The 57671-nt window shown below is 64.6% G+C and carries 42 protein-coding genes and 1 pseudogene (1 of these 43 running past the window's edge); 24 read left to right on the forward strand and 19 right to left on the reverse strand.

Annotation, left to right across the window (positions count from 1 at the left end):
- Nucleotides 1-216 precede the first annotated feature (216 nt).
- A complete protein-coding gene (locus tag VNH11_16505) occupies nt 217-663 on the forward strand; it encodes a ferredoxin (protein ID HVA47973.1) in 447 nt (148 codons plus the stop codon).
- Between the two features lie 233 nt (nt 664-896).
- Here VNH11_16505 and VNH11_16510 read toward each other — a convergent pair.
- Nucleotides 897-1784, reverse strand: a pseudogene (locus tag VNH11_16510) (glycosyltransferase family 87 protein).
- A gap of 104 nt (nt 1785-1888) precedes the next feature.
- Nucleotides 1889-2989: an SAM-dependent methyltransferase gene (locus VNH11_16515; protein HVA47974.1), complete on the reverse strand. Its 1101-nt coding sequence runs from the start codon at nt 2987-2989 to the stop codon at nt 1889-1891.
- Between the two features lie 61 nt (nt 2990-3050).
- Between VNH11_16515 and VNH11_16520 the strand changes: the two genes are divergently transcribed.
- Nucleotides 3051-3599: a DUF456 domain-containing protein gene (locus VNH11_16520; protein ID HVA47975.1), complete on the forward strand. Its 549-nt coding sequence runs from the start codon at nt 3051-3053 to the stop codon at nt 3597-3599.
- Nucleotides 3600-3614: 15 nt separating this feature from the next.
- Here VNH11_16520 and VNH11_16525 read toward each other — a convergent pair whose 3' ends face one another.
- Entirely contained in the window at nt 3615-4955 is a 1341-nt protein-coding gene (locus tag VNH11_16525) for a serine protease (protein HVA47976.1), read from the reverse strand.
- Complete coding sequence (locus VNH11_16530; GenBank protein HVA47977.1) at nt 4942-5367, reverse strand: hypothetical protein; 426 nt, start codon at nt 5365-5367, stop codon at nt 4942-4944. Before VNH11_16530 ends, VNH11_16525 begins: the two co-directional genes overlap by 14 nt.
- 87 nt (nt 5368-5454) lie before the next feature.
- Here VNH11_16530 and VNH11_16535 point away from each other — a divergent pair, with 87 nt between their 5' ends.
- The gene (locus VNH11_16535; protein ID HVA47978.1) at nt 5455-5601 is read left to right on the forward strand and encodes a hypothetical protein; all 147 of its coding nucleotides are present in this window, start codon (nt 5455-5457) and stop codon (nt 5599-5601) included.
- Between the two features lie 42 nt (nt 5602-5643).
- Here VNH11_16535 and VNH11_16540 read toward each other — a convergent pair whose 3' ends face one another.
- Nucleotides 5644-6045 (reverse strand): hypothetical protein, encoded by a 402-nt coding sequence (locus VNH11_16540; GenBank protein HVA47979.1) that lies wholly within the window; start codon nt 6043-6045, stop codon nt 5644-5646.
- Between the two features lie 321 nt (nt 6046-6366).
- On the opposite strand from VNH11_16540, the gene VNH11_16545 reads away from it, so the two are divergent.
- From VNH11_16545 to VNH11_16555, 3 genes are all read left to right on the forward strand, one after another.
- Nucleotides 6367-6810, forward strand: coding sequence for a hypothetical protein (locus tag VNH11_16545; GenBank protein ID HVA47980.1), 444 nt, complete (start codon nt 6367-6369; stop codon nt 6808-6810).
- Between the two features lie 152 nt (nt 6811-6962).
- Complete coding sequence (locus VNH11_16550) at nt 6963-7922, forward strand: DUF692 domain-containing protein (GenBank protein ID HVA47981.1); 960 nt, start codon at nt 6963-6965, stop codon at nt 7920-7922.
- Nucleotides 7919-8827, forward strand: coding sequence for a putative DNA-binding domain-containing protein (locus VNH11_16555; GenBank protein HVA47982.1), 909 nt, complete (start codon nt 7919-7921; stop codon nt 8825-8827). The genes VNH11_16550 and VNH11_16555 overlap by 4 nt, the downstream gene beginning before the upstream one ends.
- 49 nt (nt 8828-8876) lie before the next feature.
- Here VNH11_16555 and VNH11_16560 read toward each other — a convergent pair whose 3' ends face one another.
- Entirely contained in the window at nt 8877-9836 is a 960-nt protein-coding gene (locus VNH11_16560; GenBank protein HVA47983.1) for a Kdo hydroxylase family protein, read from the reverse strand.
- Between the two features lie 172 nt (nt 9837-10008).
- On the opposite strand from VNH11_16560, the gene VNH11_16565 reads away from it, so the two are divergent.
- The 3 genes from VNH11_16565 to VNH11_16575 all read left to right on the forward strand — a co-directional run bounded on the left by VNH11_16565 (nt 10009) and on the right by VNH11_16575 (nt 13437).
- Nucleotides 10009-10203, forward strand: a complete 195-nt coding sequence (locus VNH11_16565; protein HVA47984.1) for a DUF6800 family protein — start codon at nt 10009-10011, stop codon at nt 10201-10203.
- Between the two features lie 24 nt (nt 10204-10227).
- Nucleotides 10228-10578, forward strand: a complete 351-nt coding sequence (locus VNH11_16570) for a DUF962 domain-containing protein (protein HVA47985.1) — start codon at nt 10228-10230, stop codon at nt 10576-10578.
- Nucleotides 10579-10740: 162 nt separating this feature from the next.
- Nucleotides 10741-13437 carry a trypsin-like peptidase domain-containing protein gene (locus tag VNH11_16575; GenBank protein HVA47986.1) on the forward strand — a complete coding sequence of 899 codons (2697 nt, stop codon included), beginning with the start codon at nt 10741-10743 and terminating at the stop codon, nt 13435-13437.
- Nucleotides 13438-13465: 28 nt separating this feature from the next.
- Here VNH11_16575 and VNH11_16580 read toward each other — a convergent pair whose 3' ends face one another.
- Nucleotides 13466-15760, reverse strand: coding sequence for a redoxin domain-containing protein (locus tag VNH11_16580; GenBank protein HVA47987.1), 2295 nt, complete (start codon nt 15758-15760; stop codon nt 13466-13468).
- Nucleotides 15761-16588: 828 nt separating this feature from the next.
- Between VNH11_16580 and VNH11_16585 the strand changes: the two genes are divergently transcribed.
- From VNH11_16585 to VNH11_16605, 5 genes are all read left to right on the forward strand, one after another.
- The gene (locus VNH11_16585) at nt 16589-16936 is read left to right on the forward strand and encodes a hypothetical protein (protein HVA47988.1); all 348 of its coding nucleotides are present in this window, start codon (nt 16589-16591) and stop codon (nt 16934-16936) included.
- A 12-nt stretch (nt 16937-16948) separates the two neighbouring features.
- Nucleotides 16949-17503 carry a hypothetical protein gene (locus VNH11_16590; GenBank protein ID HVA47989.1) on the forward strand — a complete coding sequence of 185 codons (555 nt, stop codon included), beginning with the start codon at nt 16949-16951 and terminating at the stop codon, nt 17501-17503.
- A gap of 416 nt (nt 17504-17919) precedes the next feature.
- Complete coding sequence (locus VNH11_16595; protein ID HVA47990.1) at nt 17920-20946, forward strand: PVC-type heme-binding CxxCH protein; 3027 nt, start codon at nt 17920-17922, stop codon at nt 20944-20946.
- A 239-nt stretch (nt 20947-21185) separates the two neighbouring features.
- Nucleotides 21186-22538 (forward strand): hypothetical protein, encoded by a 1353-nt coding sequence (locus VNH11_16600; GenBank protein ID HVA47991.1) that lies wholly within the window; start codon nt 21186-21188, stop codon nt 22536-22538.
- Nucleotides 22539-22703: 165 nt separating this feature from the next.
- On the forward strand, nt 22704-22928 hold the full coding sequence (locus tag VNH11_16605; GenBank protein HVA47992.1) for a hypothetical protein: 225 nt from the start codon (nt 22704-22706) through the stop codon (nt 22926-22928).
- A 393-nt stretch (nt 22929-23321) separates the two neighbouring features.
- Here VNH11_16605 and VNH11_16610 read toward each other — a convergent pair whose 3' ends face one another.
- On the reverse strand, nt 23322-25079 hold the full coding sequence (locus VNH11_16610; GenBank protein HVA47993.1) for a vWA domain-containing protein: 1758 nt from the start codon (nt 25077-25079) through the stop codon (nt 23322-23324).
- 46 nt (nt 25080-25125) lie between these two features.
- Nucleotides 25126-25677: a hypothetical protein gene (locus tag VNH11_16615; protein ID HVA47994.1), complete on the reverse strand. Its 552-nt coding sequence runs from the start codon at nt 25675-25677 to the stop codon at nt 25126-25128.
- Nucleotides 25678-26064: 387 nt separating this feature from the next.
- Here VNH11_16615 and rpiA point away from each other — a divergent pair, with 387 nt between their 5' ends.
- The 3 genes from rpiA to VNH11_16630 all read left to right on the forward strand — a co-directional run bounded on the left by rpiA (nt 26065) and on the right by VNH11_16630 (nt 28971).
- Nucleotides 26065-26748 (forward strand): ribose-5-phosphate isomerase RpiA, encoded by a 684-nt coding sequence (gene rpiA, locus VNH11_16620; protein HVA47995.1) that lies wholly within the window; start codon nt 26065-26067, stop codon nt 26746-26748.
- Between the two features lie 155 nt (nt 26749-26903).
- Nucleotides 26904-27797 (forward strand): carbon-nitrogen hydrolase, encoded by an 894-nt coding sequence (locus VNH11_16625; GenBank protein HVA47996.1) that lies wholly within the window; start codon nt 26904-26906, stop codon nt 27795-27797.
- A gap of 19 nt (nt 27798-27816) precedes the next feature.
- On the forward strand, nt 27817-28971 hold the full coding sequence (locus VNH11_16630; protein HVA47997.1) for an agmatine deiminase family protein: 1155 nt from the start codon (nt 27817-27819) through the stop codon (nt 28969-28971).
- Between the two features lie 600 nt (nt 28972-29571).
- Here the strand turns inward: VNH11_16630 and VNH11_16635 are convergent.
- Entirely contained in the window at nt 29572-30507 is a 936-nt protein-coding gene (locus VNH11_16635; GenBank protein HVA47998.1) for a sugar nucleotide-binding protein, read from the reverse strand.
- A gap of 354 nt (nt 30508-30861) precedes the next feature.
- On the opposite strand from VNH11_16635, the gene VNH11_16640 reads away from it, so the two are divergent.
- From VNH11_16640 to VNH11_16665, 6 genes are all read left to right on the forward strand, one after another.
- Nucleotides 30862-31575 (forward strand): NTP transferase domain-containing protein, encoded by a 714-nt coding sequence (locus VNH11_16640; GenBank protein ID HVA47999.1) that lies wholly within the window; start codon nt 30862-30864, stop codon nt 31573-31575.
- A 20-nt stretch (nt 31576-31595) separates the two neighbouring features.
- The gene (locus VNH11_16645) at nt 31596-32645 is read left to right on the forward strand and encodes an N-acetylneuraminate synthase family protein (protein ID HVA48000.1); all 1050 of its coding nucleotides are present in this window, start codon (nt 31596-31598) and stop codon (nt 32643-32645) included.
- A gap of 50 nt (nt 32646-32695) precedes the next feature.
- Nucleotides 32696-33421: an HAD family hydrolase gene (locus tag VNH11_16650; protein ID HVA48001.1), complete on the forward strand. Its 726-nt coding sequence runs from the start codon at nt 32696-32698 to the stop codon at nt 33419-33421.
- A gap of 1 nt (nt 33422) precedes the next feature.
- Nucleotides 33423-35213 (forward strand): hypothetical protein, encoded by a 1791-nt coding sequence (locus VNH11_16655; protein HVA48002.1) that lies wholly within the window; start codon nt 33423-33425, stop codon nt 35211-35213.
- Nucleotides 35214-35343: 130 nt separating this feature from the next.
- Complete coding sequence (locus tag VNH11_16660; GenBank protein ID HVA48003.1) at nt 35344-36939, forward strand: oligosaccharide flippase family protein; 1596 nt, start codon at nt 35344-35346, stop codon at nt 36937-36939.
- Nucleotides 36927-37847, forward strand: coding sequence for a hypothetical protein (locus VNH11_16665; protein ID HVA48004.1), 921 nt, complete (start codon nt 36927-36929; stop codon nt 37845-37847). The genes VNH11_16660 and VNH11_16665 overlap by 13 nt, the downstream gene beginning before the upstream one ends.
- A gap of 247 nt (nt 37848-38094) precedes the next feature.
- Here the strand turns inward: VNH11_16665 and VNH11_16670 are convergent, their stop codons facing one another.
- From VNH11_16670 to VNH11_16680, 3 genes are all read right to left on the reverse strand, one after another.
- Entirely contained in the window at nt 38095-40116 is a 2022-nt protein-coding gene (locus VNH11_16670; GenBank protein HVA48005.1) for a sulfatase-like hydrolase/transferase, read from the reverse strand.
- 138 nt (nt 40117-40254) lie between these two features.
- Complete coding sequence (locus tag VNH11_16675) at nt 40255-42870, reverse strand: TonB-dependent receptor (GenBank protein ID HVA48006.1); 2616 nt, start codon at nt 42868-42870, stop codon at nt 40255-40257.
- A gap of 620 nt (nt 42871-43490) precedes the next feature.
- Nucleotides 43491-49334 carry a protein kinase gene (locus tag VNH11_16680; GenBank protein HVA48007.1) on the reverse strand — a complete coding sequence of 1948 codons (5844 nt, stop codon included), beginning with the start codon at nt 49332-49334 and terminating at the stop codon, nt 43491-43493.
- Between the two features lie 272 nt (nt 49335-49606).
- Between VNH11_16680 and VNH11_16685 the strand changes: the two genes are divergently transcribed.
- The gene (locus VNH11_16685) at nt 49607-50629 is read left to right on the forward strand and encodes a DUF4123 domain-containing protein (GenBank protein HVA48008.1); all 1023 of its coding nucleotides are present in this window, start codon (nt 49607-49609) and stop codon (nt 50627-50629) included.
- 22 nt (nt 50630-50651) lie between these two features.
- Here VNH11_16685 and VNH11_16690 read toward each other — a convergent pair whose 3' ends face one another.
- The 6 genes from VNH11_16690 to VNH11_16715 all read right to left on the reverse strand — a co-directional run.
- Nucleotides 50652-51503: a Ku protein gene (locus tag VNH11_16690; protein ID HVA48009.1), complete on the reverse strand. Its 852-nt coding sequence runs from the start codon at nt 51501-51503 to the stop codon at nt 50652-50654.
- Nucleotides 51504-51839: 336 nt separating this feature from the next.
- Entirely contained in the window at nt 51840-52328 is a 489-nt protein-coding gene (locus VNH11_16695; protein ID HVA48010.1) for a 6-pyruvoyl tetrahydropterin synthase family protein, read from the reverse strand.
- A 16-nt stretch (nt 52329-52344) separates the two neighbouring features.
- On the reverse strand, nt 52345-53799 hold the full coding sequence (locus VNH11_16700) for a DUF1501 domain-containing protein (GenBank protein ID HVA48011.1): 1455 nt from the start codon (nt 53797-53799) through the stop codon (nt 52345-52347).
- Nucleotides 53800-53831: 32 nt separating this feature from the next.
- Nucleotides 53832-54224, reverse strand: a complete 393-nt coding sequence (locus VNH11_16705; protein ID HVA48012.1) for a hypothetical protein — start codon at nt 54222-54224, stop codon at nt 53832-53834.
- Nucleotides 54203-54625, reverse strand: a complete 423-nt coding sequence (locus VNH11_16710; GenBank protein ID HVA48013.1) for a hypothetical protein — start codon at nt 54623-54625, stop codon at nt 54203-54205. Before VNH11_16710 ends, VNH11_16705 begins: the two co-directional genes overlap by 22 nt.
- A 2-nt stretch (nt 54626-54627) precedes the next feature.
- On the reverse strand, nt 54628-57671 hold the 3' portion of the coding sequence (locus tag VNH11_16715; GenBank protein ID HVA48014.1) for a DUF1553 domain-containing protein. Its footprint extends 121 nt past the window's final position; 3044 of the gene's 3165 nt are visible here — the last part of the coding sequence; its start codon lies off the right edge, out of view — the gene reads right to left on this strand; it ends in the stop codon at nt 54628-54630.

Genomic DNA, 57671 nt, shown 5'->3' on the forward strand with positions numbered 1-57671 from the left:
GAAACTGGGCGACGGCCTAGGAAGGCCGCCCCACATCCGCGCTGCGCGAGTAAACTCGCAAGTTCTGGAATCCTCGTCGCGTACAGTGGGCCAGCGCTCGCAAGCTCGCTTGCCCCACCTTACGACTGCGGCCAGCCCCGATCTTAGCATTCCCCCCACGGCGGCCAAGTACACGGTTGGCCCGGCCGCCCGCTGAGGTTATGCTCAATCCGTGCCATGAAACATCCCTCCGAAACGAGCCTGAGCGATGCCCGAAAGGCGGCCGAAAGTTTGGGCATCCCCGCGGTCGTCCGCCATATCTTTTTGTGCTGCGCCCCCGAACGCCCCGAGTGCGCCAGCCGCAAGAGAATGGACGCCGCTTGGGACTACCTCAAATCGCGGCTGAAAGAGCTGAAGCTCGTCGATCGCGGCGGCGTCTATCGCACCAAGGCGGCCTGCCTGCGCATCTGCACGGGCGGACCGATCGCCGTGGTGTATCCGGAAGGCGCCTGGTATGGCGAGTGCGATCCGCCGGTGCTGGAACGGATCATTCAAGAGCACCTGATTGGCGGCCGAGTGGTGGCGGAATACTTGATTGCCGAGGGGCCGTTGGGGGCGGGCGGCCCGGCGGTTGATTCGCCGGTCGTGTCGCAACCGCCCGACAGCGCATCGAACACGGCATAGCCCCAGACGGATAATGCCAGCAGGGGGCACAACCAAAAATTGTAACCCCGCGTGATCTCGTAGCTGCCGGCTATGCCCAGCGACGCGGCAACCATCAGCCAGCCGGCGGGGCGACGGCCGGGATTCAGAAACGCGCCGGCGGCCAAACCGGCCAGTGCCGGCGCGATCACCACGAAGCCGTTGTTTTCCATGCGCGGATTGAAAAGCGCCAAATAGCAGGTGGTGAGCGCGAGCACCGAGCGGGCGGCGCGGATGGTTTCCCGGCGGCGGACCACCAGCCAGGCGAGCACGACCGTCAACCCGCCCGCCAGCGCCCGCACCACCGTTTGCACCGGCAGCGGCGTCGTCCACCCGATTGCCGACAGGAGTCCGAACAGATCGCTGACTGGGTTTGCCTCGCCGGGATTTCCCGCCAACAACAGCTTTTGCAGGCAAACGTGGTACTGATCGCAAACATAGCCCGCTTGCTGCGTGAAGAACGGAAAGACCAGCAGCGCGGCGGCACCGAGCATCACCGGCCGACGCACGGGCCGATAAACCAAGAAGGCCACGGCGATGGGGACGATCGTCAGGGGCTTCATGGCCGCGCCCAGACAGAGCCAGCAGGCGGCCGCCCGCCATCGCTCGTGGGCCAGCTCGACGAAGGCCAGGGCGGTCAAAGCCGTGAGTACCAGATTCATCTGGCCGTTTCGAGCGCTGGCGACGGCGGGCGGAATGGTCAGCAGCGTCATTAAGAAGAAGACCCGATGCCCGACGACACCACTTAAACTGGCCCACCGCCAGATCGCCAACGCCAATCCGCCGATCGACACCATTCGCCACAGGACTTCGCCGGTCGGGCTGGGCAGGTAGGCGAAGGGCGAGAAAAGAATGGCCGCCTGCGGAAAGTAGAGGAAGCCGTGTTTGCCCTCGGTATAAATGGCACGTCCCGCGAACCAATGGAAGCTGGCGTCGCGATAGTTGGGAGTGACGGTGCGGTAGTCGGGCGCATCGACGACCACGGCGGCGATCGCGCAAACGAAGGCCAGCCAGACGTACCACGCCCGCCGGTCGTTTAACAACCAGCGGGGCCAGCCAGTCGCTGAGCCCGCTGCGGAAGTCGAAATGGAACCGTAGGCCATAAGCGGTTGGAAAAGTGCCCGTGTTTGGGGTTTCCCCCACACTGCTCCTTCGCTGTCGAGCCGCACGCTAACCCAAACCGGGCGGTCCGGGCAAGGTCGGTTTCCTACGTTCGCAGCTTCCGGGGCTTCGGCTTGCGCCGCAAGGCCACGACGCAAATCTCCTGGCGGTTGTGCTGCAACTGCCGGGCACGCACATAAGGAAAGCCCCACGAGCGGATGCGGGTCAGATAATCGGGCGTCTCGCCGGCCAGCTCCCAATCGAGCAGCTTGAGCGTCAGCAGCACGCCGCGGAGGCGGACGCGCCGCGAAGTGGCGATGGCCTCGACGGCATCGAGCGTGTAACGCGGGGCCACGTTCATGTCGGCGAAAAGCCATTTCACCTCGCGGAACTCGCCGCGGCGAACGTCGCCTCCGCGCTTGCGAATGTGGCGAAAGTTCGGGTGCTCCAACACCGCCGGATCGACAGTTGCCGGGTCGACGCCGATCACGGTCAGCCCGCGGTCGAGCAGCGCCTGGCACGAGCCGCCGGGCGAGCAACCCAGCTCCGCGGCCACATCCGACGGCGCGATCGGCAGCCGCGACCAGCGCAAGGCTTCTTCCATCTTCAGCCAGGCCCGTGAGACGGCGTAGTCCGGCAGCTTCAAGCGGCTCAAGCCGCCGGGCCGCCGCGACGCCCAGCCCGCCGCGCGATGATAGCCCACCCACCACTCGCTGGCTTCGACCAGCAGGCAATCGAGCACTAAGTCTTTGGGACGCGCCAGCGGCGGTGCGGGCGGCAAGGGCGGCGCGTCGGCAGGCCAGAGCGCGCGGAGGGCCGCTTCGGCCGACTCGGCGGCCGGCGTGATCCCCGGCTCGAAACCGTGTTCGCCCGGCGCGGCCGTGTCGCGCTCGAAGACGTGCAGCTTGTGGTAACGCCGGCCGCCTGCCAGCCGGGCCACGTCGCGCACGCGTTCGTCGTCGCCGGCCGCTTGCGTCTTACCCAGCGAGAACCCGCAACTGCGAGCAAAGACGCTGCGCGGGTTGAAGTCGTCGGCCAGTCCGTGATCGGGCGGCAGCTTGAACGTCAAGAAGCCCGGCCGGGAGTAGGCGAAGCGGAACGCCGGCCAAAGTCGGCCCATTTCGGCCTTCGCGGCCCGTTCCGCTCCGACCTGGCAGGTGATGAATAAGAACTGCGGCGAAGCGACAGGTGGTCGTTCTTGTTCCATCCATTACCCTTGCCGTGCCGGCGAACCCACAAACTGGGACAACTCGATTGTAGTCGCTACCATGAGCTTCATGATCTATTTCGGCGTGGTGTTGCTCATTTTAGTGCTGACGGCCGGCTGGTGCATGACCTTGCTGAGCCTGCCCGGCAACTGGGTGATGGTGGTTGCCATCGCGCTGTTCGCGTGGTTGGCGCCGTCCGGCGGCCCCGATATCAGTTGGCAGACGGTCGTGGCCGTGCTGGTCTTGGCGGTGTTGGCCGAACTGCTGGAACTGGCGGCCAGCGCTTTGGGAGCCAGCCGGGCCGGCGGCAGTCGTCGCGGCGCGGTACTGGCGATCGTCGGCTCGCTGGTCGGCGCACTCGTCGGCGCCGCGGTGGGAGTGCCCATTCCGTTCGTCGGCTCGCTGGTCGCGGCGATTCTGTTTGCCGGCATCGGCGCACTGGTGGGTGCCATGCTGGGCGAAACCTGGAAGGGACGCACGCTGGCCGAAAGCTGGAAGGTCGGTCAGTCGGCCTTCTGGGGACGCCTGCTCGGCGCCTTGGCGAAGACCGGCATCGCCACCGCCATCTTCATGATCGGCGTCCTGACCGCGCTGTTTTGGAACACGTAACACTGGTTCCGCAACCTATTCCTCCGGCCTCGGCGGCCCGTCGGCCGGCGAGCGCGGCACCTTGTCCAAGTCGATCACCGTAACGTCGCCGAGGTGCAATCGCGAAAGGTGGCCGCCGATCGAAAACGGCCGCCGCACCGAAAGCGGCGCGTCGTCCTGGCAACTGAACAGCACCTTGCCGTCCATGGCCACTTCGATCTCGCGGCCCATCTTCGTCACCGAGAGCGTAAACAGCGCGGCCTTCGGATTGCCCGTGGCCACGCCTTTGAGCAGCTTGGAACCGCGATACAGCGTGGTCGAGGCATGGCTGGAAAGCAGCAGGTATCCGCCTCCTTTTTCAATCGATACGTCGGTCGCCGCCGTGCCGAAACGCAGGTAGAGCCGCCGCAGGTTCTTCCGCTGCTCCGGGCCGATCTTTTGCCCGCCTTGCAGATGTTCCAGGGCGCAGGAGACAACGATCTGGAAGTTTTCGGGCAAGGCCGCGCGGCTCGTCAACCAGAACGGTGCGCCGAGGTTGTCGATCACGAGCTGCTTGCCTTCGTCGCGAACATGTCCCTGCACGAGGTGCCAGTTCGCGGCACGCGGCGCGATGGTGATGGGCAACTCCAGCCGCCGGGGGTCGATGGGTCCGGGCGGCGGCCGCACGTCGCCCGCCCCGCGCTCGGCGCGGTCCGCCGCCGAGCGGATTTCCGACAGATAAAGTGCGAAGCCGACGTTTTCGGCGTTCAGCTCCTTCAAAGTGATAATGCCCACCGCTTCGCCCCGGCCGTTCAACAGCGGCCCGCCCGAATTGCCCTGGTTCACGGCGGCATCGGTCTGGTAGTACGACTTTCCGCTGAAGCGGACCCGTGTCGACGAGATGCTGCCTTTGTTGAACGACAGCACGGCCTCGTTTTCGCGGATGTAGGGATAGCCGATGACGGCCACGCCGGCGCCCAATTCGAGCTTGTCGTAGGACAGCGGCAGGGCGGGAAAGGTGCCATACTCCGGCCGGGCCGCGATCTTCAAAATCGCGAAATCAAGGTTCTCGTCTTCCGGCGCAGAATAAACCACGCTCGCCTGGAACCAATCGAGATCGTCGGGGTCGCCTCGCGAGGGGACGCCCACGAGCATGATCGTGCCGCGGGCGGTCCGGTCTTTCGGCTCGATGACGTGGCGGCTGGTGTAGATCAGGCCGTCGGTCGAGGTCAGAAATCCGGAGCCGAGGGCCACCTCGTGCCCCGGCGTGATGCGCCGGATGAAGACGATGGCCTTCCGCGCCTCGGCCACGTTGAAGGTGTTGTCGCTCGACGCTGCGGCCGGCACCGCCAGCAGCAGGCAGAACCCTACGACCGCGTTCGTGCTACCGGTGCGCACTAAGGGTTGCCGCCAGCGTTTGGAGGGCCAGTTTTTGTACGGTGCGAAAATCTTCGTGGATGGCCTGGCGCAACAGCGCGGCGTCGGCTGGGGGCAACTGCGAGAACGACACGAGGTTGTTCAACGCCACCCTCAGTTGGTTTGACGATAATTCCTGTTTGCCGGCGCCGAGCAGTTCCAGCCAGCGCACGCGCTTCTTCTCCCAACATCGGCCGGTGCGCTGTTGCACGCGGCGCCAGCCACGAGTGAGGAGTTGCCCGATCTTGTCCTGAACGGCGGGTTCGAGTTCTTTCGTGCTTTGCATAAGCGGCATGATGCGGTCCTCGCAAATCCCATTTACTATAACCGGCGTTTCGCCTTCGCCAATGGGCTGGGTCGGGGTTTCAGAAAAAAATGCGGGGCCGGCCGGCACCGTTGCCGGTTTGGCTCGATTTGTTAAGATTCCGTTACTGGTTACTGGTTACTGGGAGGGCCGTTCTTTTGAACCTGGGGAAAAAGAATGCTCGCTGCCGCGGACAAGAAAGGGGCCGCCACCGCGCTGCGGATTTTGCTCGTCGAAGACCATCCGGAAGTGGCCCAGGCACAGGCCCTTCTGTTGCGGGCCATTCCGATTTGGAAGCGAAAGACTGGGCTATCCAGCCGATAAGCTCATGCCCTCCAGCCGATAAGCTCATGCCCTCGCGCCCCGCTATCGCCGCTCGGCGGTCTCGGCCTGTTTGACGGCGAGAGTCAGAAACTGGTGCAGCTCCACGGGCGAGAGGTGGCCCTGCTGCTTCGCGAGCAGGTGCCGTTGCGGCGTGACGACGAGCAGCGAAGGAAACGCGCTGACGCGCAGCCGCTGGATGAGCATAGGCTGCTCGTCGGCGTCGATTTTCAAGGCGACAAAAGTCTGGTTCATGCGGCGGACGACGCCCGCGTGGCGAAAGGTGCCCCGATCCATGCATTCGGCCACCGTCTTGACCAGCTCGGCCGGCACGGGCTCGCTGTTGCGCTCCAGGGCATAAGCGATATGCCGCTTGACGTCTCGGTTCCTTTCGTTTCCATCGAGCGCCTTGAGCTCCGCCTCCAGTTCCACCCCGTGGCCCAGCATCCCATGAGCCGCTTCATTTCCGCGGCGGGAATGAGCACGACGTTCGAGCTTTGAAGAAGGAACGGCTGCGCGACGAGCTCCCTACTGTGAGTGCGACCCACTCCTTGGCGGGAAAACCATCGGTGCTTGATTCTATCGGTTTGCCCTGCCAGCGGGAATGGTGCCGGCGCCGGCGAATTGTGAAGTGGCTTACAGTTTTCTCGACGGCGCAGTAGTATTCTCGTAGCAGCCTGGCACGCCGAGCGCAAAAGACGGCCCGGCTGAGCCCGCCGAGTTTGGCGGTCTTTCTGCAACATGTTTTTTACTATGAAAGGATGGCTCATGTCCGAACTCAATCGGCGGGATTTCCAGCGGCTTTCGATGGCCGCGTTTGGCGGCGTTTTGGCAGGCGCCACGCTTGGCCAATCGGCCGAGGAAAAAGAAGAGAGCAAAAAAGACTCGAAGAAGAACCCGTTGCTCGTCGAGCCGCACGTCTGCCGCGGCTTGAACACCTGCAAAGAGAAAGGAGCGGGCAAAAAGAACGCCTGCGCCGGGCAGGGAACCTGTGCCACCCTCAAGGCCCACGATTGCTCCGGCCAAAACGACTGCCGAGGCGAAGGCGGCTGCGGCGCGACGCCGGGCGAGAACAAGTGCAAAGGAATGGGCGGATGCGAGGTGCCGTTTAAGCATGACGCGGCATGGAAGAAGGCCCGCAAGCGTTTCGAGGAGTTGATGAAGAAAGAAGGGAAGAAAGTCGGGCCGGCGCCCGAGAAGAAAAAGAGCTGACGCCGATCGGTCTACGCCCAACGTTGCCAGCGATGCCCTCGGTGTTTGCAACCGGGGCATCGGCTGGCCGCGGCGTCGTTCATTGCTTTGGAGCGGGACCGGCCTCCGCCCCAGCCGCCGCCTACTTCACTCCGCGCATCTACACCGCGACCATGACACCAGCGAGACTCGGTTACCCGCAACTTGGGCTGGGCGTCGGCCTGCGCACCGCTCATTTCCCTTACCTGCTCGAGCATTGGCCCGCGGTCGACTGGTTCGAGATCATCTCCGAGAACTTCATCGACTCGCGGGGACGGCCGCGCTATGTGCTCGACAAGCTGGCCGAGCGCTATCCGATTGTGATGCACGGCGTGTCGCTCTCGATCGGCAGCACCGATTCTCTGAGCTTCGATTACCTCGCCCGTTTGAAACGGCTGGCCGACGCCATCAAGCCCAAGTGGATTTCCGACCACCTCTGTTGGACCGGCGTGCTCGGCCTCAACGCCCACGATCTGTTGCCTCTGCCGTTGAATGAAGAAACGCTTTGCCACGTCGTTGAACGCATCCGCGTCGTGCAGGATTTTTTGGAGCGGCCGCTGGTGCTGGAAAACCCCAGCAGCTACGTCACCTTCGCCAGCTCGACGATGAGCGAGTGGGAGTTCCTCTCACGCATGGCCGACGAGGCCGATTGCGGACTGCTGCTCGACGTGAACAACGTCTACGTGTCGAGCGTCAATCACGATTTCGACCCTTTGGAATACATCGACCACGTGCCGCACGGTCGCGTGGTGCAGTGCCATTTGGCCGGGCACACCAACTGCGTGACCCATCTGATCGACACCCACGACAATCACGTGATCGACCCCGTGTGGGAGCTTTATCGCCGGGCGCATCGGCTCACGGGCGGCATGTCGACGTTGCTGGAGTGGGACGCCAGCATTCCGCCGTTTCCCGTCGTGCATGCCGAGGTGCTCAAGGCGCGCGAGTACATGGTGGCCGGCGAGGCGTCGGGTGTCAGGCGTCAGGCGTCAGGAAAGCCCGATTTACCGCCGACGGCGGCCAAGGCTGGCCTGCCGGCCCGTGAGCCCTCGGTGCCGCACCCGTTGCACCTCGTGGGGAGGGAAGTGCAATGAGCTCTCATCCTTCGTCCCCTGATTCTTCACTGGCCTCGCTGCAGCGCTGGATGCAGGCGGTCATTATGCACCCGGACGGCGTCGTGGCAGGCGCTAAGTCGGATGACGCGCGGCAACACCTCGAAGCTGGGCCTGAGAGTTGCGAAACCGTCGTCAGCCGCTCGCGAAACCTGACGGGCGTCGAGCGGCTGACGATCTACCACCAGGCATATTTTGCACGTCTGCTCGAGTGTTTGCGCAATATCTTTCCCATCGTGGCCAAGACCGTCGGCGACGAAGCCTTCGACGCCCTGGCAATGGGCTATTTACAGGCACATCCCTCGCAGAGCTACACGCTCGACCGCCTGGGCGATGCGTTCGTTCGCTTTCTCGATGAAACGCGTCCTGATCGCGACGAAACCGGCCAGCCAACGGAAACCTGGCCCGATTTCCTGATGGAGCTGGCCAAGCTGGAATGGACGATCGGCGAGGTGTTCGACGGGCCGGGCAGCGAGGGCCGGCCCACGCTGAGCGCCGAGCAGCTTGCGGCGATCGGGCCGGAACATTGGCCCGAAGTGCGGCTGGTGCCCGCGCCTTGCTTGCGCATCATGAGCTTCGGATTTCCCGTCAACGATTACTTCACGGAGTTGCGTCAACGTGCGGCCGACGCCGTCCCGCCTCCTTTCCCGGCCGCCGAGACGACGTGGCTGGCCCTGTTTCGCCGCGATTACGTCGTGCGCCGGCAGGCCCTGGACCGCGAGCAATATGATCTGCTCACGGCACTTGCCGCCGGGCAGACGGTGGGGGCCGCCATCAAGCACTTGCTGGACACGACCGGCATCGACGTCGATCGGTTGGCGGCGTCGCTTCAAGAATGGTTCCGCACTTGGACGGCCGCCGGGTTCTTTGCGGCCGTTGACTCGTAGGGCGGAAAACGAACGTTTGGGTCCCACCCTACATGCACCGGCAGTGCCATTACGCCGCCTTCGCCAACCTTATCTCCTCCAACCGCTCCAGCACCGCCGCCGGGGCCTTTTCGGGCGAGACCATCGTGCTCCGCGGCACAATCACCGTTTGCTCCAAGGCATATTGCCCCGACACCACGGCGTGCGGCACCGAATCGGTGAACACCAGCCAAGCCGAGCCGGGCGGAAAATGGCTGTGAAACTTGTGGCACGTACGCTGGAACGATTCGTTTTCTTTCATCAATTGATGGATGTCGCGCATCGCCTGGTCGTAGGGCGAGAAGGGCCGCACCGGGAGCTTCATGCCGCTGGCCACGCGCCGCCAAAGGGTCGGCCGCCGCACGCGCACAAATTGGCGCACGAACTCGACGCCCATGTCGCGGGCCAGCACGTCGAACGGCTCGCCCGTGATCCAATACCGCTCGGCGTGCGGATTGACGTTCATGAAAATCCGCAAAATGCGGTCGCCATAGGTCGGCCGCTTGGGGAACGAATCGACGTGAATCAGATCGTTGCGGGCGTGCAGCCGCAACTGCCGGCCCTTCTCTTCCAGCGGCCGGAAGCTGGCATAATCGAGCCGCCACTCGCGGGCGTAGGTCGGCACCAGCCCGGCCACACAGTCGATCGTCTGCCGGCTGAACGTGCGCATCACCTGGTGCAAACGCTCGGCATCGACGTGCTTGGGGTCGAAGCCGGTCAGCCGATCGTGCAACGGGCGATAGGCGATGTTCTTGTGCCAGCGTCGATGCGACTGACGCTGGCGCAACAGCACGTCCACGTCGGCGTCGGGCAGCGGAAAGGGCGAACTGGGAAAGTACAGGATTTTGCCCTGTTCCAGCAGGCTGCACAGTTCGCGGTCGAGCGGGGCCGCCGCGGCCGCGCAGCCGCGCAACAGCCGAGGCATGTCGACAAGATGCGCGGTTTCCAAAGACGCAGCAACGGGCTCCTCGACGCGGCTTGCTGGGAGCATGGCAAGTCTCCAATGACCGGTTCGCGAAAAGACCGCCACGCTTTATCGACCAACCGCACTGGGAGCTTGAGCGAAACCGGAATCCCTCGATGGTTGACCGCTCCCCGGCTTCGTGCTAGAAAGCCGTTTGCCGAATCAAGCCAGTCGTCGCCAAATAGAAAGCGAGTTTGCCGTGGGTGGAATCAGCGAACGTGCCAAAGAGATCAAGCGACGCCGTCATCGCCGCAAGAAGCTGACGGTCTTCTCGCGAAAGCTGCAAAAGGCGACCGCCAGCGAAAAGCAGGTCATCGCCGAGAAGCTCCGCAGCATGACGCCCGGTGCGGAGACGATCATCAAGAACCTGAACCTGTCGGGTTCCGATCGTTGATCCCGCCCCCGTTAAACTGTCGGCATGCCCTCCGAGCGCATGAAGACCTTCGGCGAATTCTGGCCGTTCTATGTAGGTGAACACCGCCGGCGCTCGACGCGCGCCTGGCACTTTCTGGGCACGACGCTGGCGCTGCTGTTGCTGGCGGCGTCGGTCGCCGTGAGATGGTGGTGGGGCCTGCTGGCCGTGCCGGTGTGCGGCTACGCTTTCGCTTGGTTCAGCCACATCTTCGTCGAACACAATCGGCCGGCCACGTTTCGTTATCCACTCTGGTCGTTGGCGGCCGATTTCAAAATGTGGGGACTCATCGTCCGCGGCCGCATGGCCGAAGAAGTGCGGCGGGTGTTGGGCGAAAGCGACGGCCCGGCCAGTTGACGGTTACCGTCGGCCCAGGGAAGCACGCGGGCAAATTTTTTATTGTCTTGGATTTGCTGCTTTTCAAGCCCGCGGCGATCGCCTATCCTGATGACAGTTGCTGTCGGCGGCGGAAGTTTTGGCGGCCCGCTTAGGCCCGCAAAAAAGAAAAGGAGACAAGACGTGCCAGCGCGTGTGAATTGTCCGGCGTGCCAGACAACTTTGGCAGTCAATGCGGCCTGCGGCGAAGGCACGGTGCTGCGTTGCCCCAAGTGCCGGCACGAATTTGCGATTCGCCTGCGGCCGGCGGTCCCGCCCGTCACTGCTTGGCCGGCCAGCGACCCACTCTCCGCGCCGCTGCCGTCGCAGCCTTCGCGACAACTCCCGCGGCGCCAGACCAGCCTGCGTCCGCCGGCCCGAGCTGCCGCCCATGATTCGGGCTCGTCGATGCTGTGGATCGGCATCGGCGCCGGCGCCGCCGTTGCGGTGGCGTTGGTGGTGCTGATCTTGATTGTGACGCGCATCTCTTCACCGGCGGCAGACCAGCAACAGATCGCCGCGGCGCCAGCCCCGGACGCAACGCAGCCGGCGACTCCGGCCCCCGTCACCGCTTCGCCGGCCACCAATCCCCCAGCGGTCGCCTCACCTCCGGCCGCCTCGCCTCCGGCCGTCGCCACCGCAGCGAATCCGTCGCCCGCGGCGGCGACGCCCCAGTCGCCCGTCGGTCAACCGGTCTCGTCGCTGACTCCCGGCATGTCGCCGCCTTTGGCTGCCAGCCCCGTTCCGCCCGCCAGTTCCGCGCCCACTGGCCCGACGCTCGCCTATCGCTTCAACAGCGGTGAAGAATACGCCTACTCGTTTACCGTGAAGGCGGAGGTGGCAGGCGCGGCCGACCAGACAAGTGGCATGTGCTCGCTCGCGCTCAGCCGCGAGGCGGCGCCGCCGGAGTTCGCGGCGCGTCAGAAATCGGGCCAAGGAAGCGGCAGCGGCTTCGTCGTCACCAGCGACGGTTATGTGGTGACCTGCGCCCACGTGGTCGAAGGCTCGACCAAGATCGACGTGGCCGTGGCCGGGCAAAGCTATCCCGGTCAAGTCTTCGCCTTCGACAAGGCCCACGACCTGGCCGTGGTGCGCATCATCGGCAGCAATCTGCCCACGGTTCCGTTGGGCAATTCCGACACGGTCGAGCTGGCGCAGGAAGTGCGCGCCGTCGGTTATCCCTTGTCGACCGTCTTGGGCGATAGCGTCAAAATCACGCGCGGCACGCTGGCCGGCATCGTCAACACCGACGGCCGCAAGCTGTTCCAGGTGGATGCCAGCATCAACCCCGGCAACAGCGGCGGCCCGCTGGTGAACGAGATGGGCCACGTGGTCGGCGTCGCCAGCGCCAAGCTGGCGGGCGAAGACGTCGACGGCGTCGGCTTCGCCGTTCCGGCCAACGAAGTTCTGACCCTGCTGCGCAGCAAAGGCATCACGCCGGCCAGCGCGTCGGGCGGGGAAAAGCTCGACGGCCCAAACCTGGCGCGCCGTGTCACGCCCGCCGTGGCCATGCTCAAGGTCACCATCGGCCCCGGAGGCTACGGGCTGGCCAACCGCCTGCTGCTCGATTTTTCGGGCCACGTTTCCACGAGCCAGATGCGCACGGTTGGCCGGATGCGCGTGCCGGGCGCCCCTCGCCTCGAGAGCGAACGCGGCAAGCTCCTGCTGAGCGAGCGGGGCGAGCTGCTTGAAGCCACCGGCAACGTGCAAGTGCCCTACTTGTTCGGCCCGCTGGGCGCCCTGATTTTCGAACCTCTCGGTTCGGCCGACGAACGCACCTGGCAAACCCAACGGGTCACCGCGCTGACACAGATCATCGGCGAAGAATCGAATAGTCCCCTGCCGATGCGGTTCCGGCATCGGGGGCGCAGCCCCTTCGCTCAAAGCCAGACCAAGGTCGTCGTCACGCCGGCGATGGAGACGAGCAGCTACGAGCTGGCGGGCACGAACGGCGACCTGGTATCGATCAGAAAGCGCTATACGTTTCAGACGCTGCAACCCGCCGGCACGCCACCGGTGGCCCAGGTGACCGGCGAAGGGACCATCACCTTCAACCGCGCCAAGGGGTTCGCCGAGAAGCTGGAGTATAAGGCGACGCTGGTGCGGAGCGTGAGCAAGGTGAGCGTGACGGTTCCCTTGACACTCCAATGGCACCGGCTCGACCAACAGACGCTCGACAAGAACCGCGCAGAGGCGAAAGCCAACATGGAGGCTGCCAAGAAGGCCGCGGCCGAGCAAAAGGCGCGCGACGCCGCTCCGCCCACGCCGCAACGCGTGGACGAGGTGCTCGAAGACCTGAGCATCGCCAAAGAATGGCACGAGCGAATGAAGCCGCTCGACGCGCTCGCTCGCATGCAGCCCCTCGACCAGCGCCGCGCGCAGGTGACGAAGGCGGTCGAACCGCTGATGCGCGACGGCAACTTCGCCGTCCGCGACAAAGCGATTCAAATCATGGGCCGCTGGGGAACGAATGAAACCGTGCCGGTCTTGTTGAAAATGCTGGAGCAGCTCGATTCGGGCATTCGTCATAAGACGATCGAGGCCCTGGGCGCGATTGCCGACCCAACCGCCGCCAAGGAGGTCGCCGCCTTGGTGCCTGAACAGTCCGACCGTCAGGCCGCCGTGACCGCGCTGAAGAAGATGGGCAAGGTGGCTGAACCGGCGGTGATTGGGCTGTTGAAACACCACGACAGCCAGGTGCGGTATCAGGGCTGCCAGATTCTGGAAGCGATCGGCGGGCCGAAATCGGTCCCGGCGATCAGGCGTTTGCTGCAGGACGAAAAGGACGGGCTGGTGCGCCTCGCCGCCCGCGGCGCCCTCGACCGGCTGGCAAAGAAGTAGGCACCGAGCAACAGCACGTCAACCCACCCTACAAGCCCAACAGCCGCTTGGCCTCGTCGAGAAGAAACTTGGCGTTGGTGAACGGCTCGTAGCTGATGTCTTGCCAACGCACCAGCCCCGCGTTGTCGATCAAAACCGTGGCGTGCAAGGGGAGGTTTTCAAAATCGTCGAAGGCCCGATAACTTTTGAAAACGCCCAGACCCGCGTCGGACAACAGCTTGATCGGCAAGGGCGGCGCCCCGGTCGATGCGCGCGCCTCAAGGGAGCCTCGCAATTTGCCCACGTCGTCGGTGCTGATCGCCACCAGTTCTACGCCCAAGCGGGCAAACTCCGCTTGCATCGGACCGAAGGCGTTCAATTGCTCCACACAATGCAGGCAGCCGAAGCCGAGATAAAAAATCACCACCACCGGCCGGCCGCGATACTGGGACAACGAAACGGCGTCGCCGTGATCGTCGGGCAAAGTCCACTCCGAAGCCGGCGAGGGATGCCAGCGGAAGGGGCCGAGCGAAGCCAGGTCGGGCCGCTCGCCAATGTCGCCGGCGGGCTGATAAGGCAACCGCCACTCGCTCGGCAGCCCGAGCTTGGGCGCCAGCTCGTCGAGCCGCTTGAAGATCGGAACGTCACGGTCGATGAAGGCCGACATGCCTTGCAGCTTGCGGAACTCCTCCGTCGCCTCGGCCGGCTTGCCGCATTCGAACAGCACCTCCACGCAGTTGGCCAGCGGAAGCACGCGGTTCTTCCCTTGGCTGACGGCCTCACGGGCGAGCTGCTCGGCCTTCGCCTTGTTGCCCGTCTGCAACTCGATGCGCGACAAAAACTCCTTGCCCAGGTCTTTGACCTTCTCGAAGTGCGAAAGCGCCGCGGAGGCGTCGTTGCCGGCCAGCGCCCAGCGTCCGTGCAGCTCGTCCAGCGCGGCGGCGATCGTTTCCAAGCGGCCCTTGAAACGGTCGGCCGCGTCGGCGCGGGCCTTGGCAACCTGGTCGTCGGGCTTCTTGTCGGCCTTGGCCTTCGCTTCGGCGTCGACGGCCGCTTTCTCTTGCTCGGCATTGATCTTCGTCTGCAGGCCCTGCAAGGCGACGATGTGCGTCTTGCCGTCGGTGAGATTGCTCTTGGCGATCAGCGCGGCGCCCAACGCGCGGTGGCGGCGGACCTGGTCGTCTTCGACATCCGAAGGCTCCAGGCAGGGCGTTTGCGCCAGCCGCAGCAGGTCGTCCCACAGCTCGAATTGCGGCAGGATGGCCAGCAGGCGCCGGCGGCCCATCATGTTGCTGCCCGGTCCGCCCGGCCGGTTGTATTTCGGATGACGCGGCAACTCGGCCAGGTTGGCGGCCAGATCGACGGCGTCGCGCACGCGGCCGATGAAGGTCAGGTTATCGACCAGCCAGTCGTTGTTATGAGCATAGTTGTGAATCTGGTCGGGCATCACGCCGTCGTGGATCATGTGGGCATGATCGACGCGGGCCGAAGCCTCTTGCTGCCAGACCGCGTCGACGTAGCGTTGCAGCTTGGAAAAAGTGTGCCCCGGCATGTGCCACATGTGGGCGATGGCCGGCCCCGACTGGCCGCAACGGGCAGCCGACGGAACCGCCCGTGCCGGCTTTTCGTTGTCCCAGAGATGAATCACATAGTGATGGGCCGGATGCATGGGATTGGCCGCGTGGACTTCGCGCAGCAGCGACGCCACCGCTTCGTGGCTGGCGATCGGGATGCCGTGGCTGCTGTTCTCCCAAATCAGCACGGCCAAGAAGGCCCGCGCCTCGATCTCTTCGGGATGGTCGTGAACCATCATCTCCAGGTCGCGAACAAGTTGACGGCGGCGCTGCTGATCGTCTTGCGGCTTGTTGTCCGGTCCGGGAGCGAGATAGCGGTCCAAGGCGTCAATCCAGGCCAATTCATGCGGGCCGGCGCCGCCCTTGCGTTTGACGGCCTCGGCGATGAAACCGCGGCCGCGTTTGGCATTGTCTCGATTGGCCATCGCCATGCCCCAATAGGCCATGGCGCAATCAGGGTCGAGTGCGGCGGCCTGACGGAACGACCGCTCGGCCTCGAAATACCAGAACCCGTGGAGCTGCCCCAGCCCCTGATTGAAGAACTGCTGCGTTTCGGGCGATTTGGTGGTGATCTTCATGGAGACGTTGCCCGTGCCGCCCATCAGGTAAGCCCGCTGCCGCGGCCCTTCGTTGAACACTTCGCCGTGCAACGAGTGTCCGGCCTGGGTGCCGGCGTCATCGGGCTTTTTGGCTTCTTCGGCGGCGAGCGGCGCCAGGCAAAAAAGGAATGCGGCCGCGAGCAGCGGCAGAACGCGGATAGAACGGTACATGATGCTGTCTCAAAAAGGGGCCGATGGCGGGGAACCGACGACGCCTTCGTCGGGATTGGCAGGTACATTTTAGAGTAACGTCGCGGGCAGGCACGTACCAGAGGCGCTCGTAGCGGGGATGTCCGGGCTTACCGGTCACGTTTGGTCGTTCGATGAGATGTTCGCGGCGGTCTCGAGCTAGCCTGGCGGCGGGGATCGGCCGAATTCAAGGAGGGACCACACAACCCTAATCCCACAAAAGACTTAGGCCCTTGACGTGTCGCGAGTCGCCAGCTATTTTGTGGCGCAGCCGGTCAACAGCCGAAATACGGTTAGATCAGGCTTGGGATGGTTTCTCGGCGCCAACGAATAGCCTAGAATCAAGTTGTGGAGCACCCGATGGGGCCATTTTTTCTGCCTACTAGCACTGGCTAGCATCATCCAAGCGGACAGCGGACGGCCAATTAAATGGTGCAAGCGCGGAATTTCTTGATCCGAGGGGTTCAGATCGTAGCCTTTACCGTTAGCGGAGGCTTCGAGGCGTCGCGGGTGCTCACCAACGTTTTGAGCAGATACGGGGCGCTCCTCTCTGGCCGCGTAGACGTACTGCCGCTTCCAGAGGAAGTTCCGCCTGAGATCCCTCGGGTTGAGCTAGGAAGCAAGGATAACCGCTGGGCATTGTCCTCGGCGCCGGCCAGAACCAGCGTTGCATGGGTTGAGCGCGATTCGAATGGGATCAGTCCAGATCCGTTGGGGAAGATAGTTCAGCAGTGCTCGGAGATTCTGAGTTGCTGCTTCGCGGACGACGTGCCGACCCGAGTGAATCGACTCGGGTTCCTTCTCACGAGCGTGCTTGAAACCGAAGACGCCCCCCGATTATTGATTGAGCAATTCTGCCTACCGCAGCGTCATGCGGCGGAAAGCGCTGCTTCGCCTCTTCGTCACTCGCAGACGTTTCAGTTGCACAACTTTAAGGCTTACATGAGCCAACTCGACACGGTGCCAATAAACAGTTGGGTGCGATGCAAGTCCGCCTCATTGGTGCCGGATGGAGCATCAGCGATTGTCGTCGAGCAAGACTTGAACACCAGTGCCAGCGATCCCGAGCGGCGGTTTGAAGCCGCCGAAATGCGAACGTATTTTGAAAGCGCTGCCCCAGAGGCTCAACAGATTCTGCGACTGTATTTCCCAGATTAGGATGAAACTGCGATGGCGACCGTGACTGAAAAGAGCGCTTCCGAAAAGCGGACCACATTGCCGGTTGATCGTGCGCGGCGAATGCTGTACGAGACGCTATTTACTCCGCGACCAAGCACGCCATTTGACGATGAACGAGCGACGGGCGTCCAACTCGGGATTGCCCCCATCTACCTGAAAATGAAGGAGTTGGGGGCTATCCTGCTCCAAATCGTTGAATTGGCCAACGGTGAGCAACATGACGAAGACGGAGTGTTGGCGCCAACCAAGCATGCAATGGATCGTACGACGCGCCTATTGATTCATGCTTCGATGATTGTCTGGCATTTCGGCCCAGGCAGCGGCGAAATGTTCGTTTTCCCTCGCGGTTTTATCGCGACGGACTCCGAAGGCGGCCTTCGTATTGAATGGACAAAGCCGGGCGCTTCTCTGCGACTTGTGATTGCCGCTGCCGAGTCAGGGAAATCCTATCTCTATCACGAGTTCGCAGAAAAATATGGATCTGAGCGGCAGGTCACCGCTGAATTGCTTGGACGTTGGTTGGCTCGATTCTTGTCTACGCGGTAGGTGGCTTGCGTTCAAATGTCGGATTTGCCCCCGATTGAGTGCGGTGAGATCGTTTACCGCGCTCTTTCACGCGCTGCGGGTCGGAACCCAGACACCGGTGAGCCGATCTCAGTCGCATTCATCCGACGAGCTGCGCCGCGCGACGCGAGCGGCCTGTCAATAAACTATAATTGCGATTCCGAGCATTGCAGGAATAGTCTCAAGAAGTGCTACGGTGTTGTCAGCCTACATGTCGGTAGAGTTCGGTCGCTAGACCTGGACGTGATACCTGACGAGCCACAACACGGCAACATCACGGGATTGCCTCGCAAAGAGGAAGATGAGGTCCAGGCGGAACGGCTTGCATCGGCGCTGGTACGGCAAGCTAGGCTGATTCCACCGCCCAAAGCTTCCGCAACACGGCGTGCGTGATATCTATGAACCGACTGACGTCCCTATTTACGGCTGCGTTGATCGCGGCCTGCTTTTTTTCCGCTGCGGCCACCCTGGGCGATGAGCCATTGCCGCGCACGCCGCCCTTGGAGCCTGCGGCGGCGCTCAAGAGCTTCGAGACGCGGCCCGGCTTCGAGATGCAGCTTATCGCGGCCGAACCGTTGGTTACCGACCCGGTGGCCATGGTCTACGACGAAAACGGCCTGGCCTACGTGGCAGAAATGTCGGACTATCCGTATACCGACAAAACCACCGACAAGCCGTTCGTCGAACGCACGATGGACCGGCCCATCGGCCGCGTGCGCATTCTGGAAGACACCGACGCCGACGGCGACTTCGACCGCGGCACGATCTTCGCCGGAGCGTTTTCCTGGCCGACCGGCCTCGCCCTGTGGAAGGGCGGCGTGTTCGTGGCGGCGACGCCCGACATCTGGTATCTCAAAGACACCGACGGCGACCATCGGGCCGACGTGCGGCAAAAAGTCTTCACCGGCTTCCGCAAGTTCAACGTGCAGGCGGTGATGAACAACCTGGTCTGGGGACTCGATCACCGCATCTACGGCGCCGGCTCCAGTAACGGCGGGCAAATCAGGCCGGCCGATCGACCCGACGCCAAGCCCTGGCTGCTCGCGCGCAACGACTTCCGCTTCGATCCGCGCCACTGTGGCTCCGGGGCAAGTGGCTTCGAGTTGATTTCGGGCGGGGCGCGGTTCGGCAACACCTTCGACGACTGGGGCAACCGCTTCATCTGCAACATTCGCAACCCGGTCGAGCACGTGGTGCTGCCGGGCCGCTACCTGGCACGCAATCCCTATCTGCCGGTCGTCTCCGCCCTGCACGACGCCGCCGAGTCGGGCGACGCGCTGCCGGTGTATCGCATCAGTCCGCCCGAAGCGTGGCGGGTCGTCCGGGCGGCACGCATGGTGGCCGAAGCCAACCCGGCCACGCCGCGCAGCGAAACCAACGCCGAAGGCTACTTCACCTCGTCGAGTGGATTGACCATCTACCGCGGCGCCGCCTACCCTCGCGAGTTCTATGGCAACGCCCTTCTGGGCGAGGTGGCCGGCAACCTCGTACACCGGCAAGTGCTTTCGCCCGACGGGGTGACGTTCCGCGCGGTCCGCGGCGACGACCATACGGAGTTCGTGCGATCGCGCGACAATTGGTTCCGGCCGGTGAACTACGTCAACGCACCCGACGGCACGCTGCACATCCTCGACATGTACCGCGAGACGATCGAGCATCCCTGGTCGATCCCCGACGACATCAAAGCCGAGCTCGATCTGGAAAGTGGCCGCGACCGCGGTCGAATCTATCGGCTGGCCCCCGTCGGCTTCCAGCCGCCGGCCCCGCCAAAGCTGGGCGAGGCGAGCGATGCCGATCTGGTCGCGCAATTGGAGAATCCGAATTCGTGGTGGCGCGAGACGGCGCAGCGGTTGCTGTTCGAGCGGCAGCCGCACGAGGCCGTGGCGCCGCTACGTAAGCTGCTCAAGGAATCGAAGAACCCATTGGCGCGGCTGCACGCGCTCTGGTCGCTCGAAGGTTTGTCGGCGTTGAGCGACGACGACTTGGCGCTGGCCCTTGCGGATGCAGCTTCCGGAGTCCGCGAGCATGCGGTGCGGATCGCCGAGCCGCGCTTGCCGCAGGCGCCGCCCCTGGCCGAGCGAGTGATCGAACTGGCCGACGACGACGAAATCCGCGTTCGCTTCCAGGTGGCGTTCACACTTGGCGAGTTGATTCGCTCGGCCGCCGACGAAGATGTTCGCGCGCGTGCTTCAGTGGCGCTGGCAACGATTGCCCGCCGCGACGGCGCAGACCTGTGGGTCCGCACCGCCGTGTTGAGCTCGGCCAACGAGTCGGCGGCCCGCTTATTGCTAGAACTGCTGGCCGACAAGGACTTCGTCATCGGTAGCGAAGCCCCGCCGCTGGTGCGCGATTTGGCGACGGTGCTCGGCGCTCGGAACAAGCCCGCTGAGATCGCACCGGTGATGGAGGCCTTTGCCAAGCTCGGTCCGAAGGCCGCCGGCGTAGCGTCGCCGTTGATCGTCGGGCTCGGCAACGGCCTGAAGCGATCCGGTAAGAAGCTCGCCGACGTTGTGCCCGCCGGCTCCGCTTCGGCCCATCGCATCCATCACTTGTATGAGAGCGCACAGACCTTGGCCGCGGACAGCACGGCCGCCAGCGATCCACGGCTGGCCGCAATCGAGCTGCTGGCCACGGCGGATTTCTCACGGTCCAGAGAAACGTTGGCGGCGTTGCTGGCGCCCCGCGAGCCACAGTCGCTGCAAATGGCGGCCATCCGTGCGTTATCGGGCTACGCCGATGCTGAGGTGGCGCCGCTGTTGTTGAAAAACTACTCGGCCCTGACGCCGGGCGTGCGCGGCGAGGTCATCCAGGCGTTATTGGCACGCGCCGATCGCATTGGCCCGCTGCTCGATGCGGTCGAGGCCCGCCGCGTCGGCTCGGCCGACATTCCGCCTGCCCGGCGGACGCTGCTCGTGCAACATGGCGACGCCGCCATCCGCAATCGGGCGGGACGCTTGCTCGCCGCCGACACGAAGCGCCGCAACGTGGCCCTGGCGGAGTATCAATCGGCGCTCAAGTTATCGGCCGACCTCGGCCGCGGGCAGGCCGTGTTTCAGCGCGAGTGTCAGGCCTGCCATCGGCTTGGCGAGCGAGGCCACAACGTGGGGCCGAATCTGCTCTCGGTCCGCAACCGCACGCCCGCCGAAGTTTTGGCCAACGTGCTCGATCCGAACCGTGAAGTGGCACCAAATTTTCAGGAATACATCGTGCTGTTGGACGAGGGGCGGACGATCACGGGCATCATCTCGGAAGAGACGGCCACCAGCGTCACGTTGCGGCGGGCCGAAGGGATCGAAGAGACGGTGCTGCGGCAGAACATCGAGGAGATTTCCGGCACAGGCCGCTCGCTGATGCCGGAGGGTTTTGAGAAGAAAATCGCCCCCCAAGAAATGGCCGATCTGGTCGCATATTTGCTGCGCGGTTAGCACTATAGCCGAGAATGAGGCCAGAATAAGCGGTGGGCTGGGGCAGAGCTTGGCCGGGCGCGGCTGGATTTGCCAACACGCCCTGCGGCCAAGCGATGCCCCGGTAGCAGCGCCACCGGGGCATCGCTGGCCGACGGCGTCATGGGGATTGCAAGACCGCGCCCGGCCAGCTTATGCCCCAGCCACCGCCGTGAACCCAAACCCAAAATCGAAAATCCAAAATCGCTTCAGGTTCAAAAATGCACACGAAACTCTCCTTGTTTACCGTCGCCCCGGTACTACTGCTGGCCGGTCTGGCGTCGCGACCGGTCGCGGCCGACGACGAGCCGGTGCCGGCCGCCGTATCGCCACGAATCACGATCGACCAGGACCCCGATACGCTACTGACGCGCGTGGTCATCGAAGCGAAAGACGGGGAAGTGGCCTGGGCCGATTTGATGGCCGGTCTGGCAAAAGCCAAGGGCTTCGACAGCGACGCCTTGGACGACGTGCCGCGACACCGGTCATTCGACCTCAATCGCCGGCACACGCGGCTGGTGCTGGGACTGATGAACGTACTGATGGAGTCGAGCGGCATTCGTTTTGCTGTGCTCCCTCCGCAACCCGCCGACGCGGAACCAAAGTTGCAAGTCACGCTCGACCGTCGCGCCATGCTGGCCTCGAAGCGGCGATTCGAAAAAGTGCTTAGGCTGGCCGCGACGGAGCGACTGGCCGACACTCCCTTGCGGCGAGACTATGGTCTCTCGTGGCCCGACGGCGCGCAGCCGGCGGTGGGCGACGCGGTGGTGGTGTTGCACGGCCTCGGCTCGACGCCCGAAGAACATGCCTCGCTTTCCGCCGATCTGCGGCGTGCGGGTCTGCGCGTGGGCGAGTTTGCCTATCCGGGCGATGAGCCGCTGGACGATTCGGCGAAGCTGCTGGCGCGCGAGCTGAGGCAGTTCCGGCGCGATCGGCCGGCCGTGCGCCTGCGGTTGGTGACGCTGTCGATGGGCGGACTGGTGGCGCGGCGCGTGCTGGAAGACCCGGCCCTCGACCCCGGTAACGTCGCGCAGCTTGTGATGGCGGCGTCGCCCAACCACGGCTCGGCGCTTGCCTATTGCGGCTTTGCCTTGCAAATCTGGCAGTTTCTCGACGACCCCAAAGCGCGCAACGTGGCCGAACGGTTCTACGCAACGGTCGAAGACGGGCTGAGCGAAGCCGCCGACGATTTGCGGCCCGATTCGTTGTTCTTGAAGGAGTTGAACGCTCGATCGCGAAACCCGCACGTGTACTATGCTCTGTTGTTGGGAACCGGGGCACGGCTCAGCGCGCACGCGGTTGCCGAGTTGCGTCAGCGCGTTGCCGAGGCCAAAGAGCGCCATCGGGTGGTGCAGTTCTTGGCGCCGAAGATCGAGCGCGTGCTGGCCGACGGCGACGAGTTGACCTACGGTAAGGGCGACGGCGTCGTGGCGGTCAAGAGCGGCCGCCTGGACGGCGTCGACGACACCATGACGCTCGACTTCGATCATCTCTCCCTCGGCCGGCCGCCGCAGACCGAAGGAGAAAAGCACTTACGCGCCGAAATCTTGAAGCGGCTCGCGCAGCCGATTTGAGGCGACAGGTTTCAGGCGTCAGGACAAAAGCGGCGTCAGGTTTCAGGCGTCAGGCATCAGGACAAAAACGCCTGACGCCTGACGCCTGAGGATGGTGGCCGGGTGATTTTGGCACGTTGAATGCTCCCTTTCTCGGAATACTTTCTTCCTGAGGAGGACAACATCATGGCCGACGAAGAATGGGGACTCTGTAAAGATTGTATGTGGTTCCAGATCGAGCCGACCGCGGAACCCGAAGACGAAACGATGGGCCTGTGTATCGACGAAGACTTGCAGCGGTTCCGCCTGCGGGTGTCGGGCAACAGCGGGTGCAATCGTTTTATGCACGGCGAAGTGGCTCACGCGGCCGGATCGAGCGCCGCGCCGCCCGTCGCCGAGCCGGTGCGCTGACGGAGCCGACAGATGCGCCGCGCGCGGCGCATCTGCCACGTAGCCCTTTCGCTCCGCGAGAGGAAAGCCGTTTACCTCGCGACCATGCGACGCGCGTGTCCCATCGGCCCCCTGCCGCAGACTACAGACCGCCGTCACTTGCGCCGCGCGCGGCGCAAGTGAGCAGCATGACGGACGACACCCCTCCAACTGTAAAGTCGCAAACCTTATGTCTGATGGCTTTACGCTTCCGCGACGGAAGGTATCGACATCCGCTTGTTACAAGCGCGCCCCTTCAGGCATTTCGAAGATGGCCAATTCGCGCCAAAACGATGCCGGGCGATCAATACTGACTAGCTAGGCCGTCCCGTAATGCACTCGACGGCCTAGGAAGGCCATCCTCCGCGCCTCCGATCACTCCTTCTTGTGCGGCGGCGGGGGTGGCGGCACGGGCCGGATGACGCGAGTCTCGCCCGGCGGCGCCGCTGGTGCGGCGCTGGCGGGCGGCGGCGTCTTTCGCGGCGGCGGAGGCGGTGCGCTAAGTGTGCGTGCAGGCGCTTTGGCGTCGGGGGCAATCGCATCCGGCGGCGGTGCGGCGGAAGGCCGAGCTACCTTGGGCGCCGGCGGCGGTGCCACGCGCATCGCTTGTGCCGGCCCGCTCCCGCCGATCGCGCCAAGCTGGTGCGACCCGCGCACCACCACGCGCACGCCGCCGATGTCTTGATCGTGGCCCGGCTCGACGTGCGTCGATTTCTCCGTCGCGAAATCGACGCACACGATCTGGCCGTCGGCAAAAGTATACTGGCAGGCCAGCGGACGCGCGCCTCGCGCATAGACCTGGCAAGCACGGTTGTCGCTGCCGATCTTTACGGGCGTCGTTCCCAAGCTGACCGTGACGACTTCCTTGCCGCCGTAATGCACCTCGAGCCAGGCCTGCCGGAAGGCGGCTTCGACCAGCGCCAGCATGATGCCGATCGCCGCGCCAAGAACCGCCGCGCCGAGCAGCCCGCCGGCGCCACCCGGCAATACCGAGGCCAGGATGAAGGCCAGTCCGCCGACCACACCGCCGACCGCTCCGCCCAGCGCGCCGCGGGCGGCCCCCAGATTGGGCACGAACCACGACAGGCCCCAACCGGCCAGCAGGCCCATCAACGTCCAGCCGACGATCCGCCCCAGCGGCATCAGCACCGCAGCCAACGCGCCGATCACCGGCAGTTCGGCGGTCGCCGCGGCGAACGAATAAAGGATTTGACCGGCCAACGCGCCGCACACGCCCGCGACGGCCCCGCCGATCGCCGCGATGGTCGCTTCGCCTCCGCTGAATGCCGGGCGATGCAAGTAACGGTTCTGCCCGGCGACGAGTGCCAACGACATGCCGCAGCCGGCCAGCAGGCCCCAACCCGCGGTCCGCAGCAGATTGCGCCAAAAGCCCTGCGTGGCGCCCGACTCGACCAGCGAGCCGCCGTAAATCGCCTTTTCGGCCTGACGGAAGCCTTCGTCGAAGTCGCCTGAGTTGACTGAAAACACGAGCTTGCGGTCGCCCGTGACCTGGTCGAGAAAATCGGTGTCGGCATCGCCCGTGCCGATGGCTACGATCCGCAGGCCCGATGAACGGCACTTGCCGGCGGCGTTCAGCGTGGCTTCGGCATCGTCGGGCTGACCGTCGGTAAACAGCAGGATGCTGCGCGGGACCGAGCCGTCGCTCCAATCCGCCGGACGGTTGTCGAGCTCGCGGGCGGCGGCCTCCAGTCCAAGATCCATGGCGGTGGTTCCGCCATCGGCGAGCCTGGCGATGGCGCTATCGAGTTGGGCCGCGTCACTCGTCAGTGAACTGGCGCGATGCACTGAGCGGCCGAAACCGACCACCGCGATCCGGTCGGCCGCGCCGTGGTGCCTCGCGACGAAACTGGTGGCGGCCGATTTCACTTCGCGCAGCTTCTCGCCTAGGCGGCCTTCATCGCCGCGTCCGCCTTCCGTCATGCTGCCCGAACAGTCGATCAACAGGCAGACGGCCTGCCCGCCGCTCACAGCGCGGGAGCGTGTTGCCGCCAGCAAGATTTGCCCGGCCAGAGCGCCGGCCAGACAGCCGGCCGCGCCCCACGCTGCCAATCGCCGCAGCTTCGCGTCGTGGAGCCAGTTCTGCGGCAGCGTGCCAAGTGCGTCGTGCGTCATGCGGTCTATTGTAAATCGCCGCCCGGCACGGTGCAAAAGACAACGCTTATTCGTTCGCGCCGTCCAGTTCCTTTGAAGGGACCGGTTCCTCGCTTTCTGGGGCCGGTCCGTTCTCGCCGCCTGGCAGCGTCTGTTGCTTCAAGTATTTGGGCAACACGGTCCCGCGCCTCAAATTCGGCGCCGCGGCATGATCGCCCGGAATCGCAGTCAGTCCTGCGGTTTCACCACGCACGACCACACCTTGTCGGCCCAGCAGACCGGCGATCGGACCCAGCACCGGGCCGCCACGCGGCGCGAACTTGCTGTTCGGCATATAAGGCACCCAGGTATCGCCGGTGTAATAGGACCAGGCGTCGTCTTTGGTCCAATACCACCAACGACCGTTGTGCAGACGGTAGCGCCACTGGTTTTCAGGCCGGCCCGGCGGGGTTGCGGCCGAAGGTGGTCCCCAATAAAAGACGTGCGGACCGGCCGGGGCTTCGTTGCCGGGCATCGCTCGCGAATTGGTAACGTCCTGGGCCGACGCGGTGGTCGCCGCAACCAGCATCACGCCGGCAGCCACCGCGGCCGGCGCCGTCAAAAAACTTAAAATCCTCATCACCCGCTCCTTGCTTGCTTGAATGGTTTTATACTTCACACGCACGAGAATGAAACATTGGCGGTGGCTGGGGCAGAGCCTGGCCATGTGAAGGCCAGCACCTCGTTCATCTCGGCGGCCAGGCGATGCCCCGGTTGGTCGCACCGGGGCATCGCTTGGCCGCCACGCTGTTGAGGGTCGCTAGCCGCTATTTGGCCAAGCTCTGCCCCAGCCACCGCTTTTCCTCGCGGCGAACCGTCTCCTTATCGGCCGAGTGAAGTATAGCTGCTAGAATCATAGGTCGGACGCGGTGCGGCGTCATATCGAGGTCGTCATTGACGCCGTCCCTTCGGGGTCGGGATAATGGCGGCTGTGTCGGGCCCGCTCCTTTTCCATGCCAACCTCTCCATGACTAGCCAGCCGCATTCCTTGCAGGCAATCGCCCATCGGGCACTGGAAATGGTCCCCGCCAATGCGGTGATCGGACTGGGCACCGGACATGCCGCCGCCACGTTCATTCAGGCGCTGGCCGACAAAGTCAAACAGGGTTTTGTGGTGCGCGGCGTGCCCACTTCCAAAGCTTCGGAGGAGTTGGCCAGGAAGCTCGGCATTCCGATCATCGGGCTCGACCGCGTCGAAACGCTCGATCTCGACGTGGACGGCGCCGACGAAGTCGATCCGGCCGGAAACCTCATCAAGGGTTATGGTGGGGCGCTGGTGCGCGAGAAAATCGTCGCGGCGGCGGCCCGCCGGCTGGTAATCCTGGTCGGCCCGGAAAAGCTCGTGCCGCAACTTGGGTCGCATGGCATTTTGCCTGTTGAAGTCATCCCGTTCGCGGTCCCCTTGTGTACGCGCCGGCTAGCAACGCTGGGATGCCGTGCTCAGCCGCGGTTTCAGGCCGGCAAGCCGTTCGTCACCGACAACGGCAACCAGATACTCGATTGCCGCGTGCAGCCAATCTCCCGGCCCGACGATCTGGACCGCGCCATCCGCGACATACCGGGCGTGGTCGGCACGGGGCTGTTCATCGGCATGCCCGTCACGGTGCTCGTGCAGCGTGGCGACGAAGTGGAAGAGATGCCGCGCGCGTAACCCGCTTGCGCACGGTAGCCCGCTTGCTCCGCAAGCGGAACGGCTTTGCCACTGCTTCGGGTCCTTCGTAGTGAAGATCGTCCAAATGTGAACGCCGTTCCGCTCTCGGAGTGAGCGGGCTACCAAATCGCCATCGCTACGCTACCATTCACAACATGGCTCAGTCACATTACGGCTCCTCCCCCTCCAAGGTCAGCATCGCGCTGGTGCAGATGACTTGCGTGCGCGAAAAGGAACCCAACGTCCGCAAGGCACTGGCCCGCATCGGCGAAGCGGCGGCGGCCGGAGCACAAATCGTTTGCTTGCAAGAATTATTCGCGGGCGAATACTTTTGCCAATCGGAAGATCACGCCCGATTTGGCGAGGCCGAGCCGATTCCCGGCCCGACCGGCGAGGCGCTGGCGGCGGCGGCCCGCGAGCACGGCGTGGCGGTGATTGGCTCGCTTTTCGAGCGGCGGGCAGCGGGCCTCTACCACAATACGGCGGTGGTGTTCGACGCCGATGGCCGGCAGGTCGGTCTCTACCGCAAGATGCACATTCCCGACGACCCGCTCTATTACGAAAAGTTTTATTTCACGCCGGGCGACCTGGGCTTCAAAAGTTGCGACACACGTTACGGTCGGGCAGGCGTCTGCGTCTGCTGGGACCAATGGTATCCCGAAGCCGCCCGACTGACCGCCCTGACCGGCGCCCAGATTCTGTTCTATCCCACGGCGATTGGCTGGCACGAAAGCGAGAAAGAAGAGTTCGGCGCAAGCCAGCACTCGGCCTGGGAGACGATGATGCGCAGCCACGCCATCGCCAACGGTGTGTTTGTGGCCGCGGTGAACCGCACGGGCAGAGAAGGCCAGATCGAGTTCTGGGGCGCTTCGTTCGTGGCCGATCCCAACGGCAACGTGCTCGCTCGCGCCGCCCACGACGTCGAGGCCACGCTGGTGGTGGATTGCAATCTCGATCAAATCGACGTGGTCCGCACGCATTGGCCGTTCCTTCGCGACCGGCGCATCGACGCTTACGGCGATCTTGTGAAGCGGTATCTGGATGGATGAGAGGGATGAGAGATGAGGGATGAGAGACGTAGGGTGGGACCAGCGAGCTTGGGAGCGCCGGCCCACCGAGTTCCCGATTTGCAATTTGCAATTCGCAATTTGCAATTTGCAATATCTCCGTCCACTCTTGGGTGTCTTCGTGGTTAACCGCAGCCCTGTTCCCGCCGCCCTCGGCTATCGCATGCCGGCCGAATGGGAGCCGCACGCCGCCACGTGGCTCTCGTGGCCGCACAACCGCGACTCCTGGCCCGGCCAATTCGAGCCGGTGCCCGGTATCTGGGCCGAACTGGTCCGTGTGCTCTCCGGTTCCGAGCCGGTCCACATTCTGGCCGGTGGCGAAGCGGTGATGGGCGAGGCCCGGCGGCTGGTCGGGCATCTGCCAAACATCACGCTGCACGACATCCCGACCAACGACGCCTGGATGCGCGATCATGGCCCCATGTTTCTCGTCGGCCCCGCCGACACGCCGCCGGCGCTGGTGGACTGGGGCTATAACGCCTGGGGCGGAAAATATCCGCCTTTCGACCTCGATCAGCAGGTGCCGCGACGCATCGCCGAGCTGCTTGGCTTTCGCCGCATCGAGCCGGGCATCGTCCTGGAAGGCGGCGCGATCGACGTCAACGGCAGCGGCAGCGTGCTCACCACGGAGCAGTGCCTGCTCAATCCGAATCGCAATGCCGGCCTGACTCGCGCCGAAATCGAACGCTATCTGGACGATTACTGCGGCACACGGCACGCTATCTGGCTGGGCGGCGGCATTGTGGGCGACGATACCGACGGCCACATCGACGAGTTGGCCCGGTTCGTCTCGCCGCGCACCGTCGTGGCGGCGGTGGAAGACGACCCGCACGATGCGAACTACGAGCCATTGCACGACAATCTTCGCCGCTTGCGCCTGGCCCGCGACGAGCAAGGGCGCCCGCTGGAAGTCGTCCTGCTGCCGATGCCGGCCCCGGTCTTCTTTGGCGAGCATCGCCTGCCGGCCAGTTACATGAACTTTTACATTGCCAATCGGCTGGTCGTCGTGCCGCAGTTCGGCGACGCCGCCGACTCGCTGGCACTCGACATGCTCGCCAGGCTGTTTCCTGACCGGCGGGTTTGCGGCCTACGGGCGGTGGAGTTGGCGTGGGGCTTGGGCGCGTTTCACTGCATTACGCAGCAGCAGCCGGCATGATAAGGACGCACAAGCGAAGCTCGCTCGCGCGACGGTCTATTGACCGCCGGATTGTAGGATGCGGAGAACGCCGGCGGCCGGGGCGTTCGTGGGGCATCTGCGCGATCGCCAGCCCAAACACCGCACACTTGAGCCGCCACATCCGCGTCTACCTCTTGAAACCGCTTCGTGGCATTCGGTTTCCTGTGCTGCCCAGCGTCAATTGCAGCTTCGCCGCTGCGAGGCCAGGCGGCAGGATGCAGGGTACACCTCCGCCACGACCCGAGCTTGCCTCGGTCGGGCGATGATTGGAAGCCAGAGGCCGGCGCGACAAAATGCCCCTTCCCTCACGGGAGTCCGTCAGCCGCCGCGACGCGGCGGCTGGCGGACTCCCGTGGCGCGCGCTGCCGTCGGAAGGAAGGAAGGTCGTCGCTTCGTCTCTGGCTGTCAATCAACGCCCCACCGGCACGAGGCCGGCCGTGGCGCGTCATTCCCGCTACGCGGCTTTGCGGGCAATCGCCAAATCTAGCCGTGGGTTTGCGCCGGTTTCCAGCCACGGCTGAATTCCCGCGCCGCCTCGCTTACGCTTCGCGTTTGCTGCGGACGAATGAAGATTCCGCGTCAGGCGGCGCAGGCGTGCAGCAACCGCGAGCGCGGGTCGAGACGGTCGCGGAAACCGTTTTCGGCCTGCTCGGCGAAGCGGGCCAGCCCTTCGCGAAGCAAGGGGAGCGGGGTTTCCAGCTCGCGCCGCGCGCGATAGGTGTTCAGCGAGGTTTCGTCGACGCGCGGACGCCGCGGCGCCACGTCTTTCGCCACACGCACGTGCCGGCCGGCAAAACCGCAGGCCAACGCCAGCTCCGCCGCGAAACGAAAGGGACTCGTTCGCTCCGCGCCGGTGAGGTGCATCAGGCCCGTCAGTTTCTTTTGCAACGCCAGATGGACGAGCATGGCCAGATCGCTGGCCAGAATCGGCGTGGCGTGCCGCTCGGCATCCACTTCGCAAGGCTCGCCCTGAGACAAACGTTGCCATAGATGCTGAGCGTAATTGGCCGACGCACCGGACGGACTCCAGCCATAGGCGTGCGTGCGGACGAGTAGGGTATTGCAATCGATCAGGGCGTTCTCGACGGCACGTGCCGCTTCGGCCCAGGGAGTCGTTGCCTGGGGCGGCGAAGCCTCGTTGTGGAATAATCGCGGACCGGCGAAAACCGCGTCGGTGAGGAGAATCGCCGAGCGGGCGCCGACCCGCTGAGCGGCCGACACGACGGCCGTGGCCAACCGCACCTCGCCTTCCGCGTCAGGAGCGGCAATCTCGGCCGTGTCCCAGTTGGGACGCGAGAGCGGCCCGCAGTGAATGATCTGCCGCGGCGATTCCAAAGCGATGGCCCGCGCCAGATCGTCCGCGGAATAGGGGTCGCAGGAAACCATCCGGCACCCTTCCGGCCCCTCGGCCTGCCCGGCGATGCCCAGCACTTCGCACCGCTCGACAAGGACCGCGGCGACATTCGCCCCGACCAGCCCATCTACGCCCGTCACCAGTACCTTATCCACGTCCACGTTTGGCCTCCATGCCTTGCTCGAATTTGCCCGGCGGGCGGGCGGGGATGACCCGGCTGCCGCCGCCAGCGCGGCAGCAGCGAGGGCGGGATTCTAGCGAGAGACGGCGGCCCGTCCAAGGTGAATTGTCGGAGGATTCACCGATCTCTGTAGGGAACGGACTCCGTGCCGTTCCGCCGGATGTCGATCGACGTTCCGTCGGTCCGCACGGAACGGCACGGAGTCCGTTCCCTACAGAGTACGGGGCGAAAACGCGTTACCGCACCCGCTCGGCTTGACCCTTGTGCGAAGTGGGTGTTAGACTTCCTGCCGCGCCAAGGAAGGACATCAAACACTGCGAGCGAAGGAGCGACCGTGGCAGTCACCTCGACAATGGGAGTCGTTTGCGTTCAGACGCCGAACGAGCAACCAAGCAGGAAGCACCGCCGTAAGTTCGGCAGCCGGCCCTTGCTGGAATTGATCGTCCGCCGGCTCACCGATTGCCAGCAGCTCGACGGCGTGGTGGTTGTGGCCGGCCGAGCAAGCGGCGACAAGGCCGGGGGCAGCGAGGCGGTGGCCGATCTTGTTCCGGCCGATATACCGATCTTGTGGGCCGAGCAGCCCGATCTCGTGGGCCAGCTCAACTCGGCCCTCGACGCCACGGGGGCCACGGGACTGGTCAAGATCGATGCCGACCACCCGTTTGTCGATCCGGTGCTCGTCGACCGGCTGGTGACCACCGCTCAATCGCAGCCGGAATGCGATTACGTCGGTTTTTGCTTTCGCGATGGGCGGCCGGTCATCCGCTCGCGGCTGGGCAACTTCGCCGAATGGTACTCGGCCGATGCCTTGCGGCGGGCCGAACAGACGGCGACGGTCGAAGACCGTCACCACGTGACGCGGTTCCTCTGTTCTCATCCCGACCGCTTTCGGTTGCGATTCATTCCCGTCCCCGCGGCACTCGAATCGGGCAAGGTGTGGCTGTCGGTCGACAATCACGAGGCCTGGGAACACGCACAGACGATGTATGACTGGCTGGGACACGAGGGGCTCGACTGGGACCGCATCGCCGAAATGATGTCGGCCTAAGCGGGCGAAAGGATACGCGAATGGATGCGGGTGGTTTTGCAATCGCGGGACGGTGGATCGCTGCCGAGCAACCGGCGCTGGTTGTGGCCGAGCTCGGCCAAAACCATAACGGCAGTCTGTCGCTGGCCGAGCAGCTCATCGACGCCGCCGCCTGGGCGGGCGCCGACGCCATCAAGCTCGTCAAGCGCGATCTGGACAGCGAGCTTTCGCGCGAAGCACGCAGCCGCCGCTATGACAGCCGGCACGCCTTCGGCGCCACTTACGGCGAGCACCGCCGCGCGCTGGAGCTCTCGGCCTACGAGCACGCTTTGCTGGCGGCACGAGCGCGGCGGCATGGCCTGATCTACATCGAGACCGCCTGCGACGTCGCCAGCGCCGCCGTGCTCGGCGAGCTGGGCGTCGACGCGTTCAAGATCGCCTCGCGCGACCTGACCAACCTGCCGCTGGTGGACGACGTGGCCGCGCGCGGCAAGCCCGTGATTTTCTCGACCGGCATGGCCGGCCTGGCCGAGATCGACGAGGCGGTGGAGGTCGTGCGAGAGGCGGGTCCGCCCTTCGCCGTGCTGCAATGCACGTCGCTCTATCCGACGCCGATGGGCGACGTACACCTGCGGAGCATGGTCACGCTCGGCCAGCGTTACGCCGTGCCTGTCGGTTTTTCGGACCACACCACCGGCCTCCTGTTGGCGCCGGTGGCCGTGGCGATGGGAGCGACGATCGTCGAAAAGCACCTTACGCTCGACCGGAGTCTGAAAGGCACCGACCACGCCTGCTCGCTGGAGCCGGACGAGTTTCGACAGCTTGTCAGACAGGTGCGGCAGGTGGAGACGGCGTTGGGGCGAGCGGACAAGCCCGTTGCGGAAGGGGTGGCGACGGTGCGTGCCAAGCTGGGCCGCAGCCTGGTGACGCGCGTGCCGCTGGCGGAGGGCACGCGCATCGAAGAGCCGATGCTGGTTCTCAAATGTCCCGGCGACGGGCTTTCGTGGCTCGATCGTCAGCGCGTGGTGGGGCGGCGGCTGAAACGAGATTTGGCGGCAGATGAAAAACTGAAACTGGAAGACGTTTTTTGAGATTTTGGATTTTGGATTTTGGATTACGTCGGTCAAGGAGGACCCCCCGCATGTTCGACACGATGATGGAACGCCGACCCGTGCAAGGTTTGCTGTTTGACATGGGCGACGTGCTCTACGATGCCACCGGCTGGCGCCGCTGGTTGCTGCAGCTTTTGTCACGGATGGGCCTGCACACGCATTATCGCACGTTGTACCATATCTGGGACGACGATTTCCTGGCGGACGTCTACCGCGGCCGCCGCGACTATCACGAGGCGTTTCAGTCATTCCTGCTGTCGATCGGCTTGTCGCACGGTCAGATCGACGAAGTGCAGGCGGCCAGCCAGGCCCGCAAGCGCGACCTGGAAGCGAACGCCCGACCGCTGCCCGGCGTGAGGGCGACCGTGTCGCGGCTGGCCGGGCAAGGGGTGGCTCTGGCCGTGCTGAGCGACTCCGAACAAGACGGCGACGGGCTACGGGCGCAATTGGGGCGACTTGGCCTGGGCGGCTATTTTTCGGCGGTCCTGTCGTCGATCGACTTGGAGTACACGAAGCCCAGCCCGGTGTGCTACCGCGCGGCCCTGGCGGCCATGCAGCTTGCCAGCGACGATGTCGCGTTCGTGGGCCACGACGGCGATGAGTTGGTGGGAGCGCGGGCCGTGGGACTGCAAACCATCGCCTTCAATTATGGGCCCGGCGCGGTGGCCGACCATTATCTGACGCGGTTCGACGAGTTGCTGCAGGTTGTCGATGCCCGCTACCATCACGCCGACCCGCTGACGAGTGCCGCCTGAGATGAGAATCTTTGCACGACACGGTTTGTGGGACGGTCCGCTTGCGGAGCAAGCGGGCTACGAGGACGAGCTTCTGCTGGAGGGAAGCTGGCCGGCCGACCGGCAATGCGCGGGACGGTGGTCGCTCGACGAGTCGATCGATGCGCGCTTCGCGTGGATCGACCAGCGGGCGATTGAGTTGGCGGAAATCGCCGCGGGCGGCGGGCCGTCCGACCCTCCGGCGACGAGCTTTCCCTACATCAATGCGCTGAGCTTGCGTTATTTCCTTGTCAAGCTGCTGCGCGTGTCGGGGTTCTTCAAAGACGTTCGGACGCTGACGCCCGGCGAGCGCATCGATCTGTACCTGACGGCCCATCGCGACGAAGCGTATGCCGTCCTCATTCAGCAACTCGCGCAGCAATGCGAAGCGACGCTCGAAGTGCATTGGCGTCAACCGCCCGCGCGGAAAGCGGCCAAATTGCGGCGAGCGCTTGCTTGGCGACAATGGGCGGAACGTGCCCGCCGCTGGCCCGCAGCGCCCCCAGCCGAAGAAGGCGACGGCGCGCCGCGCGTGGTGTTGTGCGGCAGTCCACGGATTTTGAACCCGGTTTGTGCCGAGCTGCTGGCGCGGGGCTGCCGCGTGTGGTGGTTGTACGAGCGGTTTGCTTTGCGTTGCTGGTGGCGCTGGCGGGCCGCGGGCGTCGAACAACTCGTGTGCGAGGCCGACGACGCGGTGGCGCGGCGATTCAACGATGCCTGGACCGGGGCGGAGCTTTGCTCGGACGGCATCGACCTGGCGCGGCCCCTCGAGCGATGGCTGGCGGAACGCGCGGCGGACGTGGGCGAGCAACAATCGGCTTTGATCGACCGCATCGAAGGGCATTTTCGCGCGGTCCGCCCCACCACCTTGGTGCTCGACGAAGACGCCACTCCGCTGAAGCGCATCGCCGTGGCACTGGCCCGCCGTCATGGCGCGCGGTCGTCTGTGGTGCAACACGGCGCGCCGTGCGGACCGTTTGGCTTCGTGCCGCCGGCCGCCGACGAGATTTGCGTCTGGGGCGAGTCTGCGCAGCGGCAGCTCGAGACCTGGGGCGTGGCGCCGGCGAAGATTCGAGTTGCGGGTTGGCCGAATCTCAAACCGCGTCTCTTGGAGCGTCCTCCGGCCCGGCCGACATCGCAGAGACCTGCCAGGCGGTTCTTGCTGCTGGCGACCGTCGAGCCGCGCGACGAGCGACCCGACGGCGTCGAGTTCCATCTCACGAGTGGCAACTACGCGCTGATGCTGCAGATGGTGCATGAAGTCCTATCGCAAATCGAACACGCCACGCTGACCATCAAGCTGCACCCTCGAGCTCGCAAGAAGGAGTTCATCCGCTTTCAGCCGCGATTGCAACCGTGGCTGGAGGACGGCAAACGGAACGAATCGCGTCCCGTATTGCCGGTGCGCGTGGTCCATTCCAAGAATCTCGCCCGATTGGTGGCGGCCAGCGATTGCGTGCTGAGCTGTGCTTCGACCGCCGGCATCGAAGCCGCCCTGGCCGGAGCACCGGTTGTGCAGATCTTGCCGATCGGTTCGGGCAACGTGCTGCCGGCCGACGATTGGGGGTTCGTCGGCACCGCCCGGACCGCAGGCGAGCTGGCGGCGTTGGTCGACGCGGCTCTTGAGCGCGGCTGGGCCAAGCCGGCCGAAACCGCCGATCGGATGCTTGCCAACGTCGGCGAGGCCGCTGCTCGCTCAATCGTGGATGGCCTGATCGCCGACAGCGATCAACAGTTGTTGGTGCTCGGCGCATCCGGTCGAGAGCTTCCGTAAGGTGGGACAAGCGAGCTTGCGAGCGCTGGCCCACCGTAAGCGACGTCGTTCGCGGTGGGCCGGCGCTCGCAAGCTCGCTGGTCCCACCTTACGACGAACCGAAACACCGATTTTAAGAGTCGTTCATCCCATGTCGCACTCCTCCGCGGCCGACTACAGCACGCTGACCTCGCTGGCGGAGGCTCCGTCGCCCGTCAGCGGATGGCGGCGGTTGGCGGCCGATATGGCGGCGGTGGGCTGCTCGTCGGTCGTCTGCCAGGGTCTCGGTGTGGTGACCAGTCTCGTGCTCCGCGCCGCGCTCACTCCGGCCCAGATGGGCGTGTGGCAGGGCCTCAAGCTTCTGCTGGGCTATGCCAACTACACGAACCTGGGCGTCAGCAAAGGGGCCGCGCGCGAGCTGGCGATCGCCGTCGGCAGTGGCGAGACGGCCCGCGCCCAGCAAGGGCTGAACCTGGCCTTCACGGTCAACACCGTGACGAGCCTTGTGTACGGCATCGCCCTGGCCGCGGCCGGTCTCTGGCTGGCGCGCGATCGTGGCGGCCTGCCCGCCGATAGTTGGCTGGTCGGCCTGCTGGCCTTGGGCGCGCTGGTGGTCGTGCAGCGGCACCTCACCTTCCACGTGACGATCCTGCGGTGCAAGCAGTCGTTCGCGCTTACGTCGTGGGCATCGCTCGTTGAAGGGTCGCTGACGTTGGGCCTGGCCGGCTTGGGCGCCTGGCGATGGGGTCTGCCCGGCCTGTATGGCGGCACTCTTTTGACGCTGCTGGCCACGCTCGGCTATCTGCACTGGCGAGGCGTCGGCCCGCTGGCACTGGCCTGGCAGTGGAGCGAGATCCGGCGGTTGGTCGCCATCGGCGGCCCGATTCTGCTGGGCGGCGTCGCCACGGCGCTTTTGCAATCGCTCGATAAGCTGATGATCCTCGCCATTTCGAGCAATCGCGAATTCGACCTGGGGTGTTACTCGACGCCGCTCTTGATTACCGGACAAATCTATGGCCTGGCGAACATGTTTGCCCTGGTGGTCGCCCCGCGCTATGGCGAGTTGTTCGGCCGGACGGGCCGCCGCGACGAAGTCGCCCGACTGGCGGCGCGCGCCAGCGAGCTGCTGGCGGCGGTGACCTCGCTCAGCGCGGCAGCCGGGCTGGTGATCGCCGTTCCCATGCTCGCGTGCCTGTTTCCCGCTTATCGGCCGGGCCTTGTACCGGCGACGTGGCTCGTGCCGGGCATCATCATGCTGGCGCTGGCTCTGCCGCTGAACCAGTACTTGGTGGCCGTTTGCCGGGAGCGCTTGGCGATGGCCGCGGCCGTTGTTGCGCTGGCCGCGGGCGCGGTCGCCGATGGCGCCGTCCTGGCGACGGGGCACGGCATCATGGGCGTGGCCGCGTGTACGGCGATCGTCTATGCCGGCTACTATCTGCTGTTGCTGTCCGTATCGATTTGGCCCCGGCTCGACGCCGCCGCAAGACGACGCTACCTGATAACGCACATCGTTGTCTTGCTCTTCCCGTTGGCACCCGCCTTGTGGCTGACTGACGTGCAAGCGGAGAGCATCGACATCGCGCGCCTCGGAGGCAACGCCGTGGTGGTGCTGGCGGTGTGGAGCGTTGTGGCCGCGGCCGGCTGGCGGCTGGCTGGATGGAAAACCGCTTGCCAAGACGGAAATTGTTCAAATGGCCCAATGCCTAACGCCCAATACCTAACGCCTCCCGACCCATGCCCCGACTGACGCTGGCCGAACTCGAACGCCGCTGCCAGAAGCCCGATTATCGCCAATCGGGCAATTGGATGGCGCGCCGCATCAGCCGGCCGGCGGCTTTGCACGTCACGCGCGTGATTGCTCCCAGCGGAGTTTCGGCGCACGCCGTCACCGGCCTGGCCACGGCGGTTGCGCTGGCCGCGGCCTGCTGTTTCGGCATCGGCACGATCGGAACGTGTTTCGTGGGCGCTCTGCTGCTGCAAGTATGGTATCTGCTCGACCATGTCGACGGGCAGGTTGCCCGGCTCAACGGCACGGCTTCGCTCGACGGCATCCAGCTCGACTATCTCATGCACCACGTAGTCAATCTCGCTGTGCCGTTCAGCCTGGGTTATGGCGCTGGTCGAAGCGGCGGTGAGGCGTGGCTTCTTCTCGGATGCGCGTTCGCGCTCGGCCTGTTGCTCATTGGGCTGGCGAACGACACGCGGTACAAGGCGTACATTGCTCGTCTCAAGCAGATCGAAGGCCCTTTGCTCGTCCAGCGGCGTGGGGCGGACGAAGTCGCCGCCGAACATCTCCGCACAAGCTGGTTTCAGGCCGGGCTTCGGCAGGCCGTATACTTGGCGCGGAAGCTCTGCGAGATACACGTTGTGATGAACGCGGTCACGGCCATCGCGGTTGCGCAGTGTTGGATCGGCCAAACGCTGCCGAGCAAGGTCTATCTGGCCATCATGTCGCCGCTGGCCCTCGTGACCGCGGTCGCCATCCTGGTGCGCGACGTAAGACGCCAGGCCGCCGAGCAGGACTATGCTGCCTGGTTCGCTCCTTGTCGAAGGGGGTCCTGCACGCCGACGTCCGCTATACTTCACGCGGTCGAGAATGACGCATTCGCGCCCGAACGACTCTCTGTAGGGAACGCCCTCCGTGGCGTTCCGTGATCCGCGAAATCACGTCGCCGCGGCTCCACGGAACGCCACGGAGGGCGTTCCCTACAGACGTCTCATTTCCGGCCGCGTGAAGTATAACGTCGTGCGGCGAACCTCTCTGGCTACTGCATCTGGAACGACCGTGTCTGGGAGACAGGCGGCGACAAATGAAGCATTCGGCTGCGGTTGCCAAAGTGAGTAACCAATGAAGTGGCGAGCCGGGCCATGTGCGTTGACGATGGCGTTCAATCCCGCGCCGTCACCGCACGCCATGCTTGGCCAAGAACTCGCGTTGATAGGTGACCCAGCCGCCGAGCCGTGCCCGATAGGCCCGCGCACGTTCCGGCTCGGCCGTCGCCAGGTTTGCCATCTCGCGGGGGTCGCGGGACAGGTCGAACAGCTCGTCGTGCGAGGTGTCGACGTAGTAGTGGTATTTGTACTGGCCGTCGCGCAGGCCAAGCACCACTTCGTGTCCGACGGACAGGAAATACGCCCGCTGGTCGTCGCGCTGGCGAAACAGGCTCTCGCCCTGCCATTCTTTCGGCGCGGGAACGTTCAAAACGTCGAGCAGCGTCGGCGCCACGTCGATGTGTCGGCCCACGATGTCGTTCCGCCGAGGCATCTCGCTTAAGCCGGGGTTGAGCAGCACCAGCGGCACGTGGACGGCCTGTTCGTAAATGCCGAAGCTGTGCGTCCGCAGGTTGTGCTGACCGAAGCTCTCGCCGTGGTCGCCCGTGATGGCCACCAGCGTCGAGTCGGCCAGGCCGCGTTTTTCGATCTCGGCCATGAACCAGGCCAGCGTGGCGTCGGCGGCGCGCAGGGCATTGAGGAAGCGGTCAAGCTCCTCGTCTTTCACGCCGAAATCGAGGCGCTGGGCGGGCGGAAAATAAGGATGGTGCGTCTCGATGGTGTAGGCGTAGGCCAAGAAGGGCCGTTGCGGATACTGGTCGATCCAGTCGAGCACGTCCTGGTACATCGTCTGGTCGTCGATGCCCCAGGAGTTGATCTCCTTTCCGGGATGGCTGCCGGCGTCGAGCACCGCATCGACGCCGCGGGCCTTGAGAAATACGTCCCGCTTCTGCCAGCCCCACGAGCCGGAATGGGCGTAGCAGGTGCGATAACCGTGGACCTTCAGCACCTGCGGCAGGCTGACGACGTCGAACTGCGGATGGTCGCGGACGATCAGCAGCCAGTCGGGCCGCGGATAAACGCTGTGCGACAGCGCCACCAGGCTTTTGCAGCTCGACGCAGCTTGCGCGTAGACGTTGTCGAACAATACACCGCGCTCGGCGGCCAGACGGTCGAGATTGGGCGTGGCGGCAAAGCGCGAGCCGTAGGCGCCGACGTATTCCACGCCGATCGACTCCAGCACGATCAAGACGACGTTCTTCGGCCGGCGCTCGGCGGCCACCAAAGGCGCCCGGCCCGTGGCATCGGCCTTCACCCGGCGGAAATCGCGGTCGTCGATTTCGCTGAACGAGTAGTTGTGCGAGAACGGCTGGTCTTTCGAGAATTCCTGCACGCACGAGGCCAACAGCACCCAGTGCGGGCTTTGTGCGATGCGCCGCTCCCAGCGGTTGGGGTCGGTCCACTCGGCGCGGACATAACGTTCGCAGACGACGCCGCCGGCCAAGACCATGGCGCACAGCAGGGCCGTGGTTTTCGGCCCGATCGGCGAAAGCACCCGCCGCGCGATGGGCCGCCGCGCGATGGTCGGCGCCGCCACGATCGCCAGCGGGGCGGCGAACAGCAGGGCCAAAGTGCCCGGCGGAAAGTATTCGCGGGCCGACGACAGCATCACCTCGGGGCCGCCCACGAACGACAGCAGGCGGACGGTGAACGGCACCTTCGTCACTTTGAACATCGGCACGCTGGCCACGGCATACGCGCCGCACAAGGCAAACAAACCGATCGACAACCATCGCCCGACTCGACTCACGGGCGAGGGCCACCAAGCAAGCATACGCGACAGCGACCCGCAAACGATCGCCAGACCCGCGGCAAAGCAAACATCCGGGGCCGAGACCACCGCCAACCGCAATAACCAGCGGATGAATTCACCCAAACTGGAAACCGGAAACGGCAGCAGGAGCCATTTGCCGACGACGCCGACCAAGGCCAACAGCGTGGCCAGCGCCAGCCAGGTGTGGTCGATCGCCGGAGCCGCTTGCCGAGCGGCGGGGTTGACGGGCCGGGCGGCGCGCGAGAGTTGTCCGTCTGCGGCGGGTCTCGATTCGGACGACGACTCGACGGGCGGTCCGCGGCGCAGTGTGGATTTCATGGCGATTCCTTTCGCTCTCGTGCCAGCGGCGCCCCTTCCGCTCAGAAGGGTGGCGAAAATGCCCGTGGCATTTCCGGCGCCGGCCCCCAGTATCCGCACGTGGGGGCTTTGGTCAAGACCAGAGCACAGGAAGCGGGACTAGTAGATCCACTCCAGGCTGGTGTAGGGGCTGATGCCCGGCGAGAGCACCTGCACCGGCCCCGTCTGCAGGCTCAGATACTGGATGTAGTTGCGATCGAAGATGTTCGTGATGCCGCCCGACAGCATCAGGTTCCGCGATACGTTCCAGTAGCCGCGGACGTTGCCGATGGTCCAGCCGCCGACGCGCTTTTCGATCTGCGTGTATTGGCCGGGCACGTCGGTCACACGGAGCACGCCCGGCCGGTTTTGCTCGCGGGTCATCGTGGCGAACAGTTCCAGGCCCCAAGTGCGGCCGGCGTTGGGATCGTGGAAGCGGACGCCCGCGAAGCCTTGCAGCGGCGGAATTTGCGTCAAGGGCTGGTTGATCGTCACGTCGGTGCCGTACACATAATGGGCTGAGGCGAAGGGAGTGACCCGCGGCGTGAGGTCGAAGCTGTTGAAGGCCTCGAAGCCCCGCAACTCGGCCAGCGGCGTGTTGAGCGTGTTCAGCAAGACCGCCCCCGTCGGATCTCGGACCGCGTTAGCGCTGTAGGTAATGTAGTTGTTGACCCACGAATTGTATCCCCGCAAATAACCGCGCCAGCGGTCGTAGTTGCCGTTGATCTGGGCGTCGATCTGCCAATTGCGTTCGGGCTGCAAGTTCGGGTCGCCGATCACGCGGCGATAACCGCTCTGGATGATGCCCAGGAACATGCCGTCGGCATAGCGGTCGATGAGCGAAGGCGGCCGCTGCGATTGGCCGAACGACAAGCCGGCGCTCCAATGCTGCGTGATGTCGACCTGGTTGACCATGTAAAAGGCATAGAGTCCGTTGGCCTTGTTCAAGGGGCCCGCCGGCAGGGCGCTGGTGGTGGGATAGAACGCGGAGTTCGGCGGCCCGTTGATGGGCACCGTGTTGGAATAGGCGTTGGTATCGACATAGTCGCCGCGGCCGCCGATCTTGCTGCGGAAGTAGCTGGTCCAGGGCAACGTCATTTCGGCGAAGGCACCGGGGTTGACCATTGTCGCCCGCGGCATGCCGGTGGAGAACTGGAACGGATACATTCCGTTGCCCGGCGGCGAAGGCGGCGAGGCGGGCGTGGGCGCGAAGGGCGGATTGGGCAGGTAGGGATTGATCGTGAAAAATTCCGTCACGCGTTGATTGAGCACGCGCACGTCGGTGCCCGTCAACAGGCTCACTTCGTCCAGCTCGCCGAACTGCGCCGTCACACGTCCGCCGGTCGACATGAGCGAGCCGACCGTCGAGCCGCTGAAACCGACCAGCGGCGGCAGGCCGGCATTCTGATCGGCCGGCGTGGGAGGCGTTCCGAAGGATGTGGCGACTGCGGGATAGACGGATTCCGTCAACGACTTCTCGATGCCCGTCACGATCGGCTGCTTCGTCGAATTGAAGGTGTTGCCGGTCATGTTGTTGCTGTTGTACCAACCCTGCGCGAGCATTCGGGTCCAGGGCATGGTGACGTCTTCGTCGATGTAGCGCAGGTTGAAGGCATTGGTCTCCAGCGAGCTGACGTCGAAGAACTCGCCGGGGTAGGCCGTGTGGTTCATGTCTTGCCGGCGATAGGTGCCTTCAATTCGCTGGCCGGGCGTCAGGTTGTAGCCCAGCTCGGCCAGGATGTCGCCGGTGTTGTAGTGCGAGGGAATGTAGGTGCTGTTGCCGGCCTGGTAGTCGTTGCCGTTGCGATGGCCGTAGCTGAGACGATAGCCGAAATCTTGCGTGCCGCCGCTGACGGTCTCGCGGCCGTAGATTTGCTGGCCGTTGGGGAGCCAACTCATGCTGCTGCGGTATTGCTGCCGCTGATTGCGGGGCGTCGGCCGAGTGACGATGTCCATGAACGTGAAGCCGGGGCCGTACTGCACCGAGTAGGGGCCGGCCACGATGATCGTGTCTTGGACGATGCCCGGATCGATCTTGTTGACCACGGTGTCCAGGTCCCAGCGGACCGGCTCGAAATACTGGCCGTCGAGCTGGGCGTAAATCTCACGGTTCTTGAAACCGCGGATGAAGGGCGCTTCGGAAATGCTCGACCGCCACATGGTCTGCACCGCCAGCACTTCGTCGGCGATGGCCTGGGCCAGGTCGGGGCGGGCATTGACCGCCAGTGCCGGCGCGCTGGTGGCGCTGGCCACGGGGGCAATCGATTGTGCGATCGGCGCGCGATCGGCGGGCAATGCCTCCAGTGCGCTCATGATGCCGCCTTGACCAAACACGCCCAGGCTGCCGAGCGGCTGCGTGGGTTGCAGAGGTTGCAACGGGCTGACGGGCGGCGCGGCCGGGGCCAACGGCTGCTGCGGCTGCAACGGCGCCAGCGGTTGACGCACCACGCGAAAGTAGCCGCCTGACGGGCGAATGTATCCTTCCGGCCGGAAGGTGGGCATTTCTTCGGTGCGCCCGGCGGGCCTGGAGTTCGGGCGCCTGTACGCGGTCGGGCTGACGTGAGGCCCGATGTCGATCGAGGTATCGAGCGGATCGGCCACCAGGGCGTGCCAGAGTTGCGTGCGGAACAGCGCGGGGGACGACGCCGACGAACGCGCTCGCGCCGAACCAGCGGCCGGCGCAGGCGCGTCGTCGGCCTTGGCCGGCGCGGCCCCCTTGGCAAGCAGGGCACTCATCAACACACACCACGTTGACAGAGTGACTCGCCTTTTCTGAACAACGCACATACGCAACTCCTGGCAGCCGCCAAGCGCCGGGCCCGTCAGACGATGGTGCCGACTTTTGTCGGTTCCGGCGGTTGCTGGGTCGTCTACCAAGACGCTTCAGGCTGTTTGTTGAATCTTTGCGGGGTGCGAGCAAGTGGCGGCTTTCGGGACGCCTTGCTCGCAGATTCGGTCGGTACGGCACACTCCATAGGGCCGTACCCTTGGGAAGAATCGGCAAGTGCCCACCGCGGCTTTACATTCGTTCCATCCGGACGTAGGGGTTACGCCGCAATGACGAGTTGACCCGCCACAACGCGGCCGATTGGATAAACCTTGACGGCGGCTGGGGCAGAAGCGGGTCCGGTGAAACCGTATTAGCGCGAAGTTCTGAAAGTGATACTTCACGCGGCCGAGAAAGACCTTTTGCCGCGAGGAAAAGCGGTGGCTGGGGCAGAGCTTGGCCGCACCGCGTGTTCTTATGCTCAGGCCAAGCGCGGCCAAGCTCTGCCCCAGCCACCTCCCATCCCCACCGCCAAAAGCCGCAATCGGCGGGCCGGCGCTCGTTCCGGCGCGCCGGGGCCAGTCCCAACCTACTTCCTTAGCTGAAGCTGTTGCTGGATTCTGAGAAGCTCGAGCCGCCTTTTCTGAAACACCGCCGTAAGGCCCGCCGGCAAGTCCTTGGCGTTTTGAAGCGCCGCAAGGCCCTCCGCCAAATACCGTTTGGCGTCGGCGGCGGGGGTGCGCGGGCTGTCGGCGAGCCTGCCATCCGCAAAGGCCAGCGCGGCCCGCCAGCCGCCGGCGAAATTCGTGCGCACCTTCTGTCGCTCGAACGCCGTCAGTCCGGAAGTGGGCAGCTTGTCGTCGAACTCGACGGCCGCCTTCAGATGGTTGGCCGCCAGCCGCAGGCTTTCCAGTTCGACGGTCGTCGTCTGGTTCGCCGCCAAGACGGCATGGTTGGCCAGCGCTTCGTGGGCGCGGGCCGCCAGGTCGGCGAACCGCGACTCGGTGGCCAGCGCCAGCGCCCGCTCGGCGCTCGCCTTGCACAGATCCCGTTTTTCTCGCCAGAAGTCGCGGTCGGCAGCGAGGAACTCGCTGAGGGCCAGCAGAGCGGGGGCGTCCTGCGCCTGCGCCTTGCTCACGTCGGGCAGCCACGGCAAATAGTGCTCATACTCGCGAAGTCCCTGTTCGAGTTGCCCGCGGCGCTGCGTGGCCGTCGCCCCGGCGGCCGCGTAGCTGGTGGCGACGAGGGTCATCGCCTCGGCGCGCTGAGCGCCATCGGCCTTCGAGCTGGGCGCGTCGAGCGCCGCTCGCGCCCGGCTCCGCCTTTCGTCGAGCGTCGTTCCCAGCCCGGCCCAATAAATCTGGTACATGCACCAGGTAGGTCCGCCCTGTTCGACGCGCTGTACGCATTGAGCCAGCGCGGCGTTGGCGGCGGCCCGCGCGGCGTTGTACTTATTGGTTTCGCCGGCCACGAGCGCGGCGTTGTTCCGCGCGGCGGGCGCCCCGATCCGATCGGCAGCTCTCTGCATCCGCGCGGCATGGATCTGCGCCTGCCACCAATACGCCTCCGCAATCCGGCCCGGCGGCGCCTGGCCCAGATCGATCGCCGCCTGCAAGTCAGCAAGTCCTTGCGTGAGCAACCCGTCGACTGTGGCCGCCGGTACCGCCCCGCAGGTGGCCAGACGGTAGCGGACGCGACCCAGCGAGATTTGCGCTTCCTCCGGCGGCGACAACGTGTCGAGCGCCTTGAGACGCGCCTCGTCGAAGTCTCGCTCCGCTTGGCGGTAAACGTCGAAGTCGCGCACCAACAGGCCGTAGTCTTCGTGGGCGTTTCCCAGCGCCAGATAGGTGAACTCCGGGTGCGCTCCCCGCCCGTCGGCGATTGCCTTTTGGGCTGACTCCACCGCATCGTCCAGGTAGCGACGAATGATTTCGTCGGGCTCGGTGGTAAAGTTCGCCAGCTCCAGGCACGCCATGCTGTGCAACAGCAGAAACTGCGGATAGTCGTCGCTCTGCGGATCGCACCGATCGACGGCCCGTCGCTCGTCGTCCACGGCCTTCTTATAAAAATCGACCCGCCCTTTGCGGTCCAGCGGCCCGGTAGACCTGGCCTCCAACAGATTGGCGACGCCCGTCAAGCTGTGGAACCCCGCCGTTTCCTGGCCGCCCAGCAGCGCACGCGCTCGTTCGATATCGTCGCGTTTCAAGGCGGCCAGATCGTTGTGGACCGAAGTCGAGTATCGCGCCGTGCCGCGCCGGATGTAATAGTCGGCGACCGATGCGTCGAGGCCGATCGCCTTGTCGTAGGCCGCGAACACCGCGTCGGCGCCCGTGGTGTTCGACTCTTCGAAGACCTTCAAGTCGACTGCCGTATCGAGCCGGATCAAGCGCCCCTTGTTGGCGTACAGCAACGCGGCCTCCGTCGCCACGGGCTGGCGTTGTTTCTCCGTCATCGCTTCCACGAGGCGAATGCCCGGCGCCACGATCTGCTCGTAGATCGACTCGTTTTTGGCGGTGCCCAGCTTGAGGACGGCCTGCAAGGCCTGGGCATAACGCGGCACGGCGTCGTCGGCATGGCTTTGTTCGAGCCAGCGCGCCGACATCAGCAGCACTTTCGGCGGCGGCGATGGCCTTTTGGCCAAGGTATCGAGCAAGGAACTCGCCTGGGCCAGGTCAGCACCGGGCTTTTCCGCCGCCGCCACCGCCAGATCCAGAACGAATTCGTCACTCGGCTTGTTCGCCGTGCCCTCCGCGACTTGCTGTGCTCGGGACAGCCAACGGTAAGCCTGCTCGGCGTGTTCCGCGCCGCCGAAAGAGGGCGCCGCCAACGGACCGTCGCTCCCGTCCACGGCGAGCAGGCGCCGGGCCGATCCGATCAAGAGTTCGGCGGCGCGCGACCGCCGCATTGGCGTGGCCAGAATTGGCGGCGGCTCGTTCAACTCGTCGCAAAGCTTGTCGGTCAATTCGTCGGCCGAGAGCTTCTCATCGCCAACCCGCGGGTCCGACTGTCGGGCACGAAGCACCACGTAGTTCACATACCCGCGGTCGGCCTGCGGCACCTCGCCTTTCAACACGTCGCTGATTCTGCTCGCCAGCGACTCGGACGAAGCGGTTTCGAGCTGGCACTCGGCTTCGCACGCCTTGACGAAATAGTCTCGGGGGTGGCCGCCGGCTTGGACAATCGCCTCGTCGGCACGCCGACACATTTTGGCAAGTTGTTTCCAATCGGGTTCGGGCTGCGACGCGGCGCCCACAAGCTGCTCGATCAAGAGGCCCGCAAACTCACGACGGAGATCCTGCGTCTTCAGAGCGAAGCGGTCGATCTCTTCAATCGCTTTGTCCAGGCTCCCGGCTTCCTTGCTTCGCCGGGCCCAAATGGCCAGCGACGTCACGAGCCGCGCCACCATCGCGTGCGGCAGAAGATCGCGACTGGTTTTCCACGGCTCCAGGCTCTTTTGGACCGCGGCCCAAGGCGAGCCGGACTGCAAAAGGTCGATCGTCTTGTTGACGGCGAACAATCGCAGCAGCTCATCCGCGTTTGGCAGAGACTTCAGATCAAGGCGTTGGCTGATTCGCTCGCCCAGCGAGCGTTGGCCGGCGTCGCTGCTGGCGACCAAGACCGCGAGTCGGCCTGCCGACTCCGCAATCAGGTCTCTCGTACACGTCGTCAGCAGGCGATCGGCACCGTCTTCCCAATGCGCGTCGGCGCGCTGCAGGTCTTCGAGAGCGAGCGAAATCGCATCCAGGTCCGCACCCATCGCCAGCTCGCCCCCGTCGTAGCGAGCGGGAACCAAGGTACGCAGCAGATAAAACTGCGTCTGCGCGCGGGCCTCAGCGGCGCCAAATTCCCCTTTGGCAGCCTGGTGCAGCCATGTGTCGGAGTCGTCCCATGCCTTTTGTTGCCATGCGAGATAAGCGTGCAACACGGCGGACCGGCGGCGCAGATCGGACCGAGTGGAAAATTCTGCGTTGATTTTCGCATCGGCCTGCGCAAGATTCTGTTTGGCATCATCGAACGCCTGCTCACGGAGGTCGCGGTCCGCCTGCTCCAAGCATTTCCCGACGAGGGCCTCGGGCGCCGTTGCCGGCGGCTGCGGGACGGCTTCTTCTGGGACGATCTCCTTCGGCTCCTGCGTTTGCTTGTTCGACGGCGTTTGGTCGACCGTTGGAGCACTGTGGCTCTGCTTGTAAGCCACAACGGCCCACGCGACGAGCGGTATCAGCACGAGCGGGGCGATGAACTTGGACTTGCTTCGCCGAGACCCGAGCGAAGGACGCTGCACATCGGGATCGGTCGTCGAGCCTAGTTTGGCACGCGTCTCGCGGTGTTTCGTGGCGCTCGTTTCCGCTACGTTTGGCGCCAGAGGCATTTCGGGCATCATCGTGCCTCGACGCGCTTCGTCCGAGGCGGTGTGGGGCGGAACCGTTTCCGGCACGCGCGGCATGACGACGACCTGCGATAGCGCTTCGACCATCGCCTGGCAACTCGGGTATCGCTGGCGCGGGTCGCGGCTGAGTGCCCGGTCGAGTACGGATCGCTCCGCGGAACTCAATGCCGAGAGGTCGAGTTCCGGCGCGGAGAAGAATTGCGTGGTGGCCGAGGGCAAGCCCGACTCCAGCAGCAGCTTGCCGCAGCGCAGTTGCGCGTAGCTGACGGCCAGCGAAAACTGGTCGCTGCGGCGGTGCAGGCGTCCTTCGGCAAGTTCGGGCGCCAGAGTGATGCGCGGGGGCCGGTTGTCGAGGCCGGAAACCATGGCCTCCTCGCCTTCCAGCGCGCGGCACCAGGCGAGATTTGCCAGCTTCACCGTGTTGCCCACCAGCAGCATGTTGGCGGGCCGCACGTCGGTGTGGATCAACGACGCGTAGCGTGGACCGTAGGCCGCGGCATTCAAAGCGTCGATGCCGCTCGAAGCCTGACGCATGAAGTCCAACAGCTCCTCGGCCGGCAGGCCCGCGCCGGTCAATTCGCGCCGCTCTTGAGCCTTGTGCGCCAGATTGACGCGCGCCGATTCGCTGGCAATCACCAGTTGACGCGTCTCGGAACTCGTTTCCGCTCGGTCGGCGAACGAGGCGGTAATGTCTTCGCCCGCGGCGTTCAAACACCACCAGCCGAACAAGCGCGCCAGGTGCGGATGGTTGACCTCTTGCTGAATCGACCGCAGCGCCGAAAGATCGACCGTCTCGGACAAGCTCGTCAAGTCGTAAATCCAAAGCGAGCAGTGCTTGCCGCTGGGGCCGGTTGCCGACCAAACGTCGGTGCGCGTGTCGGCGTGAAAGACGTGCTCGCCCAACCGGTAGCCCGGCACCATCTCACGGCCCGGCACCAGCGTGGTGCGCGTTTCGGTCTCGATCCGGGCCGACCGCGAGTCGGTCGCATAACGCAAGAGGTCGGTGCCGCCTTGCACGGCGAACTTCAGCGAGGCGACCATTTCTTTGCAGCTTGGATAACGCTCCGGCGGCCTGGGATTGGTGGCGCGCTTCAACACTGCCTGCTCCGCTTCGCCCACGCGGCCAAAGTCGAGCTTGCCGTCGCGGTGCGTCTGCATCACCTCCAACTGCGACATATCCGGCCCGAAGGGAAGCTCGCCGCAACGCAGCTCGTAATACGTGATCGCCAGCGAGTACTGGTCGGTGCCGTTGGTCGGTTTGTTTTCCCAGTACAGTTCGGGGGCGCCGTAGGCGCAGGAAAGCGCGACCGACGTGGCGCGCACGTCCTCCCTGCGGGCCAGGCCGAAGTCGCAGACCTGCGCGGCGCTGCCCACGAGCATGATGTTGCCGGGCTTGATGTCGCAATGATAGATCGACTTGAGCTGCGCCGGGCCGGCTTGCTGGCCGGGCTCGCCCAGATCGTGCCGCGGCTCGTTGAGAAAGTCGATCGCTTTGGCGGCCTCTTCCATGTAGTCCAGCAGCTTGTCGACCGGAATCGCGGGTTCGCCATTGCCTTGATATTCCCGCAACAGATCGAAGAGATCCTTCTCGCCCAGTCCCATGGCCACGATCAACCGCTCGGCCCGCGCCGCGTTGAATTGAACCGTGGACGTGCCGGGCGCCGCTCGACCGCCGCTGTCCATCACGTTCGTTCCGAGCAGGTCGATGCTGTCGTCGTCCAAGGGAACGCCGTCGGCATCGATCAGCCATATCGCGACGATGGGAACCAGGTTGGGGTGCCGCACGCGCTTCATCAGGCGGAGCGACTTGAACTCCCGCATGCCGCGTTTGCTGTCGAGCATGTCGGTGATTTTCAGGGCGACTTCGGTGCGACCGGGACCCACCGCCCGCCACACCGTGCCAAAGCCTCCCTTGCCCAGCATGGCGACCAGGCGGTAGCCGGGGACCGGCTCATCGCCGATTTTGAACTCGCGTCCCATCTGAATAGGGCGGGCATCCCCGCCGTTGCCGTTGTCTCGGTGGGCGGCGCCCACCTTCCCGTTCATATCCGCACCGACAGTAATTCACTAGTTTAGGCAATTGGCAAAGCCGATGGAAGCGGCTAGGCTGGAAAATGAAGGGGGCGGGGATGCGCGAAGCATGGAGTTTCTGGCATAAAAATCAGGCAACTTCGCCCCCGCTTTGACGATAATAACCCCTGCGGAGACAGGGCTGATAACGAGAGGATCTGCGCTTGAGATCCAGTCGAGGTGGAGACCAGACGGCCTGGAGCGGCAGAGGCGGCCGGTCCGGCAGGTGGGTCGAGAAGAGATTGCCAGTGCGGCTTACCCTTACTATTCTCAGTGGCCTGCGCGCGGGAGAACGCATCCTGCTCGGTCCCGGTGAGATGCTGCGCGTGGGGCGCACATCGGGCGCGAACATCGTGATCTCCGACGACCCCACCATGTCCGGCGTCCACTATTTGGTCCGCTGCGCCGACGACGGCGGCACCGTCCGCGATCTGGAAAGCCGGAACGGGCTGTTTTTGAACGGCAGGCCCGTCAGCGAAGCCGCACTGGGCGACGGCGACCAGATTCGCGCCGGGAGAACGTACTTTTCGGTGATGATGGATTCCGTCACCGCGGGTTCGCCCGACGGGGCGGGTGGCTTTGGCGCGGACGACGAGACCCGATCGCCCAGCGCCGCGGAATCCACGCGGGCAGAGTTGCCGCCTTCGCCCCGCCGCGCCGGCAGGGGCGCTCCGGCCACGCTCTACCTGCCGGAGGCTTCGCCGTCGCCCTTCCCCTTGTTCCCGGTCGAGGATGAGACGCTCGATAGTTCGATGGTCCGCCAGCCGAGTGCCGCGCAGCCACCTGCCGCCAACCACGACCGACTCTATGCCGTCGTCGATGCCGCCGTCGCCAGGGGCCTGGTGCGCGAAGCGAAACGCGTGAACCTGCGCACGGAAAGCCTGCTTTCGAGCGGATCGTCGCCTTATCTGGCGGCCATCGTTCCCTATCTCGTGGAGGTGCTTTCCGACAGCGAGTTTCTTGCGCTCTGGCGGGCGACGCTGACCAAGAATCCGGGAATCTTGATCGAGTCGCGCGCGGAGTTCGACGTCGTGCTCGGGCATGCCCGTGGCTTGTTCTCCGCGAAAGACGATCAGGGCAAGCAGACGTACTTCCGCTTTTACGACCCGAACATTCTCTATGAGTGGCTGACGACCGGTCCGGCCGAGCGGCTGGCCGGCTTTTTTGGCTTCGCCAGCGCCGTCATTGTCGGGCTCGACAAGGGCGAGCGACTCTTGCGGCTGACCTACGAAAGCAACGAGTTGAATTCGGAAGAAGTCTTCGCCCGCTAACCGGCCGCAGCCGAGGGTCAATCTAAGAGCTTTTCCTTCGCCGCCGCGCGGCAGCCGCGGGCCGCGGCGCGGCGGCCGACTGGCGGCCGGTGCCACCCCGTTTGAGGCTCTTGCGCAGGGCGTCCATCAGATTGACCACGGGCACCTCTTCCTCCGCCTGACCGACGACGACTTCCTGGCCGGCGATTTTGGCCTCGATCGCCTCCTTGAACTTCTGTGTGTAGGTGTCTTCGTATTCGTCGAGCTTCGGCTCATCGGCGCTGGTTTGCTGAATCAACGTTCGGGCCAGGCGCAGCTCGTCGGCCGAGACTTTGCCTTCACCCACCTCCTCCACGAACTCGGCCACGGGTTTCACTTGGGCCAGGTAGCTCAACAGCGACATCGTGAGCATCCCCTCGAGGGGTCTGAGCAATGCCAGGTCCTCGCGGCCTGAGATGACGATCTGGCCCAGGCCGCAGCGTTTTTCATTTTGCATCGCCTGGCAAAGCACGCGATACGGTTTGTCGGCGGCCGCGCCTTCGGGCAGCAGATAATAATTCCGGCCGCTGTAATAGAGCGGGTCGATCGTGTCCGGCGGAACGAACCGGTCGATGTTCATGGTCCGGTCGCCCTGACTGCGAAAGCCCTCGCGCTCGCCGGGTTCGAGCACCACGTACTGGTCTTTGGCATACTCGTAACCGTAGACGATTTCGTCGTTCGGCACTTCGCCGTGAAGCGGGCAAAACTTGCGGTAGCGGATGCGGCTGTGACACGGCTCGTGAAGCTGATTGAGGTGGACTTCTCCCTTGCCCGGCGCGGCGGCCGTATAGGCCGCCACCGGCACCGAGACCAGACTCAGCCGCAGGTGGCCTTTCCAGGTGGGACGGGCAGTCATAGTAGACGCTCTTCGTGCGATGTTGGCCCCTGGCGGTGTGCTCTCCCGCCCGTCGCGCGTCCTGGCCGCACGCGGGGCGTGTAAGGTGGGACCAGCGAGCTTGCGAGCGCCGGCCCACCATTGTTAGGCGTCAGGTTTCAGGCGTCAGGCATCAGGTTGTTTGTCCTGAAGCCTGACGCCTGAAACCTGACGCCTCGATTCCGTGGGCGGGCGCTCGCAAGCTCGCTGGTCCCGCCCTATATGCTGTGGCTTGCGCTGGCACAGCAAAGCGGGAGTGCTAGCACCCGAGTGCTAGCAGTGGGCTGCTAGCAGCAAACCTCGCGCCACTCGCCGGCCTCACGGCACGATTTCGCAGACGGCCGATTGGCCTTCGCACTCGTCGACTTCGATTCGCACGCGCGGGGGAACGGCGATGCCACGCGCCGCAAGCTCGGCAATCAGCCGCCGGCCGATGTGCCGGGCCAGCATCTCGGCGGTGGTGTTTGGCACCGGCAGCAGCACGCAGTCGCCGCGGGGAAACACCCAGCGGCGCTCTTCGAACACCGCTTCCACCGATCGCTCATCGGCCGTCACCTGGATGGCGGGATGATCGGTGGGCAAAAGCACGTGATGGTCGAGTTCCAGCACGATGGCATGCAGAATATCGCGCAGGACTATGAAGTCGATGACGTAGTGGTTTTCGTCGAGCGGCCCCAAGACGTCGGCCGTCACGCGGTAGTTGTGCCCGTGCAGGCGCTCGCAGATGTTGCCGTTGAAGGTGATGAAATGGGCGGCGCAAAAGACGAGATAGTCTTTGGTAAGCCGGACTCGGTAGGTTTCGGGCATGGTCGAAATCGCAGGACTACGCAATCAACTCCCGAATCACGCGCGCCGGCTCGACGCCGGTCAGCTTCTGGTCGAGACCCTGATAGCGATAGGTGAACCGCTCGTGGTCGAAGCCCAACAAGTGCAGCACCGTGGCGTGGAAGTCGTGGATGTGAACGGGATCCTTCACGATATTGTAGGAGAAATCGTCGGTTTCTCCGTAGATCGTGCCGGGCCGCGAGCCGCCACCGGCCATCCACATCGTGTAACACCGAGGATGATGGTCGCGGCCATAGTTCTTGTCCGACAGGCCGCCCTGCGAATAGATGGTGCGGCCGAACTCGCCGCCCCAGATGATGAGCGTCTCATCGAACAAGCCGCGCTGCTTCAGGTCTTGCACCAGACCCCAGCAGGGCTGATCGACGTCGCGGCACTGGTCGGGCAAGCGGCCCGCCACATTGCCGTGCGTGTCCCAGTTGTTATGGTAAATCTGGATGAAACGCACGCCGCGTTCGATCATTCGCCGGGCCAACAACACCGAATGGGCGAAGCTGCCGGGCTTCTTGGCCTCGTCGCCATACAGGGCGTAGGTCGAGGCCGGCTCGTTCTCGACGCTGGTCAACTCGGGCACGCTGGCCTGCATGCGGAAGGCCAGCTCGTATTGCTGAATGCGGGTGTGCGTCTCAGGATCGCCCACGAGGCGGTAGTTCGCCTCGTTCAGCGCGTTCAGCCCGTCCAGCGTGCGGCGGCGGACCTCCGTCGGTACGCCGGGCGGATTGTTGATGTACAGGATCGGATCGCCGCCGGAGCGGAACGACACGCCCGCGTGCTCGCCCGAAAGATAACCGCTCGACCAGAGCCGGGCGGCAATCGCCTGCACCTGCTCGGTGTTGGTCGGCTTGGCCACCAGAACCACAAACGACGGCAGGTTCTCGTTCATCGAGCCCAGGCCGTAAGAGACCCAACTCCCCAGGCACGGCCGCCCGGTCACCTGGTTGCCGGTCTGCATGTAGGTGATGGCCGGCTCGTGGTTGATGGCTTCGGTGTGCATGCTGCGGATGAAGCACATGTCGTCGACCATCTTCGCCGTGTGCGGCAACAGCTCGCTGACCCACATGCCGTTTTGCCCGTTCTGGGCGAACTTGAACATGCTGGGCGCGATCGGAAACCGCTTTTGCCCGGAGGTCATCGTGGTCAGCCGCTGACCCATCCGCACGGTGTCGGGCAAGTCTTTGTCGAACCACTCCTTCATCTGCGGCTTATAATCGTAAAGGTCCATCTGCGGCGGGCCGCCGACCATGTGCAGGTAGATGACCTGCTTGGCCTTGGGGGCGAAGTGCGGACCCGGCGCGGCCAGGCTGGCGGCCGAAGCCGGCTTACCCCAGAGATCAAGCCCCAACGACGACAGAGCGGCCATGCCGAGCGCATTGGCTCCGCGGCTGAAGAACTGGCGGCGAGTTTCGTAGCGTACGTAGTCTTCGATGGGCAACATCGGGAACGTCTCCTGAGTGTTAAAGTCGTGGTTCACGCGGCCGCCACGGGCAAGGGATAAATGTAAATCTCGCCGACGGTGATTCCACCGATCGTGCGGCTGTGGTAGTGGGCGGGAATCTTGCCGCCGTATCTCTGCATGAGCTCAAGTGCCGCCTTGGCTAAGCGATCGTCAGCGCTGACGACTTTGACTTGGAAGGCGTCAAAATTAGGATCATGCATCGCGGCGGCAATTCGAATCACCTCGCCATACGCGGGGCGGAAGTTCTCATCATTAAACTGCTGCGAGGCCACCCAGAGGCTTGGCGAATTGTCGTCGTCCCCGCGATGCCAAAAGGCGACGTCAACCGGCGCGTACTTCTCGAATTCGCGGAGGAACGCGGCCCCTGCGTCAATCTGTTCTCTTACCAATGGTCTCGTATCCATTTCATCACTCCATCTTGCGGATGACTGGTCGCGTCGTAGAGTTCTCGAGCCTTCGGCTCGGGAACGAGCACGTACCGAGACGCTTCATTCCATCGAATCGTCACGGCCCAGTTTTGGGCAAAGGCCGGGTTTGCAACGCTGTCAGCGACACAGGCGGCGTCGAGCCGTGCCACACCAATCAATTCGCTGAGTTTGTGTGTCCAACACGCGTCGGAGAAACGTCTCTCCTCGTAGATTATACCAGGATTGTTTTCCACAAAACCAACCACGCACGCCTTCAGTCCACATTCGACTGCATATCCCGCGAGATAATAGACGGCGGACCATCGTTGGTTTTGCAACAAGATGCCCGCGTCGATCAGCCTCGTCTCTGCCAAGTCTTGCCAGTCTTGTTTCGTCATGCCTACTTGTTCAATACCTCATCCAAATTCATCAACTCATTCGTGAGCATCGTCCAAGCGGCCAAGCTGGCCGCGTCCAGCGAGGCGTCGGGCTTCGACTCGCCCACGGCGATCAACTGCTTGGCCTCCTCGACGTGCCCCTGATACCAGGCCGAAAGATCGTCGAGCGACGCCCGCACGGTCTGCGTCTCTTCAGCCCGCCACGGCCGGGCAAGCAGCCGCTTGGCCAACCGATCGAGCCGGCTTTCGTTCGTCTCGCCGCCTTGCTTCATCACCTCTTCGGCCAGATGACGGGCGGCTTCCACGAATTGCGGATCGTTCAGCGTCACCAGCGCCTGCAGCGGCGTGTCGGTCCGCTCGCGACGCACGGTGCATGTCTCGCGGCTGGGAGCGTTGAAGATGTCCATCGAGGCCGGCGGCGCCGCCCGTTTCCAAAACGTGTAGAGGCTGCGGCGATAAAGGCCGTCGCCGCTGTCGCGCTTGTAGTCGCGCGTGTTGCTGCCGATCATGGCCACCGCTTCCCAAACGCCATCCGGCTGATAGGGTCTTACGCTCGGCCCGCCGACCTTCTCGACCAGCAGTCCGCTGGCCGCCAGGGCATAGTCGCGAATCACTTCGGCGTCCATGCGGAAGCGCGGACCGCGCGACAGCAGCCGGTTCTGCGGGTCCTTCTCCAGCTTTTCGGGCGTGGCGATCGCCGCTTGCCGATACGTGGCCGAAGTCACAAGCTGCTTGAAGAACCGCTTCACGTCCCAACCGCCTTCGCGGAAGTCGACCGCCAGCCAATCGAGCAGCTCCGGGTGCGTGGGCAACTCGCCCGCCACGCCGAAATCGCCCGACGTGCGGACGATGCCCGTGCCGAACACTTCTTGCCAGAACCGGTTCACGGTCACGCGGGCCGTGAGCGGCTGTTCCGGCAACAACAGCCACTGCGCGAAACCCAGCCGGGTCTTGGGCAGCTCGGCCGGCATCGGTGGCAGCATGTCGGGCGTTTCCGGCTGGACCGGATCGCGCCGCTTGTCATAGTCGCCGCGATAAAGCACGTAGGCCATCGCCGGATCGCTCCGCTCCTGCATCACATGCGTCAAAGTGCCGCGGGACTTGATGGCTGCCTCTTCCCCTTCCAGCCCGGCGACCTTGCCCGCGAGCTGCTGCGAGACGCCGTCGAGCGTGGCCAGCCACCAACTATAGAGCTCGTTCTTCTCGGCATCGCTTCGCTGGTCGGCCGGCTTGAGCACCAGCGACACGGCCCGCGTCGTCTGCACGAGTTTTTGCACGTCGCCCGGCGGAAGGACACGACCGTAGATGCGAACGTCTTCGATTGACATCTCGTCGAGCCGGCCGGTGGAATGCCGCTGAGCCAGCTTGAAGGGCACCGTAGTGCGAATCGTGTTCTTCAGGGCGTTGGCCTGCACGCCGACCGGCTGCGGCTCGCCGTTAACGTAAACCTTCACGCCGCCGGGCTGGGCCGAGCCGTCGTAGGTGACGAAGACGTGCGTCCATTCGTTGGCCTTGATCGGTTTGTTCGAGACCACCTTCAGCGCATCTTCGGGCCATTGGTTGACGATGTGGCAGCCGACCTTGCCGTTCTCCATCCACAGGTCCCAACCGCGATACGCGTGCTCGTCGTCCATGCGGGCGAAGATGGCGCCCGAGCCGTCGAGCTTCGCCAGCTTGACCCAGGCGCCATAAGAAAACGCCTGGTCTTTCTCCAAGTCGCCTACGTCGGCGATTTCAGCGACCACGCCCGGCTTGCTCTGCAGGGCCTGGGCGGCGACGTGTCCCGGCTGCCAGGTGAGCTGAGCGGAAGCAGCCACCGTGCGAGGCTGGCCATCGAAGGTGACGGCAAAGGAGTTCTCGCCGCCGCCGTTCAATTCGGCATAGAACCGCAGGCCGTCACTGGGAATGAGGCCGGCCAGCGTCTCGGAAGTGGCCGATGCCAGCCAGCCGTCGAAATCGGCACGCGCGGCGTTACGCCGTTCCTCGACCTGTTTGCGGGCTGTGGCCAGCTCGCCGACGAGGGCGTTCCAACGCGGACGGTCATCCGCCCGCGGCACGACGACGACGGGCGGCGTGTCTTTGATATTGCCGTCCATCGCGTTTTGCGTGGTGTTGTTGAAGAACGCCGCCAACTCGTAAAACTCCCGCTGCGAGAGCGGATCGAACTTGTGATCGTGGCAAACGGCGCAGCCGGCCGTGGTGCCCAGCCAGACCAGCGAGGTGGTTTCCACGCGGTCGCGGGTGTAAAGCACCGAGTATTCCTCGGCGATGGCGCCGCCTTCGCTGGTGGTGATGTTGCAGCGGTTGAAGCCGGAGGCGACTTGCTGCTCGAGCGTGCGGTCGGGTAACAGGTCGCCCGCCAACTGCTCGATCGTGAACTGATCGAACGGCAAATTGCGGTTTAGCGCCCGGATGACCCAATCGCGATAGGCCCAAATCTCGCGATAGTTGTCGATATGAATGCCGTGCGTGTCGCCATAGCGGGCCACGTCGAGCCAGTAGCGTCCGCGGTGTTCGCCCCAGGCCGCCGTGCTCATCAGCTCGTCGGCCAGTTTTTCATAAGCGTCGGGCGAGGGACCGTTGACAAAAGCCTCCACCAGCTCAGGCTTGGGGGGCAGGCCGGTGAGATCGAGCGACAGCCGCCGGGCGAGCGTGCGGCGGTCGGCCTCGGGCGCGGGCTGCAGGCCGGCCGCTTCGAGTTTGGCCAGCACAAAGTAGTCGATCGGGTTGCGGCACCAGGCGGCGTCTTTCACGGCCGGCAACGGTGGCCGCACCGGCGCGATCAGCGACCAGTGCGGCTGATAGGCGGCGCCGTCGGCGATCCAACGCCGCAAGGTTTCTTTCTGCGCGGCGGTGAGCTGCTTTTTGGTGGCCGGCGGCGGCATCATCGCTTCGGGATCGCTCGACAGGATGCGACGCATGAGTTCGCTTTCGTCGGCCTTGCCGGGCGAGAGAGCGCCGGCTTCGATGGCGGCCTCGCGCTGATCGAGCCGCAGGTCGGCCTTGCGCGCCGCGCTATCGGGGCCGTGGCAAGCAAAGCAGTTTT

Source organism: Pirellulales bacterium (assembly GCA_035533075.1).
Classification (GTDB): Bacteria; Planctomycetota; Planctomycetia; order Pirellulales; family JAICIG01; genus DASSFG01.

What these genes read in the sequence shown, in the direction of transcription:
- VNH11_16505 (HVA47973.1), top strand. Translation starts at nt 217, where the DNA reads ATGAAACATCCCTCCGAAACGAGCCTGAGCGATGCCCGAAAGGCGGCC.
- VNH11_16515 (HVA47974.1), bottom strand. Translation starts at nt 2,989, where the DNA reads ATGGAACAAGAACGACCACCTGTCGCTTCGCCGCAGTTCTTATTCATC.
- VNH11_16520 (HVA47975.1), top strand. Translation starts at nt 3,051, where the DNA reads ATGAGCTTCATGATCTATTTCGGCGTGGTGTTGCTCATTTTAGTGCTG.
- VNH11_16535 (HVA47978.1), top strand. Translation starts at nt 5,455, where the DNA reads ATGCTCGCTGCCGCGGACAAGAAAGGGGCCGCCACCGCGCTGCGGATT.
- VNH11_16540 (HVA47979.1), bottom strand. Translation starts at nt 6,045, where the DNA reads ATGCTGGGCCACGGGGTGGAACTGGAGGCGGAGCTCAAGGCGCTCGAT.
- VNH11_16545 (HVA47980.1), top strand. Translation starts at nt 6,367, where the DNA reads ATGTCCGAACTCAATCGGCGGGATTTCCAGCGGCTTTCGATGGCCGCG.
- VNH11_16550 (HVA47981.1), top strand. Translation starts at nt 6,963, where the DNA reads ATGACACCAGCGAGACTCGGTTACCCGCAACTTGGGCTGGGCGTCGGC.
- VNH11_16555 (HVA47982.1), top strand. Translation starts at nt 7,919, where the DNA reads ATGAGCTCTCATCCTTCGTCCCCTGATTCTTCACTGGCCTCGCTGCAG.
- VNH11_16560 (HVA47983.1), bottom strand. Translation starts at nt 9,836, where the DNA reads ATGCTCCCAGCAAGCCGCGTCGAGGAGCCCGTTGCTGCGTCTTTGGAA.
- VNH11_16570 (HVA47985.1), top strand. Translation starts at nt 10,228, where the DNA reads ATGCCCTCCGAGCGCATGAAGACCTTCGGCGAATTCTGGCCGTTCTAT.
- VNH11_16580 (HVA47987.1), bottom strand. Translation starts at nt 15,760, where the DNA reads ATGTACCGTTCTATCCGCGTTCTGCCGCTGCTCGCGGCCGCATTCCTT.
- VNH11_16590 (HVA47989.1), top strand. Translation starts at nt 16,949, where the DNA reads ATGGCGACCGTGACTGAAAAGAGCGCTTCCGAAAAGCGGACCACATTG.
- VNH11_16595 (HVA47990.1), top strand. Translation starts at nt 17,920, where the DNA reads ATGAACCGACTGACGTCCCTATTTACGGCTGCGTTGATCGCGGCCTGC.
- VNH11_16600 (HVA47991.1), top strand. Translation starts at nt 21,186, where the DNA reads ATGCACACGAAACTCTCCTTGTTTACCGTCGCCCCGGTACTACTGCTG.
- VNH11_16605 (HVA47992.1), top strand. Translation starts at nt 22,704, where the DNA reads ATGGCCGACGAAGAATGGGGACTCTGTAAAGATTGTATGTGGTTCCAG.
- VNH11_16610 (HVA47993.1), bottom strand. Translation starts at nt 25,079, where the DNA reads ATGACGCACGACGCACTTGGCACGCTGCCGCAGAACTGGCTCCACGAC.
- VNH11_16615 (HVA47994.1), bottom strand. Translation starts at nt 25,677, where the DNA reads ATGAGGATTTTAAGTTTTTTGACGGCGCCGGCCGCGGTGGCTGCCGGC.
- rpiA (HVA47995.1), top strand. Translation starts at nt 26,065, where the DNA reads ATGACTAGCCAGCCGCATTCCTTGCAGGCAATCGCCCATCGGGCACTG.
- VNH11_16625 (HVA47996.1), top strand. Translation starts at nt 26,904, where the DNA reads ATGGCTCAGTCACATTACGGCTCCTCCCCCTCCAAGGTCAGCATCGCG.
- VNH11_16630 (HVA47997.1), top strand. Translation starts at nt 27,817, where the DNA reads ATGAGAGACGTAGGGTGGGACCAGCGAGCTTGGGAGCGCCGGCCCACC.
- VNH11_16645 (HVA48000.1), top strand. Translation starts at nt 31,596, where the DNA reads ATGGATGCGGGTGGTTTTGCAATCGCGGGACGGTGGATCGCTGCCGAG.
- VNH11_16650 (HVA48001.1), top strand. Translation starts at nt 32,696, where the DNA reads ATGTTCGACACGATGATGGAACGCCGACCCGTGCAAGGTTTGCTGTTT.
- VNH11_16655 (HVA48002.1), top strand. Translation starts at nt 33,423, where the DNA reads ATGAGAATCTTTGCACGACACGGTTTGTGGGACGGTCCGCTTGCGGAG.
- VNH11_16660 (HVA48003.1), top strand. Translation starts at nt 35,344, where the DNA reads ATGTCGCACTCCTCCGCGGCCGACTACAGCACGCTGACCTCGCTGGCG.
- VNH11_16665 (HVA48004.1), top strand. Translation starts at nt 36,927, where the DNA reads ATGCCCCGACTGACGCTGGCCGAACTCGAACGCCGCTGCCAGAAGCCC.
- VNH11_16670 (HVA48005.1), bottom strand. Translation starts at nt 40,116, where the DNA reads ATGAAATCCACACTGCGCCGCGGACCGCCCGTCGAGTCGTCGTCCGAA.
- VNH11_16675 (HVA48006.1), bottom strand. Translation starts at nt 42,870, where the DNA reads ATGAGTGCCCTGCTTGCCAAGGGGGCCGCGCCGGCCAAGGCCGACGAC.
- VNH11_16680 (HVA48007.1), bottom strand. Translation starts at nt 49,334, where the DNA reads ATGAACGGGAAGGTGGGCGCCGCCCACCGAGACAACGGCAACGGCGGG.
- VNH11_16690 (HVA48009.1), bottom strand. Translation starts at nt 51,503, where the DNA reads ATGACTGCCCGTCCCACCTGGAAAGGCCACCTGCGGCTGAGTCTGGTC.
- VNH11_16695 (HVA48010.1), bottom strand. Translation starts at nt 52,328, where the DNA reads ATGCCCGAAACCTACCGAGTCCGGCTTACCAAAGACTATCTCGTCTTT.
- VNH11_16700 (HVA48011.1), bottom strand. Translation starts at nt 53,799, where the DNA reads ATGTTGCCCATCGAAGACTACGTACGCTACGAAACTCGCCGCCAGTTC.
- VNH11_16705 (HVA48012.1), bottom strand. Translation starts at nt 54,224, where the DNA reads ATGGATACGAGACCATTGGTAAGAGAACAGATTGACGCAGGGGCCGCG.
- VNH11_16710 (HVA48013.1), bottom strand. Translation starts at nt 54,625, where the DNA reads ATGACGAAACAAGACTGGCAAGACTTGGCAGAGACGAGGCTGATCGAC.